Genomic DNA, 57,671 nt, shown 5'->3' on the forward strand with positions numbered 1-57,671 from the left:
ACTTTAACTGATCGGCATTAACCCCTGAGGTCGTTTTTTATTGGTTTTTTGAACCAGACTACTCGTTACAGTAACTGCTTTAATCGATACAGAGCTTCCAGTGCTTGCCTTGGTGTAAGCTCATCGGGATCGATACTAGCCAAGGCCTCTTCAACTTCACTCGGTTCGGGGATCAGGCTGAGTTGATTCGCAATATCAACCTGCGAGGATGAAGGTGCAGGCTTCTGGGCCAGCTGCTCAAGTTGATTCAGTTTTTGACGGGCATTTTTAATCACGGTTTTAGGGACACCAGCCAGCCCAGCAACGGCGAGACCGTACGATTTACTTGCGGCACCTTCTTGAACGGCGTGCATGAAAGCGATGGAATCGCCATGCTCGACGGCGTCCAAATGAACGTTGGCTAAGTGTGGCATTTGATTCGGCAGCTCGGTTAACTCAAAATAATGCGTAGCAAACAATGTCATGGCACCGATTTTAGATGCTAACCATTCTGCACTTGCCCATGCGAGAGATAAGCCATCGTAGGTACTGGTTCCGCGTCCTATTTCATCCATCAACACCAAACTATTTGGTGTGGCGTTGTGAAGAATATTGGCGGTTTCGGTCATCTCAACCATGAATGTTGAGCGTCCAGATGCCAAATCGTCAGATGCCCCTATTCGAGTGAAAATACGATCAATAGAACCAATGTCAGCGCTTTCAGCTGGGACATAAGAACCAATATGGGCAAGTAGGGCAATCAGTGCGGTTTGGCGCATATAAGTGGATTTACCACCCATATTCGGACCCGTGATGATCAGCATTTGCCGTTCAGCGCTGAGTGAGATCGGATTAGCAATAAACGGGTCGCTCATGACTTGTTCAACAACCGGATGGCGACCGCCCTGGATATGAAGCCCGACCTGATCGCTAATGGTTGGTCGGCAATAATCTAGGCTTTCAGCTCGTTCTGCTAAATTTTGCAGTACATCGAGTTGGGAAAGTGCAGAGGCAAGGTTTTGAAATTGCTCTAACTGAGGAAGCAGTAAATCGAACAGGGATTCCCAAAGCCTTTTTTCTATCGCAAGTGCTTTTGATTTAGAGCTCAATACCTTATCTTCGTGCTCTTTTAGTTCAGGAATGATGTAGCGTTCGGCATTTTTTAAGGTTTGGCGACGTACGTAGTGGGGCGGCACTAAATGGCTTTGACCACGACTGACCTGGATGAAAAATCCATGTACATTGTTGTAGCCTACTTTTAACGTATCGATACCGTGACGTTCACGCTCGTCCAGTTCTAGCTTATCCAAATACGCAGTGGCACCGTTGGCCAGATCGCGCCATTCATCTAATTCAGCATGATAACCATCAGCAATGACGCCACCATCTCGAATAACGACCGGTGGGTTATCTTTTATTGCCCGCTCCAATAATTCACAGGCCTCATTCATCGGGGCAGAAAATTGCGCGAGTTGCTGCAAGTACGGGTGTGATACCGATTCTAAGCAAGTGGCAAGCTCAGGCAGTTGTTGTAACGCACTGCGAAGGCGTGCCATATCTCTAGGTCTTGCGGAGCGTAATGCTAGGCGAGCAAGGATTCGTTCGATATCACCAATATGTTTAAGGACAGGTGCCAGCTCGCCAAATAGCGTCTCTTCTTTAATTTCAGCAATCGCATCAAGACGATAATTGAGCGTTTTCTGACAGCGCATTGGCTGATGGATCCAACGCTTAAGCATACGGCTGCCCATTGCAGTCGCAGTGTGATCAAGCACCTCAGAAAGGGTATTGTCGTAACCACCAGACAGGTTTTGCGTTAGCTCTAGATTTCGTCGCGTGGCGGCATCTAAAATCACGGATTGTTCTTGGCTGATAAGCGTCAGAGCGCGGATATGAGGCAATGCAGTTCGCTGAGTGTCTTTGACGTACTGAATCAAGCAGCCTGCAGCTGAAAGCCCTAAAAGACAGTGTTCTACACCAAAACCAACGAGATCTTTGGTTCCAAATTGCTGATTGAGTTGCTGGCGAGCGGTGTCAATTTCAAACTCCCAAACTGGGCGGCGGCGATTGCCATTCCGGTTGGCCATGATGTCGACGGGCGAAAAGTCTTCTGGAAAGAGCAGTTCTTTTGGGGCCGTTCGTTGTAACTCCGCAAGCATGGCTTCTTCGGTTTCTGGTTCACAAAGTTGGAATCGACCTGAGGTGATATCCAGCGTCGCGTAACCAAATTTACCGTTATGGTGATAGATCGCTGCAATTAGGTTATCAAGACGCTCGGATAGCAACGCCTCGTCAGTCACGGTTCCCGGTGTCACGATACGAACAACCCGACGCTCGACTGGGCCCTTGCTGGTGGCAGGATCTCCCACCTGTTCGCAAATAGCAACCGACTCACCTAATTGGACTAATTTGGCTAGGTAACCTTCTACGGCGTGAAAAGGGACACCAGCCATTGGGATCGGCTCACCAGCCGAAGCACCACGTTTGGTGAGAGAAATTCCGAGCAACTGCGAGGCATTTTTAGCATCGTCATAAAATAGCTCGTAGAAATCTCCCATGCGGTAAAAAAGCAATATCTCTGGGTTCTCAGCTTTGAGTTTCAGGTATTGCTGCATCATTGGCGTGTGTTTTTGTTCCGATTTCACTGTGACATCTTTGCTGCTGGTTTCGAGTGTTGCTAGGATACGTGAAACCATCGTGAGCGGAAAGAGACGATTGCGAGTTAGAGGTGCATTGAAAGTAAGTATACTATCGTAAAAGATGGATTGGCTTTAAGCGCGTAGAAGGATTAAGTTTATGCACAACATTCAAGAACTCAGCTTAACGCTCGGTATGTTGTTACAAGACAAACAACAAGTATTGGTCACGGCAGAATCTTGTACTGGCGGTGGGATTGCTACGGCTATTACCGATATTGCTGGCAGCTCAACGTGGTTTGATCGAGCGTTTGTAACCTACAGTAATGAAGCCAAATTTGAAATGTTAAAGGTGCAGCCTGAAACGTTGTATCGAGAGGGGGCTGTCAGTGAATCTGTCGTTATTGAAATGGCCGATGGTGCATTGCAATACTCTAATGGTACGTTGAGCGTCGCTGTCAGCGGTATCGCTGGCCCAGGTGGTGGAAGTGATGATAAGCCCGTTGGGACGGTATGCTTTGCCTGGGCATCGTCACATGGGTGGCGTTTGACTCAGACATGTTGTTTTAATGGAGACCGAGCACAAGTCAGGCAGCAAGCGGTATTACACGCGCTGCTCATCTTGTATCATTCCGTGCTCGAAGGCTCAGCATTGAAATAAACCGAATAAAAATATCATACAGGTATAGACACTGTATGAATCAACAGTATAATAAAACCATATCGCGGTCACTTTTAATACGAGCCGCTCACTTATTTTAAGAATTGCGCATAGCGTGTTATCCCAGCCGGATAATTGTGGAGAAAGTAATGGACGAGAATAAAAAAAAGGCATTAGCAGCAGCACTAGGTCAGATTGAGAAGCAATTTGGTAAAGGCTCTATCATGCGTCTTGGTGATAACCGTACGATGGATGTTGAAACTATCTCAACGGGCTCGCTTTCTCTGGATATCGCTCTTGGAGCTGGCGGTTTGCCGATGGGACGTATCGTTGAGGTTTACGGCCCTGAATCTTCTGGTAAGACAACGCTAACGCTTGAACTCATTGCGGCTGCGCAACGTGTTGGAAAAACGTGTGCATTTATCGATGCCGAGCACGCTCTTGACCCTATCTATGCTAAAAAGCTGGGTGTTGATATTGATGCACTATTGGTTTCTCAACCAGATACGGGTGAGCAAGCGCTTGAAATTTGTGATGCTTTAGCACGCTCCGGTGCGATTGACGTTATGGTTATTGACTCCGTGGCAGCGTTGACGCCAAAAGCTGAGATCGAAGGTGAAATGGGCGACAGCCACATGGGCCTTCAAGCGCGTATGCTTTCTCAAGCAATGCGTAAGCTAACCGGTAACCTTAAACAGTCAAATTGTATGTGTATCTTCATTAACCAAATTCGTATGAAAATTGGTGTGATGTTTGGTAACCCAGAGACGACGACAGGTGGTAATGCACTGAAATTCTACGCGTCGGTACGTTTAGATATTCGTCGTACAGGTTCTATCAAAGAAGGCGATGAAATCGTAGGTAATGAAACACGTATCAAGGTTGTTAAGAACAAGATTGCTGCACCATTTAAACAAGCTGAGACTCAAATCTTATACGGCAAAGGATTTAACCGTGAAGGTGAGCTGATTGATTTGGGCGTGAAGAACAAACTCGTAGAAAAAGCGGGTGCATGGTATAGCTATAATGGTGACAAGATTGGTCAAGGTAAAGCAAACGCGGGTAAATACCTACGTGAGCATCCAGAAGCGGCATTGGCTATTGACACGAAGCTACGTGAAATGCTGTTAACACCAGCAGTACCAGAAGAACCAACAGCGGGCGAAGAGCCAGTTGAAGAAGAGTTTTAACCTCAACTTTTATTAACAAAGCCTCGCATTGCGGGGCTTTGTTGTTTTGTCGCCTTTGGTTTTTATCGATTACCCTACCGATTCCCTCATTCATTTTAGCGCGCTTTCAAGTCTGCCTTTCGAATTGACCACAATCGTTCTTGTTTAAACACTGTTAAAGCGTGTGTCAGCATACATCACGTTTGTGAGCAAGTTTGTCCGAAGAAATCGCTTTGTTTCTGGGCTTTTTTATGAGAAGACTAGGCGAATCCTTATTCATGGGGTTACAATATGTCCCCAAAATCTAACTCGAATTATTTCAGGAAAAGCTGCATGTACATGAGCACAGATGAGGTTCGCAACGCGTTCCTTAAGTTCTTTGAGAGCAAAGGGCACCAAATCGTAGAAAGTTCATCATTGGTTCCTCACAATGATCCAACGTTGCTTTTCACTAACGCCGGAATGAACCAGTTTAAAGACTGCTTCTTAGGCTCAGAGAAACGCAGCTACACACGCGCAACCACATCACAACGCTGTGTACGTGCTGGTGGTAAACACAACGATCTTGAGAACGTTGGCTTTACTGCTCGTCACCATACTTTCTTCGAAATGCTGGGTAACTTCAGTTTTGGTGATTACTTCAAAGACGATGCGATTGGTTTTGCCTGGGAATTCCTGACTGAAACACTAAAATTGCCAAAAGAGCGCTTACTCGTCACGATTTACGAGACTGATGACGAAGCGTTTGAAATTTGGAATAAGAAAATTGGTATACCTGCCGATCGTATTGTTCGTATTGGTGACAAAAAAGGTGGTAAAGCGTTCGAGTCAGATAACTTCTGGCAGATGGGCGATACAGGACCATGTGGCCCTTGTACTGAAATTTTCTATGATCACGGTGAGCACATTTGGGGCGGACGCCCGGGGACACCTGAAGAAGACGGTGACCGTTTTATTGAGATCTGGAATAACGTATTTATGCAGTTTAACCGTCATGCTGACGGGACGATGGAGCCGCTACCGAAGCCATCCGTCGATACTGGCATGGGTATTGAGCGTATCTCTGCGATTATGCAAGGCGTTCATTCAAACTATGAAATTGATGTTTTCCAAACATTGATTAAAGATGCGGCTGAGACGATTGGCTACGAAGACCTATCTAACCAGTCTTTGCGTGTTATTGCTGACCACATTCGTTCATGTTCATTCCTAATTGTTGATGGTGTTATGCCATCAAATGAAGGCCGTGGCTATGTATTGCGTCGCATTATCCGTCGTGCGGTTCGTCATGGTAACAAGCTAGGCGCGCAGGGTGCATTTTTCTACAAGTTAGTCGGTACATTGGCAACGGTCATGGGTACTGCTGGCGAAGAGCTTAAAAAGCAACAAGCACTTGTTGAAAAAGTATTGCGCATTGAAGAAGAGAACTTTAGCCGCACGCTCGAGCGTGGCATGGTTATTCTAAACGACGCATTAGATGCATTAGGCGAAGAAAAAACCCTCGATGGCGAAACGGTATTCAAGCTATATGATACCTACGGCTTCCCAGCTGATTTAACCAATGATGTTGCTCGTGAGAGAGAATTTGCGATTGATGAGGAAGGTTTTGAGAAGGCAATGGAAGCACAGCGCCAGCGTGCCCGTGAAGCGGGACAGTTTGGTACTGACTACAACGCAACAATCAAAGTTGATACTCATACTGATTTCTGTGGTTACACGGCAACTCAAGGTTCAAGCTCGATTGCTTCAATGTTTGTTGAAGGCAACGAGGTAGAAACATTGTCGGCTGGTGATAGCGCGATTGTTGTTCTTGAAGAGACCCCATTTTATGCCGAATCAGGTGGTCAATGTGGTGACGCTGGTATTTTAAAAACATCGGCTGGGGTGTTTAAAGTTAACGATACCCAGAAGCTTGGTAATGCGATTGCACACCACGGTGAGTTGGTTGAAGGTGTACTCGCTAAAGGCGATGACGTAGAAGCTATCGTTGATGCGTCGCGTCGCGAAGCGATTACGTTGAACCACTCGGCAACTCACTTACTACATGCAGCACTGCGCCAAGTACTAGGTGAGCATGTTGCTCAGAAAGGGTCTTTAGTTAAAGCAGATAGCTTACGCTTTGACTTTTCTCATCTTGAAGCAATGACAAAAGATGAAATTAAGACGGTCGAACGTCTGGTTAATGCACAAGTTCGTACGAACCACAGCATTGACACTGAAGTCATGGATATTGAATCAGCGAAAAAGAAAGGTGCCATGGCACTGTTCGGTGAGAAATATGATGATGAGGTTCGCGTATTAACTATGGGTGAGTTCTCGACAGAGCTGTGTGGTGGTATCCACGCTCGCAATACTGGCGATATCGGTTTATTCAAGATCACCTCAGAAGGCGGGATTGCCGCTGGCATCCGTCGTATTGAAGCGGTTACCGGTGAGACGGCTCTCGATGCGCTGGAAGCTCAACAGCATGCGTTTGAAGATAAGTTGGCTGAGTCTGTACAGAAATCTAAGACTCTAGAAAAAGAGATTCAACAGCTGAAAGACAAGATGGCTGCCGCAGAAAGCGCAAACATCATGGGTAAAGTTGAAGATATCGCTGGGACCAAGGTACTTGTTGCTGCAATTGAAGGCGCAGACAATAAGAACCTACGCGTAATGGTAGATAATGCAAAAAACCAAGTAGGTAGCGGTATTATCTTAATTGCCAACGTAGCGGATGGAAAAGTTGGCCTCATTGCTGGCGTAACCAAAGATCTTATCGGTAAAGTTAAAGCGGGTGACCTTGTTAAAATGGTTGCCGAGCAGATTGGTGGTAAGGGTGGTGGTCGTCCTGATATGGCACAAGCTGGCGGTACGGATGTTGAGGCGCTGCCTGACGCACTCCAGTCTATTCGTGGTTGGTTAGAAGAACGTTTGTAGCGATCTAATAACATGACAACAATGCCCAATTAACGGTGGTTAATTGGGCATTGTTACGTCTAGGTATGAATAAAAAAGACATGTGGGTATGGCGGATTAATGCCGTCATATTACACGTGTGATTGATTTTTGGTGTTGCCTTGAGATTGATAAGGCATCTCGGATTAAGTCACGATCTCTCTACGGTCGTATTTTGATAAAGGGCACTTGATTGTTGTCTTGGGAAGGTGGAAACCGGTGAAAAAACCGTTAATCGTACAAAAATTTGGTGGAACGTCTGTTGGGTCGATTGAACGAATCCAACATGTCGCTGAACAAATTATTCGAGAAAAGAAAGCGGGCAGTCAATTAGTTGTCGTTGTGTCAGCAATGTCAGGCGAAACCAATCGATTGCTTAACCTAGCAAAGCAGATAGACAGTGTCCCTAACGCTCGTGAACTGGATGCTTTATTGTCTACGGGGGAGCAAGTATCAATGGCGCTTCTTTCAATGACATTAAGTAAGCTGGGCTATCGTGCGATTTCTTTGACGGGTTCTCAGGCTCAGATTCAGACCAATAACCAGCATAACAATGCAACGATTAGCGATATTAATCCCCAAGTAATAAAGCAATATTTAAATGACGACCAGATTGTCATTATTGCTGGCTTTCAGGGTGTCAATGAGAGAAACGATGTCACCACGTTAGGTCGAGGCGGCTCGGACACGACGGCAGTGACATTAGCTGGCGTCCTTGGGGCTAATGAGTGCCAAATCTATACCGATGTTGATGGCATTTATACGGGCGACCCAAGAGTGGTTAACAATGCTCAACGTCTAGAGAATATTAACTTCCCTGCAATGGCTGAAATGTCGAGAAAGGGAGCTAAAGTATTGCATTTGCCTTGTGTCGAGTATGCGTGGCAGCATCAAGTTCCTTTGAGAGTACTTTCAAGCTTTCAGTCTGGAGAAGGCACACTTGTCCAAGGTGATGAGCCGACTGCGGGCATTTTAGGTATTGCTGTACAAAAGCAATTACTCTCTTTAACGGTTCCGTACAAGAATAAACATCATATCGTTCAACAATCGATGTTATGTGGCGTTGGGATTGAATACTGGGTCGAGAAAGCGGAGCATTGCGCACTGATTATCAAGGAAGAGGCTTTTGATAAGATAACGTCGCTATTAGATGGTTTGGTTATCAAAAAACAAGAAGTTGGCTTAGTGACCGTTGTTGGTCAGGTAAGGTCATCATTTTCCTCACAATCTCAACAACTTCTCAACTTAGCTGAAATATCTGTCCTACACTTTTGTGAAGATAAACACTCATTTACCCTAGTTATAGAGTCTGGGACTATCGACAAAGCGACTAACGTACTGCATGATAACTACATTATCCCCAATGAAACGGTTTCAAGAGAAGAGAAACTGGTCTGTTTGGGGTAATTATTTGTCATAAGATAGTTTACGAAAATATAACTTTTGTTGGATAATGAGTTTCGTAGCAAGATAATTAGAGATTACTCAAGGAGCAAAGAATGCTGATTTTGACTCGCCGCGTTGGCGAAACATTAATGATTGGTGACGAAGTCACTGTTACTGTATTGGGTGTAAAGGGTAACCAGGTTCGCATTGGTGTTAATGCTCCTAAAGAAGTGTCAGTGCACCGTGAAGAAATTTACATGCGCATTCAGGCAGAGAAAGGAAATGGTAATGTTGCACCAGGCAACTACTAATTTCTTTTAAAGAAGGCTAGCATTTTGCTGGCCTTTTTATTAACGATAGTTTGTGATCATGTTCTTGTCTTCGTTCGAAATTTAAACAGCAAAAATGTGCTTATGTGGCAGTTTGATTAAATTGCCAACGGTTAACCTGTTTTTTCAAGTTTTTGCCAAGAAAGTGTTTGACTTATTTTTGGTAAATCGTAATATGTGCCTCCGCAAGACGGTGAGGTGGCCGAGAGGCTGAAGGCGCTCCCCTGCTAAGGGAGTATACGGTTTATAGCCGTATCGAGGGTTCGAATCCCTCCCTCACCGCCATTCTTGCGCTACTTAATTGATTGGATTTATTCATGATTTAAGTAAATGTTGCGCCCTTAGCTCAGCTGGATAGAGTACCTGGCTACGAACCAGGCGGTCGGAGGTTCGAATCCTCCAGGGCGCACCACTTCCTTTTGCACAGGAAGATTAGCAATACAAGACGGTGAGGTGGCCGAGAGGCTGAAGGCGCTCCCCTGCTAAGGGAGTATACGGTTTATAGCCGTATCGAGGGTTCGAATCCCTCCCTCACCGCCATTATTGTCCTTAGGGCATTTTTTTTGTTTCTAAGACAATACAATGTGATGATCTTCACATTTTGTGCGCCCTTAGCTCAGCTGGATAGAGTACCTGGCTACGAACCAGGCGGTCGGAGGTTCGAATCCTCCAGGGCGCACCACTATTTAGAATGATGGGTTATAAGCTGAATTAGTTTTATAGCGGATCGTTCAATAAAAAAAGGGCATTGTCCTGTAGAGTAGTAATACATACGAAAGCAACACATACAAAAAGCAACATTGTGCGCCCTTAGCTCAGCTGGATAGAGTACCTGGCTACGAACCAGGCGGTCGGAGGTTCGAATCCTCCAGGGCGCACCACTATTTAGAATGATGGGTTATAAGCTGAATTAGTTTTATAGCGGGTTGTTCGATAAAAGGGCATTGTCCTGATGTGTAGTGATACGCACGAAAGTAACACATAGAAAAGCAACATTGTGCGCCCTTAGCTCAGCTGGATAGAGTACCTGGCTACGAACCAGGCGGTCGGAGGTTCGAATCCTCCAGGGCGCACCACTAATTAGAACGATGGGTTATAAACTGATTTGAGTTTTTAGCGGGTTGTTCAATAAAAGGGCATTGTCCTGATGTGTAGTGATACGCACGAAAGTAAGAGATAGAAAAGCAACATTGTGCGCCCTTAGCTCAGCTGGATAGAGTACCTGGCTACGAACCAGGCGGTCGGAGGTTCGAATCCTCCAGGGCGCACCACTAATTAGAACGATGGGTTATAAACTGATTTGAGTTTTTAGCGGGTTGTTCGATAAAAGGGCATTGTCCTGATGTGTAGCGATACGCACGAAAGTAAGAGATAGAAAAGTAACATTGTGCGCCCTTAGCTCAGCTGGATAGAGTACCTGGCTACGAACCAGGCGGTCGGAGGTTCGAATCCTCCAGGGCGCACCACTAATTAGAACGATGGGTTATAAACTGATTAGAGTTTTTAGCGGGTTGTTCGATAAAAGGGCATTGTCCTGATGTGTAGCGATACACACGAAAGTAAGACATACAAAAGCAACATTGTGCGCCCTTAGCTCAGCTGGATAGAGTACCTGGCTACGAACCAGGCGGTCGGAGGTTCGAATCCTCCAGGGCGCACCACTTTTCTTAAGCCCTGCTTTATAGCAGGGTTTTTTATTAACAAAAATTTAGCATTTAAGTAACCTTTTAATTACAAATCTTTGTTTTTTAAAGATAATTTTTGGTAATTTTAAGCGTATCTCAGTTTTTAATCCTCACTTTGTTATGTTGTTAACTCAGTATGAAGTTCTGTGTAACTTGCATTACACGATAATTTGTCGGCTTCATCATGGTTTTTCGTTTGAATGACGTTTTAATGACAACTCTACATTAAACAAAATTGACAAACTTTCACCAATCGAGATAATCCTAGTCCTCTTGCAATGGAACCAATGCAAGAACGTATGCATATCTAACCTTAGGCGATGATGCCTATACTCGGTTGAATGACTTGTCAGGATGACAAAGAAAGGACGCAAAATGACTAATATTGGAAGCCTGCTAGGAGATGCGGCTACCCTGATGCTAACGGGCATGTCCGTTGTATTCGTATTTCTCACAATTCTTGTTTATCTCGTTCGGTTAATGTCGAAATTGGTACCAGAAGAAGTACCAGAGCCGATCGCTGCCCCAAAACAATTGAAACCACAACCATCCCCATCGAATGCTGTTAGCCCAAGTGTTGTTGCTGCTATTTCTGCAGCTGTACATCAGTACCGCACTTCGGCCGCGAAATAGATTGAGTTAAGATTAAAAGGAGTTAATGAGCATGTCTAAACCACTAGCTATCACGGATGTGGTACTTCGTGACGCCCATCAATCGCTATTTGCTACTCGTATGCGAATTGAAGATATGTTACCAATTGCAGCAGAGCTGGATAAAATCGGTTACTGGTCATTGGAAACGTGGGGAGGTGCGACGTTTGATTCTTGTATTCGATTCTTAGGAGAAGACCCTTGGGAGCGGTTACGTGAGTTAAAGAGAGCGATGCCTAATACGCCAATGCAGATGCTTCTGCGCGGACAAAACCTACTAGGTTATCGTCATTACGCTGATGATGTGGTTGAGAAGTTTGTTGAACGTGCTCACGCCAATGGCATGGATGTCTTCCGTATCTTCGATGCGATGAATGATGTACGTAACTTTGAAAAGGCTGTGAAAGCCACCGTTGATGTTGGCGCACATGCACAAGGCACACTGTCATATACGACGAGCCCAGTGCACAACACCGACACATGGGTTGATCTCGCGAAACGTCTTGAAGATTTAGGTTGTCACTCTCTTTGCATCAAAGATATGGCAGGCTTATTAAAGCCTTATGAAGCCGAAGACCTTATTACTAGGATCAAAGCATCGTGTGATGTTCCTTTGGCCTTGCATTGTCATGCAACCACTGGTCTCTCTGCTGCAACAGCAGTGAAGGCTGTCGAAGCTGGCATTGATATCCTAGACACTGCTATCTCCTCTATGAGTCAGACATACGGCCATACACCAACAGAAACGGTTGTTGCGATGCTGCAAGGCACAGAGCGTGATACCAATCTTAAATTGGAACAGATTGAACCTGTTGCGGCGTACTTTAGAGAGGTTCGTAAGAAGTACGCGAAATGGGAGGGGCAAATGAAAGGGGTTGATTCCCGAATTTTGATTGCCCAAGTTCCAGGTGGCATGCTAACGAATATGGAAGGGCAACTTAAAGAGCAAGGTGCAGCGGATCGCCTTGATGAAGTGCTTGAAGAGATCCCACGTGTACGTGAAGATCTTGGTCATATACCATTGGTCACACCAACATCGCAAATAGTGGGTACTCAAGCGGTCATTAACGTCCTGACAGGTGAGCGTTACAAGAGCATTACGAAAGAGACGGCTGGCGTTCTAAAAGGTGAATACGGTACGGCACCAGCTCCCGTAAATGCAGAACTTCAAGCGAAGGTGCTTGCTGGTGCTAAGCCTATTACTTGTCGTCCGGCAGATTTACTTGATGCAGAGATGCATACACTGACCGATGATCTACTGGCTAAAGCGAAATCAGAAGGTATTTCTTTGGCTGAAGATACGGTTGATGATGTACTGACTTATGCCTTGTTCCCTCAGGTAGGTCTTAAGTTTCTGAAGAATCGCCGCAACCCTGATGCGTTTGAACCTGCACCAACTCTTGAGTCAGCTCAGCCTGCATCTCCAGTGGTCGCATCGACGCCAAGTGCCACAGGCATTGAAGCTTATAGTGTGAAAGTCGATGGTCAAGTCTATGACGTTGAAGTGGGTCCAAAAGGAGAATTAACGTCCGTTACGCCTTCAAATGCCCAAGTCGCGACTCAAGCCGCACCCGTTGCCCCCACCAATATTGAAGCGGTAGGTGCCCCCTTAGCTGGAAATATTTTTAAAGTAAACGTGGCATCCGGTACTCAAGTTCAAGAAGGCGACGTACTGCTTATTTTAGAAGCCATGAAAATGGAAACAGAAGTGCGCGCGGCGCAAAGTGGTGTTGTGCACGATATACATGTCAAAGAGGGCGATGCGGTTACCGTTGGCGCTCCTCTCGTCAGTTTGGCATAAGGGAGTACCATGGACGGATTGATGACCTTATGGTCAGAAACAGGGATCGCTAACTTTGAGTTTGGTCAGATCTGTATGATGTTAGTGGGTGGTTTGTTACTTTTCTTAGCGATAAAGAAAGGTTTTGAACCACTGCTGTTGCTACCGATTGGTTTTGGTGCCGTACTGGCGAATATTCCCAATGCAGGGTTCACCGACCCCGGTGGCCTGCTGTATTACGTGTACTACATCGGGATTGAAACAGGGGTCTTCCCTCTTTTAATCTTTATGGGGGTAGGGGCCATGACCGATTTTGGTGCGCTGATCGCCAACCCTAAAACGTTGTGGTTAGGCGCAGCAGCGCAGTTTGGTATCTTTGCTACGTTGTTCGGTGCAATTTTGCTTAACTACATACCAGGTATGGAGTTCTCGATGCCAGATGCGGCATCGATTGCCATTATCGGTGGTGCTGATGGACCAACCGCTATCTTCTTAGCCAGCCGTTTGTCGCCAGACTTATTGGGTGCGATTGCGGTTGCTGCCTATAGCTATATGGCGCTGGTTCCAATCATTCAACCACCGATTATGAAAGCACTGACTAGCCCAGAAGAACGTAAGATCAAAATGGCTCAATTGCGTCATGTCAGCAAAGGAGAGAAAATTCTATTTCCACTTGCCGTATTGTTGATGACTATTTTGTTTTTGCCTTCAGCAACACCGCTTGTTGGTATGTTCTGTCTTGGTAACTTGATGCGTGAAGCTGGTGTTGTCGACCGTTTATCAAAAACGGCCCAAAATGAACTTATTAATATCGTGACTATTTTCTTGGGTCTCGGTGTGGGGTCAAAGCTGCAAGCTGATCAATTCCTGAACTTTGAAACATTGGGTATCTTGGCGTTAGGTGCGGTCGCATTCAGTATTGGTACTGCAGGGGGCGTGCTTATGGCTAAGCTTCTTAATAAGTACTCAAAAGAAGATATTAACCCGTTGATTGGCGCGGCAGGCGTTTCTGCTGTTCCGATGGCAGCACGAGTTGTGAATAAAGTTGGCCTTGAAGCCAACCCACAAAACTTCTTACTGATGCATGCTATGGGACCAAACGTTGCCGGTGTCCTTGGCTCTGCAGTTGCCGCGGGCATACTGTTAGCACTGGTCGGCTAACGTAAAAAGGGGGGGATACCAATGTATCCCCCCTTTTTATTTGGTTTGTTACCTAGTCAACATCAATTAAATTTGTAACTGAGCCCGACGCTTACCCCAACACCGCTATTGCTGACATTCACCAGGGTTTGTTTTCCATCGCTAAATTGCTTTTCTGCATAGTCTTCTTTAAAGCCTGCTACATCGAAAGTGAGGTTTTGTGTAAATCGATAGGCAAGCCCTATGCGGTAACGTATATCATTTCCGCCGTAGCTATCGATGGCTTCATCGGCACTGACACCACCTCGTAAGGTCAATTTATTCCAATCGTAGCTCATAGAAGTGCCGACTCGTTTACTATGGCGATGGCCTTGTAATAACCCGACAGGATCACTGTAATTATTATAGTGGATACCCTGACCATTCCATCGACTTAAGCTAAAGGTATTGTGCCATTGTAGCTGCTCGGTGATTTGAATCGTGCCATAAATACTGGTGATGGAAGGCAGTTGAAACTGAACCTCATCATCTCCAAATTGACTGTCGAATCGATGTGCAATGGCTAGAGTGAACTCTTGGTTTACCGCCCATGTTGCGCTTAACGCACCGCTCCAACCACTGGTGTTGCCAGAGGTTTCAGTTGTGCCGTTACATTGAAATAGGCCGCAACTTTTTTGCTCAAGTAAATAGTCACCGTACAAGTATTCGGCGGTGAGGGCGATACTCACATCGTTATATTGATACGCCAAACTTGGTGCTAAAGAAACAACGATGGGCCTGACCCGAGTCTCCTTTAAATCCGAAATAGGAAGAGGCGCTAAATCAGGCAGTGATATGTCGGCGGCGGTGCGGCTGTATGCGGCTAAGCCGAAATACCAGTTATCATTGATAGGGGTGACCATAAATCCTGCGGGTATAGGGGATGCCTGAGATTTTTGGCTTTCTGTGCCAAAGATGTTGTAGTCAGTCGTGACTTGATAGTAGGTCACGTTAGCGGTCACGGTAGTTTTTTTTAATTGCGTCATGCTGGAGGGCGCAGTCGCTAAGATACTTGCATCAACGGCTTTTGCACCATTTGCACTTGCAAGCGCACTATTGGAGGTAGAAGACTCCCAGAAGTTTAAACCCGTTGCAAAGGATAAGGGGCTGACAAGAGCTAAAGTCAGAGGTGAAAATCGAGAGTAAAGTGGCATGCGCATGATAATGAGTAATCGAGACGATGACAGTAACATGCCTATCTGATGAAATATCAACATTTCGTCAGAATCGTAAATATTTAAGGTTGATTTTTACTCTAGTAGTCTTGGTTTTAAATGGCTAAGATGATGAATACTGCACTAAAAAGGATACTGTCATGTCATGCAAACAAATTGTTATCCCAGAGTTTGGTCAACCTGAGGTTTTGGATATTCGTGAAGTAGCGATCCCTGAACCTGCTGCTGGAGAGGTACTTGTGAAAGTTGCTTATTCAGGTATTAATCCTATCGATGTAAAAACTCGTGCGGGCCTTGGTTGGGCGGCAAACGAAAACAAAGATAATTTGCCATGGGTACCAGGGTATGACATATCGGGTCGTATTGTCGCGTGCGGCGATAACACCTCTCGCTTCTCTATTGATGATGAAGTCGTTGGTTTTATTGGTTTTCCTATTCTTGGTGGGGGCTATAGTCAATATGTGTGTGTACAGGAATCAGAGCTTAGTACCGTCCCTAACTCCGTAACACTGGAAGCCGCTGCAGCGCTGCCTCTGGCAGGACAAACGGCCGCTCAAGCGATTAACAAAGCGAACATTCAGGCAGGAGAACGTGTTCTGATTTTAGCTGGCGCGGGGGGCGTCGGGCACATTGCGGTCCAAATAGCGGTGGCCGCTAAAGCTGACGTGTATACCACCTGTAGTGAGCGAAACTTAGATTACTTGGCTACATTAGGGGCACATGCTATCAACTATGAATTTGCTCCCGCGTCTGAGCGTATTTCTGATGTTGATGTCCTGATTGATCTTGTTGGGGGCGACGTCGCACTTGATGCTTTGAAGTGTCTCAAAGACCACGCACGCGTCATTACGATTCCTACCTTGTCTGCACAGAGGGTGTGTGAAAAAGCAACCTTATTGGGCTTTTCCGCAAGTGGTATGCTTGTATCGCCGGATACAAAACAAATGGAAACGCTGTTGTACATGGTGAGTGTGGGTTTGTTGAAAACTGAAATACAACATATATACCCATTGCATGATGTAGTGGACGCTCACAAGCAAGTTGAAACAAGTCGAACTCGCGGTAAAGTGTTGCTGGATATGCAATGCTAGAGTCGTTTTCTCAATATCTTGCGCAATCTTGGTTTGCCGACTCTGCGCTGGCCGTTTTATTTATCTCTGGATTTTTAAGTGCCACGTTACTTCCCGGTGGCTCTGAAGCTGGGTTAGTCGCGACACTGAGTCTGGGGCAATACAGTACATTGATGATCATTTTGGTCGCAACGGTTGGGAACACGTTGGGTGGCCTGACAAACTATTGGATAGGACTTTGGCTGCCAAATCGAACTCAAAATGAAAAGCATGGTCATAAAGCCATAGCTTGGTTACAAAAATATGGCTACTGGACACTTTTGTTGAGCTGGCTCCCAGTCATAGGCGATCCGTTGTGTTTGGCCGCTGGGTGGCTAAGAATGAAGTTTCTTCCTTGTGTTGTGCTTATCGCAATTGGTAAAGCGCTTCGTTATGCTGCATTAGCAGCGATTTTCTTCGGTGTATTTTAAGGAATGACTATGAGAAAAATCTGGCTCGGCATGGTGTCGTTAGTCTTTATTTATGGTTGCAGTAGCGACATGACAACATCAACCGATTTGCCTAACGGCGTGCGTCTTGTTGAAGAAGCGAAAGCTGATCCAAGTAAAACCATGATCCCGTATTCTAAGTATCAATTAGACAATGGTTTAACCGTGATCCTTGCACCAGACAATTCAGATCCGCTGGTTCATGTCGATGTGACTTATCACGTAGGATCCGCTCGTGAAGAGGTCGGGAAATCAGGATTTGCGCATTTCTTTGAGCATATGATGTTCCAGGGCTCAGAGCATGTTGGTGATCAGCAGCATTTTAAGATTATTACTGAAGCTGGCGGATCATTAAATGGCACGACGACACGAGATCGTACTAACTACTTTGAAACAGTACCGGCGAATCAATTAGAAAAAATATTGTGGCTTGAAGCCGATCGAATGGGCTTTTTGTTGGGGGCGGTATCGCAGCATAAATTTGAAATCCAAAGAGACACCGTTAAAAATGAGCGCGCTCAGAACTATGACAATAGACCATACGGCTTAGTTTGGGAAAAAATGGGTGAAGCGATGTACCCTGAAGGGCACCCATACTCGTGGCAGCCAATTGGATATGTTGAAGACTTAGACCGTGTTGATGTGAATGATTTGAAAGCATTCTTTCTACGTTGGTATGGCCCTAACAATGCGGTATTGACCATTGGTGGTGATATCGACAAACAACAGACACTGGAATGGGTGAATAAATACTATGGCTCGATCCCTCGAGGTCCAGAGGTCGATAACGCGCCAAAACAACCCGCTATTGTCCCTAAAGATCGCTACGTCACACTTGAGGATCGGATTCGTCAGCCAATGGTGGTGATAGGATGGCCGACAAACAGTTATCGTGGTGCGGATAATCAAGCAACGCTTGAAGCAATGGCCGACGCCATTGGCGGTGGAGCAAATGGTTTGCTCTATCAAAAACTGATCAAAACCCAGAAAGCACTCGATGCCGGAGCATTTACTGAATGTAATGAGTTGTCGTGTAATTTTTATATTTATGCCATGGGAACCTCTACCGATAAAGATGGCCTCAAAGCCTTGTATCAAGAGCTCTTAAATACTTTAGACGAGTTTGATAAAGAAGGGATTAGTCAGGCTCGCTTGGATCAGATTACGGGGTTATCAGAATCAGGTTCCGTATTTGCATTACAGAGTGTCAAAGGAAAGGTCACTCAACTTGCGTCTAATGAGACCTTTTTTAATACACCAGACAGGCTTGAACAACAGCTTGCGCAAATTCGAGCCGTCACACCGCAAGGCGTTCAAGCCGCTTACAATGAGTTTGTTAAAGACAAAGCGAAAGTGACGTTAAGCGTAGTGCCGAAAGGTCAATCTGATATGGCGGTACAAAAGGCGAACTTTGAAACTCCGAAGCGAACCCTGCCTGCATATACTAAGGTCACGGAGGATCAGTTGACCTTCCGACGACCTGTCGATAATTTTGATCGTAGTGAGATGCCTAAGGTCGCACAAGCGGTTAAAGCGACCATGCCTGAGCTCTATGAAGTGCATTTCGATAACGGTAGTGAGTTATTAGGGACGACCAGCTCCGAAACTCCGACGGTGGAGATACATTTCCAGCTTCCTGCCGGCGACCGTTATGTCGCGAAAGGCAAAGAAGGTCTCGCAGAAATGACCGCTTCCATGATGGAAGAGGGGACAACCTCATTGAGTGTCGAAGCACTGCAAGCGAAGCTTGATCAGTTGGGCAGCCAGATTAGTATCAGTGCGGGCTCTTATTCGACACGAGTGACGGTCTCTTCTCTTGAAAAAAATCTGCCTCAAACGCTAGCGTTAGTGGAAGACGTGCTCTTTAACCCAGCAATGAAGCAAAGTGACTTTGATAGGCTCAAAGCTCAGATGTTAGAGGGGTTGGTTTATCAACACCAAAAGCCAAGCTGGATGGCATCACAGGCCACTCGTGATGTCTTGTTTGGTAAGACAGTCTTTGGCCGCTCATCAGATGGCTCGGAAGCCTCAATTTCTTCGATCAGCTTAGATGATGTGAAAGCATTCTACCGGGAGCACTACACACCGCAAAGTGCTCAGATCGTTGTGGTTGGTGATATCAGCCGTAAGCAAATAGAACGTGAGCTCGATTTTTGGAAAACATGGCAAGGCAATGCCGCGCCACTGTTTACACCAGAAGCGGTCACACCTTTGAAAGGACAACATATTTATCTAGTTGATAAGCCCGCCGCGCCGCAAAGTATTGTTCGTCTTGTGCGTCAAGGGATGCCATTTGATGCCACGGGTGAGCTATATCGAAGTCGTTTAGCGAATTTCAATTTAGCGGGCAACTTTAATAGCCGAATCAATCAAAACCTTCGTGAGGACAAAGGTTATACCTATGGTGCGAGTGGTTATTTTGCCAGTAACCGAGAAGTGGGTGCGATTGTATTTAACGCGCAGGTTCGCGCGGACTCAACGATTCCATCGATTGAAGAGTTGTTGAAGGAATTGAAAAACTACAGCGAGAATGGCATGACCCAAGAGGAGTTGAGCTTTATGCGCTTGGCCGTGGGCCAACAAGATGCATTGACCTACGAAACACCAAGTCAAAAAGCTAGCTTACTTTCAAGTATATTGACCTATAGTTTAGACAGAGATTATCTGAAGCAGCGCAACGACATTGTTGAGACTGTCCAGAAGTCTGAGCTAGATGCCTTAGCGGCGAAATGGTTCGATCCAACTCAATATCAGATAATTGTCGTCGGAGATGCGAAGATGTTAAAACCACAATTAGAGAAACTGAATATTCCAATTGAAATGCTTGAAATCTCTCAATAGAGTGACCATATAGGGGGGATAGGAGTGGCACTGATGACGTTTCACCTAGCCCTCAATGAGAATAACAAACATATAAGCGAATCGCATTTTGACTAATTTTGCTACGCGGCTGGAGCAGGTTGCTAAAGACCGGACTGTCTTTAAACAGTTTGGTCGTGGTGTAGAGAGAGAGACGTTACGATATACAGAAGATGGCCGTTTGGCTATGACGCCTCACCCAATGCAACTTGGCTCTGCTCTGACAAATGAATATATCACTACTGATTTTTCTGAGTCTTTGCTCGAGTTTATTACACCGGTATCTCACGATGTAGATACATTGGTAAATCAACTGTCGGATATTCATCATTTTACCCAAGCGAAACTAGACAACGAAAAGCTATGGCCGCTTTCGATGCCTTGTTATGTTGGCAATGAAGATGACATCGCGCTCGCGCAGTATGGTAGCTCGAATTCAGGAAAGATGAAGACGCTGTATCGTCAAGGTCTTAAGCATCGCTATGGCAGCTTAATGCAGGTTATTTCCGGTGTGCATTTTAATTTCTCTTTCCCTGAGACATTTTGGGATGCGCTCCACGGTGAACAAGAAGAAGCGGATCGTCAGGCCTCTAAGTCGGAAGGGTATTTTGGATTGATCCGAAATTACTATCGCTTTGGTTGGTTGATTCCATATTTCTTTGGTGCCTCACCAGCGCTATGCAGTTCGTTTGTTCAAGGAAAAGAGTCAGCATTACCCTTTGAAAAGGTAGGTGGGACGCTTTATTTACCAGAGGCTACGTCGTTACGGTTAAGTGATCTCGGTTATACAAATAATGCACAAAGCTCGCTTAAAATTGGCTTTAACAGCCTAGGGCAATATCTTGAGGGATTGAATCAAGCGATTCATACCCCATCGGATGACTTTGCTAAAATCGGCGTGAAAGTGGATGGTGAATATCGTCAATTAAACGACTACGTTCTTCAGATTGAAAATGAGCTATATGCGCCAATTCGTCCTAAACGTGTCGCTAAAAATGGTGAAAAACCGTCAGAAGCACTTTCTAGAGCGGGTGTTGAGTACATAGAAGTTCGCTCACTAGATGTGAACCCGTTCAGCCCAATAGGAATTACCAAAGAACAAATACGCTTCCTCGACTTGTTCATTACCTGGTGTGCATTGAAAGACTCTGAGCCAATGGATGATTGCGAGCTCGAATGTTGGCGTCAAAACTGGAATAAAGTCATTCTTGAAGGTCGTAAAGAAGGGCTAGAGCTCAAAATTGGCTGTGATGGTGAGAAGCTGAGCAGCCAGCTTTGGGTGAAACGTGTCTTTAAGGACCTGCGTAGCATTGCAGTATTAATGGACGAAGCTCATGGCAGTGATGACTATGTAGCAGTCTGCGATTTACTTGAGCAATGGAACGAGGACCCAGAGAAAACCATCTCAGGACAGTTATTGTCTATGACGAAAGAGTTGGGTGGCCTAGGCAAGGTTGGCTGTGAGTTAGGGAAAAAATATCGTGATGCTAATACCGCAGAGCAGTACCGGGTTTATAGCGAAGCCATGATGGAAGATGAGGTGACACGCTCGTTTGCAGCGCAGAAAGCCATCGAAGCAGCGGATAAACAAGGATTTGATGAATTTCTAGCGGATTACTTTTCCCATTTACAGTCAAGTAGTGAGTCTAAGTAGCAACGCACATTTAATAAGCGATTAAGACACAATAAAGACAAGGTCTGTATTCTTACGATACAGGCCTTGCGTCGTCTGTAGTGTCCTTTTACAATCACATTATATTGTCTGGCTTCATTTTGTTTGAGGCCTTAACGGAGAAATTACGATGCCTTTATTGGATAGCTTTACCGTCGATCACACAAAAATGCATGCGCCAGCAGTACGCGTTGCGAAAACGATGCAAACCCCAAAGGGTGACACGATTACCGTATTTGATCTGCGTTTCACTATTCCGAACAAAGATATCTTGTCAGAAACAGGAATTCACACACTTGAGCATTTGTATGCTGGATTCATGCGTGCTCACCTAAACGGTGCACAAGTTGAGATTATTGATATCTCTCCAATGGGGTGTCGTACGGGTTTTTATATGAGCTTGATTGGTACACCATCGGAGTCTGACGTGGCGAAAGCATGGCTAGATTCAATGCAAGATGTATTGAAAGTTGAAAGCCAAAATAAGATCCCTGAATTGAATGAATACCAATGTGGAACCGCTGCGATGCATTCTCTCGAAGAAGCTAAGTCGATTGCTGCGACGATCATTGAAGCAGGGATTCAGGTCAATAAAAATGACGAATTGGCGTTACCTGATTCAATGTTGCAAGAACTCAAAGTTGACTAGTCTCAGTGCTGATTTGGAGTTAATGTTGATTCTGAGTTAGTGTGAAACTGCAAGCTATTGATTAAGTTTGAGTTTTAAAAAGGATGGCTTTGCCATCCTTTTTAGTTTCTTGGTTTGTTAAACAAAGAGGGGGCACAAACAACACTGGTTAACGTGTTTACGACACGAGCCGGTTATCCCCACTGTGCCTCAAACCAACTTTCTAAGATAACGACGGCAGACTGGCAGTCGACATTCCCTTTTGATAGCGCTTTATACCCTCCCATACTGAAGAGATCGGCTCGAGCTTCGGTTGTGGAAAGTCGCTCATCTTGAAGCTCTACCGGTAGACCAAATCGACCGTGAAGTCGATTCGCAAACTTCTTTGCTTTTGGGGTGATGGTGTCGAGATCCTTGCCGTGCAGATCCGTCGGTAAACCGACAACAATCAGGTTGGGTTGCCATTCTTTGATTGTTTTTTCAATATCGTCCCAGTTTGGAATGCCTTCTTTGGCTTTAAACGCCTTCAGTGGGTTTGCTGTCCCAGTGACTTCTTGCCCAATGGCACTGCCAATGCTTTTTGTTCCAAAATCAAAGGCGAGTATGGTTCTTGCTGTCATGATTATGCGTGTCCAACTTGAGTGGAGAGTTGAGCTATATCAATACCAAGCATCTGAACAGCACTGTGCCAACGATCCTTGACGGGTGTGTCGAAGATAACACTCGTGTCAGCCTCGATCGTCAACCAAGAATTGTCTGCTAATTCCGTCTCTAATTGACCGGCATCCCACCCCGCGTAACCGAGCGCAACTAAGTAGTCCTCTGGCTGAGCATCGGTGCCTAACACGGCGAGGATATCCTTGGACGTCGTGACGGAAAGTTTCTCGGTGATCTGAATGCTGGATTGATATTTGTCTTTTGGTTTATGCAGAATAAAGCCACGGTCTTCAGAGACAGGGCCGCCGTTGATAACCGGCTCTTCTAAGCTTTTACTGTGCTGAATTTGAGAGGCGATCGGTAGATCGTTTTGCACCTGTAAAAGCATGTTTGCTACCGTGACATCAATAGGGGTATTGATGATGATACCCATAGCACCGTCATTATTGTGTTCGCACACGTAAACAACCGTACGTTGAAAGTAGGGATCTTTCATACCTGGCATTGCCACGAGGAAGTGGTTTGCTAAGTTCATTTTCGCCTCCTAACACTGATGGTTTGATCTGAGAGGGTTAGCTCTCGATTATTTACCTAATCGGCGTTCAATTGCATCCATGAGTTTACCCGTGATAGAAACATCAAATGCGGCTTCGATCTCACGGATACAAGTAGGGCTCGTCACATTGATTTCTGTGAGTTTGTCACCAATGACATCAAGGCCTACAAAGATTAACCCTTTTTCCTTTAAAGTAGGAGCGACAGCAAGCGCAATCTGCTTATCTGTCTCACTTAATGGACGAGCTTCACCTGTGCCACCTGCAGCAAGGTTACCACGCGTTTCTCCCTTGGCTGGGATGCGTGCCAAGCAGTAGGGCATTGGCTCTCCATCAACCACAAGGATGCGTTTGTCTCCATTACTGATATCAGGAACAAACGTCTGCGCCATTGCGTAGTTTTGTCCGTGGTTGGTCAGGGTTTCAATGATGACAGAAACATTCGGGTCATCTTGTTTTACGCGGAAAATAGAGGCTCCGCCCATTCCATCGAGTGGTTTTAAGATCACATCACCATGCGTATCGCGAAACGCTTTAATTTTTTCGGCTTTACGGGTCACGATCGTCGTTGGCGTCAGCTCAGGGAACCAGGCGGTAAACAGCTTTTCATTACAATCACGTAAGCTTTGAGGCTTGTTGACAATAAGTGTGCCTTTTTCTTCCGCTCTTTCTAGGATGTAAGTCGCGTAGATAAACTCGGTATCAAAAGGGGGATCTTTACGCATTAACACCGCATCAAGCTCAGATAATTCGATCGTTTGTTCTGAGTCGAATTCATACCAACCATTAGGGTCTTCTATTAACGTCACCACTTTAGTGTCGGCAACGGCAACGCCTTGGTCAAGGTGCAGATCTTGCATTTCCATATAGTGGATTTCATATCCGCGACGCTGTGCTTCGAGCATCATGGCAAAGCTAGAGTCTTTTTTGATGTTAATAGACGAGATTGGGTCCATTACAATGCCGAGTTTAATCATGTTCGTTCTCCAGTTAGCCTAAATCGCCGAAGCGTACTTGAAGAGCGGTGATTGCTGTTAATGCAGCGGTTTCCGTTCTGAGTACGCGAGGACCAAGCAGGGTTTCTTCAAATTGGTATTGTTCAGTCATTTCGATCTCTTGTGGTGAGAGTCCGCCTTCTGGGCCAATTAATAGTCTTACTTTTTTGATTGGCTCTGGAAGGGTATTAATCGAATACTTAGCACGAGGATGTAGATTGAGCTTCAGTGCATCTGAGGGCTCTGCACACCATTGTTCTAAGGGCATAATAGGTCGTATGGTGGGGATGGTATTCCGACCACACTGCTCACAGGCACTGATCGCGATCTTTTGCCATTGCTGCATTTTCTTTTCAAAACGTTTGGGGTCAAGTTTGACACCACAACGTTCAGAAATAAGAGGGGTGATAGTATTTACACCTAATTCAACCGATTTTTGAATGGTAAATTCCATCTTGTCACCACGAGAGATCACTTGACCAAGATGTAAATCGAGAGGGGATTCGATACTGTTCGCTATTTTTTTTGTGAGCATGACAGTGACGGATTTTTTTGTTACCTCATGAATTGTCGCAGGAAACTCATGGTCACTGCCGTCAAAGAGCAATACATCTTGGCCTTCTTTCATGCGTAATACGCGTCCGATATGATTTGAGGCTTCCTCGCTAAGAGCAAGTGTGCCCAAGCTTTCAATGGACTCTGGGTGATAAATACGAGGTATGCGCATAATGACTTCCGACGGACAAAAAGGTGTAGAGATATAACATGGATGCAAGCCCTAGAAATTACAAGGGCTTGCTAACGAAAATTATGCCTGAGCGAGTGTTATGATCCGTTCTGACAAGCCTCTGCGACGTAAGGGTTACGGTTGCCCTGGCGGGCTGCAATTCTCTTGTCGCGTTCACACTCCCAAGCATCCGCCGGATACGTTCGATTCCAAGCATTCATTAACTGGGTTTGCTGCTTTGATAGTGTAAAACCATACTCTTGGCTCATATACAAATACGTGCGAGCGATCGACCCTCTTGCTCTGTCAGGAGGCATGACTTTGCGTTGCTTAAAGTTTACCTGCATTTCACACCGCCCATAGCTGACACCATCAATGCCATTCCACTGACTGAAATTGTAGTTTGAACGGTCGCCATTGACCTCTCCAATCGTCGGGGTCAAGTTATGAAGGTCGGCCTCCATTAGGCGAAATGTTTTGTCATTTTTAGTGCAGTTCTTTCGTCCCCCCTCTTGCCAGCATTGACGCTGGTGGCCAAATTGCCAAGCGGGTACAACGTGTTCCCATTCAATGCGACTCGCCCGCTTTTGCTGCTTTCGGACTTGGTAACCACAAGAGGCGAGATCGGGTGTCCCTTTTTTACCTTGCCATTGAATGTCACAGCCACAATAGAAGCTGACAGGATGATCGGCATAGATTTTTACCGCCTGCCTTTTTGCCGAACTAAAACTGCTCGGTGGTGCTGAAAAAGCCTGCTGAGGAATAAAAATTAACCCGATTAAGGAGAGTAAAATGAGATGAATTTTCATTAAATAGTCTGAGATAAGTACGAGATAACCTAGTGTAGATCGCGTTATTAATGATGACTACTAACTTAATGATTATTAACCTAGGAAGCGGGTAGATTCGCTTGAGTTGAATTTTTATGATGCACAGGATTAGCCTTGCTGGCCAGAATAGCGCAGTGCTTCGTGACATTTAGTACATCGATAGCTCGCTTGCTGCCGTTGTACTTTATTGTGTCTTCGAATCGTTAAAGGGTAGGTACTGCACTGGCAGTGATACTCAAAAACTTTGCCCTGAACAGAAGAGATATCCATTTGGTGGGTTGTCTTTGGAATGACTTTAAACACGTTATGCATGATAGCTTGCCAGTGTTTACCGTGAGGGGGAACACGACCATATAGCTTAAATGCCAGCAGGTGCGCGACTTCATGAGGAATGACTTCCTCAATGAATGCATCTTGATTCTCACTAAAGAGGATGGGATTCAATCGAATCTCCCAGGGTTGCAAATAGGCTTTTCCTGCCGTTTTTCCTTTGAGTTTAAAACTGAGTGATGGGATAGGGAATGTCTGTTGAAAATACTGCTCAGCAACCGATATGCAATGAGCCAGCCGTTTTGATGCTAAGTATTGTAAATCTGTAGATAACGACGGATGCACACCGAAAACCCAATAACGCCCAAAGAGGGCGTTATTGTATTGTAGTCCATGAGTAAATCAAGCAAGGCTAAGGATGGTGGCGTTTCTTTATCACCTCGTGGTACGCATGCCAGGTTCCATAACCAAGGATAGGCATGGTTATCATCATCCCTAAGCCAAAGGTAGCAAACCCGATAAGGATTCCACCACAGATTATAAATGCCCATACCACCATGGCTGGGATATTGGATTTGACGGCATTGAAACTGGTAAACACCGCTGTCATTACATCGACTCTACGTTCCATCATTAAAGGAATCGAGAAGGCTGACAAGCTGAATATAACACTGGCTATCACCAAACCAATCACAGAGCCGGTGATAAGAAATGGTGCAAATTCAGTTAACGGAGCACCTTGTACGGAAGGGTATAGGGCGTGCAGTAGCGCGGCTATTCGCATCCAAAATATCATGGCGACGGCAAGCAATACGGCAAAAGCCCATTGTGAGGTTGAGTTACGGCCAATGGCTTTCATTGAATGAAACAGGCTGGCTTTGTGACCTTTTTCTCTTTCCCAAGCCGCGTCATAAAGCCCAAGCGCAAGGAAAGGGCCAATGAGCATATAGACGACTAGGCTTGGCATGATAACAAGATGGGTACCTTGCCATTGTACAAGCTGAACTATCGCCACGGCGGAGGCGGTAAAACATAGCCCGTAAAATGCGCTAATAACGGGCATTTTTACTAAATCATGAAGCCCAAGTGCCAGCCAATGAAAAGGCGCAGAAATACTCACTTGGTTACAAGGTATGGTTTTAGCGTAATCTTGATCTTTGACTTCGTGTTTCTTTTGGAAGTCTTCAGTCTGAGCGGTTCGAGGCATATGTCCTCCCTGATTTGACAATCTGGCCTTCGTCTCTGATGTCGGGAAATGAACGATTGTTGTGAGCTTTATCGCTCACGATTTGGCGCAACGTGTTCCCATAATGGAGTCGGGATGCGTGATGATGAGTTCGCGTTATTCTCATTCTGCATCGGTCCTCTTATGGTTAACTATTGACCGAGACGGAAGAAAACACAATTTTTTGCTGGATAGAAAAGACGTGTTACAAGTGTTAAGTTAACAAATTTGCAACAAAGCGGTTGAAATAGTTGAAGTTAATATATTTTACGCTGAAGTAAAAAAGCCCTTATCAAATGATAAGGGCTTTTTAGTCTTTGAGCTTAGTTATAGCGTGGAATTAATCGCTATTTGATGCCAGCGAAATCACGCAGCATTGCTGCTTTGTCTGTCGCTTCCCAAGGGAATTCTTCACGACCGAAGTGACCATAAGCTGCGGTTTGCTTGTAGATAGGCTGAAGCAGGTTCAGCATCTCTTGAAGACCATATGGACGTAGATCGAAGTTCTGACGAACCGCTTCAATGATGATGTCGTGAGCGACTTTCTCAGTACCAAACGTTTCCACCATGATTGACGTAGGATCTGCAACACCAATGGCGTAAGACAGTTGAATCTCACAACGATCTGCCATGCCAGCAGCAACAATGTTTTTCGCTACGTAACGTGCTGCGTATGCGGCACTGCGGTCAACTTTCGATGGATCTTTACCAGAGAATGCACCACCACCGTGACGAGCTGCGCCGCCGTACGTATCAACGATGATCTTACGACCCGTAAGACCACAGTCACCCATAGGGCCGCCGATAACAAAACGACCGGTTGGGTTGATGAAGAAGTTGGTGTCTTTGTTAATCCACTCTGCTGGAAGAACTGGCTTGATGATCTCTTCCATTACCGCTTCACGAAGATCAGGTGTTGTGACTGAATCGCAGTGTTGTGTTGAAAGCACAACCGCATCGATACCAACAATCTTACCTTGGTCGTATTGGAAGGTAACTTGAGATTTCGCATCTGGGCGAAGGAAGTCAAGTTTACCGCTCTTACGAACTTCAGCTTGCTTTTTAACAAGTAGGTGAGAGTAAGTAATAGGAGCTGGCATTAGGATTGGCGTTTCGTTAGTTGCGTAACCAAACATGATGCCTTGGTCGCCAGCACCTTGATCTTTAGGATCGGCTTTATCAACACCTTGGTTGATATCTGGAGATTGTTTACCAATCGTGTTCAGTACGGCACAAGAATCAGCGTCAAAGCCCATATCTGAGTGAACGTAGCCGATTTCGCGAACGGTTTCACGAGTGATCTCTTCGATGTCTACCCACGCTGAGGTCGTGACTTCACCACCAACCATTACCATGCCAGTCTTTACGTAAGTTTCACAAGCAACACGCGCTTTCGGGTCTTGCTCTAGAATTGCGTCAAGTACAGCATCAGAAATTTGGTCAGCAATTTTATCAGGATGTCCTTCTGATACGGATTCAGAAGTGAACAGGTGCTTAGCCATGAGAGCTCCAATTACAGTTAATAAAGCCAGCAATATTGTGCTGGCCTATAAAAAATTCAATGATATTTTGTAGGTGTATCTACATCTAGACGTCTATTTTAATCATCGATGTGTGAGAATCAAGCGATTTTTAATTTTAAGTTATAGCCAAACGTTTGCGTATTTTAAGGCAGATAGGGGTGTAACGTGCAAAAAAACACAGCAAAAGTACTCAAAATATCGGTAAAAAGTTTGCAGAGGTTAGGGGGCTTTGCGACAATGCTTGCCGCTGATTATTGTTCAGCAAGGAATCAACTTGAAATTCGCTTAATGCACTCAGGAGCAGACATGTCGTCTCGTAAAGAATTAGCTAATGCAATCCGCGCGCTTAGCATGGATGGTGTTCAACAAGCCAACTCTGGTCACCCAGGTGCCCCTATGGGTATGGCTGATATCGCCGAAGTACTTTGGCGCTCTCACCTAAATCACAATCCTCAAAACCCGGAATGGGCTGATCGCGACCGTTTTATTTTGTCAAACGGCCACGGCTCAATGCTGATTTATTCTCTGCTTCACCTAAGTGGTTATGAATTATCTATTGACGATCTTAAAAACTTCCGTCAATTGCACTCTAAAACACCAGGTCACCCAGAATACGGCTACGCACCAGGCATTGAAACGACAACAGGCCCTTTAGGTCAAGGCATCACGAATGCAGTCGGCATGGCAATGGCAGAGAAATCACTGGCTGCGCAATTTAATAAAGAAGGTCACGACATCGTTGATCACTTTACTTACGCGTTCATGGGCGATGGCTGTCTGATGGAAGGCATCTCTCACGAAGCCTGCTCTTTGGCTGGTACTCTTGGTCTTGGTAAGCTGGTTGCTTTCTGGGATGACAACGGTATTTCTATCGATGGTGAGGTGGAAGGTTGGTTCTCTGACGATACGCCTAAGCGTTTTGAAGCCTACGGCTGGCATGTTATTCCTGCCGTTGATGGTCATGACTCTGATGCAATTAACGCGGCAATCATCGCGGCAAAAGCGGATCCTCGTCCAACACTTATTTGTACTAAAACCGTTATTGGTTTTGGTTCACCAAACAAAGCTGGTACGCACGATTGCCACGGTGCACCACTAGGCGCTGATGAAATCGCAGCAACTAAAGCAGCGCTGGGTTGGGAGCACGGTCCTTTTGAAATTCCAGCTGATATCTCGGCACAATGGAATGCAAAAGAAGCGGGCGCAGCAAAAGAAGCGGCGTGGAATGCTAAGTTTGACGCTTACGCAGCGGCTTACCCAGAACTTGCGGCTGAGTTTACTCGTCGTACAAATGGCGAACTGCCAGCTGAGTGGGAAGAAAAAGCATCGGCAATCATTGCTGATCTTCAAGCTAACCCTGCAAACATCGCATCACGTAAAGCGTCACAAAATGCGCTAGAAGCATTTGGTCAAATGCTACCAGAATTTATGGGTGGCTCTGCTGACCTTGCACCTTCTAATCTGACAATGTGGTCGGGTTCTAAGTCGCTAACAGCTGAAGACTTCTCTGGTAACTACATCCATTACGGTGTTCGTGAGTTTGGTATGACTGCGATCATGAACGGTATCGCTTTGCACGGTGGTTTCGTACCATACGGTGCAACATTCCTAATGTTCATGGAATACGCTCGTAACGCGATGCGTATGGCAGCTCTGATGAAAGTTCAGAACATCCAGGTTTACACGCACGACTCTATCGGTCTAGGCGAAGACGGCCCAACTCACCAACCGGTTGAGCAAATTGCTTCGCTACGCCTAACACCAAACATGAGCACATGGCGTCCATGTGACCAAGTGGAATCGGCAGTGGCTTGGAAACTGGCTATTGAACGTAAAGATGGTCCAACATCGCTTATCTTCTCTCGTCAGAACCTAGCACAGCAGGAGCGTAACGCAGAGCAAGTAGCAAACATCGCCAAGGGTGGTTACATCCTGAAAGATTGTGCAGGTAAGCCTGAATTAATTATCATCGCTACTGGCTCTGAAGTTGAACTAGCCGTTGAAGCTGCTGCGCAACTGACTGCTGAAGGCAAAGCGGTACGTGTGGTTTCTATGCCAGCAACGGATGCGTTTGATAAGCAAGATGCGCAGTACCGTGAATCAGTATTGCCATCTGACGTGACCGCTCGTATTGCTGTTGAAGCCGGTATTGCTGACTTCTGGTACAAATATGTTGGCTTTGGTGGCAAGATCATCGGTATGACGACATTTGGTGAGTCTGCACCAGCAGGTGAGCTATTCAAGATGTTTGGCTTTACAACAGAAAACGTTGTGAACACAGCAAAAGAATTACTCGCTTAAGCGATAGGCTGAGTTATTTCATTTTGTTGTAGTAACCGAGCCCTAGTGGCTCGGTTTTTTTATGCTTGGATATTATTCTTGTGTATGTGTGATTAAGTCGGGATGCGAAACTGATGTTGATCAGTTAATATGCTTGCCTTAATTATGTGAACAAAAAGGTGTTGTACGATGCTAAAGGTAGCGATTAATGGCTTTGGGCGTATAGGACGAAATGTACTTCGAGCGATTTATGAAAGCGGCAAAAACGATAAAATTAAAGTCGTCGCAGTCAATGAATTGGCGCAACCTGAAGCAATGGCGCACCTGCTTCAATATGATACGAGTCATGGTCGTTTTGGTAAAAAGATCACTCATGACCAAGAACACCTTTATGTGAACCACCAAGATGGTCAGTTTGATAGCATTCGTATCTTGCACTTAGCGGAAATCAACCTACTCCCTTGGCGAAATCTAGAGGTTGATATTGTACTTGATTGTACGGGTGTGTTCGGGAGTCGTGCAGACGGCCTAGAGCATATCGCGGCAGGTGCGAACAAGGTTTTATTTTCACATCCTGGCGCGAATGACATAGATAATACGATCATCTATGGTGTCAATCATGATTCTCTTAAAAAAGAGCACACGATTGTTTCCAGTGGTTCGTGCACTACGAACTGTATTGTTCCCATTATACAAGTATTGGATGATGCGTTTGGCATTGATTCAGGCACGATTACCACGATCCACTCTTCGATGAATGATCAACCTGTCATCGATGCCTATCATACTGATTTACGCCGAACTCGTGCGGCCAGCCAGTCGATCATTCCTGTTGATACAAAACTTCATAAGGGTATTGAGAGAATATTTCCGAAATTTTCTAACAAATTTGAAGCGATTTCTGTCCGAGTACCAACAGTTAATGTTACCGCTATGGATCTAAGTGTAACTATAAATACGAATGTGAAAGTTAATGACGTAAATCAAGTCATTATTAACGCTTCTCGGTGTACATTAGACGGCATTGTTGACTATACTGAAGCTCCGCTAGTCTCAATCGACTTTAATCATGACCCACACAGTGCCATTGTTGATGGAACGCAAACGCGAGTCAGTGATGGGCGTCTGGTCAAAATGTTGGTCTGGTGTGATAACGAATGGGGCTTCGCCAATCGGATGCTTGATACGGCATTAGCCATGAAAGCGTCGCAATAGTTTAAGATGCTACTTGAGCTTGGGTAAAATATTAATTTTGAGGGTTGAAATTAATATTGATTAGCTCAATATAAGTAAGCAGTTGATGAATTCATAAACTTGGCAAGATGCCGAGTTTTCAAAAACATTATTTATTTTTAGTTGAGAGGACTAAACATGTCTGTAATCAAGATGACTGACCTGGATCTAGCAGGTAAACGCGTATTTATCCGTGCTGATCTGAACGTTCCTGTAAAAGACGGTAAAGTAACTTCAGATGCTCGTATTCTTGCATCGCTACCTACCATCAAGCTTTGCCTAGAAGCAGGTGCTAAAGTTATGGTGACTTCTCACCTAGGTCGTCCTACTGAAGGCGAGTACGCAGAAGAGTTCTCTCTACTACCTGTTGTAAACTACCTAAACGACGCACTTGACTGTGACGTTAAGCTAGCAAAAGACTACGTGAATGGCCTAGAGCTAAACGCAGGTGAGTTGGTGGTTCTTGAAAACGTTCGCTTTAATAAGGGCGAGAAGAAAAACGAAGAAGCACTTTCTAAGCAGTATGCAGCACTTTGTGACATCTTCGTTATGGATGCATTTGGTACGGCTCACCGTGCTCAAGCGTCAACTCACGGTGTAGGTACTTACGCGCCAATCGCTTGTGCTGGTCCTCTTCTTGCTGCTGAGCTTGAAGCACTAGGCAAAGCAATGGACAACCCTGCTCGTCCACTTGTTGCGATCGTTGGTGGTTCTAAAGTATCGACTAAGCTAACCGTTCTTGAGTCGCTTTCTAAGATTGCTGACCAATTGGTTGTGGGTGGCGGTATCGCTAACACATTCATCGCGGCTGAAGGTCACAACGTAGGTAAGTCTCTATATGAAGCTGACCTTGTTGAGACAGCGAAGAAACTTATGAAAGAATGTGCGATTCCAGTGGCGACTGACGTTGCATGTGCAAAAGCATTTGATGAAAATGCAGAAGCAGAAATCAAGCACGTTTCTGAAGTTCAAGACGACGATATGATCTTCGACCTTGGCCCAGATTCTACTGCGGCACTAGCTGAAATCATTGGCAACGCAAAAACGATTCTTTGGAATGGTCCTGTTGGCGTATTTGAGTTCAAAAACTTTGAAGCAGGTACGGCTGGTATCTCTAAAGCGATTGCTGAATCAGAAGGTTTCTCAGTTGCAGGTGGCGGTGACACGCTAGCGGCAATCGACAAGTTTGGCATTAAAGCTGACGTGTCTTATATTTCAACTGGCGGTGGTGCTTTCCTTGAGTTTGTTGAAGGCAAAGTGTTACCAGCAGTAGCGATGCTTGAAGAGCGCGCAAAAGCATAATTATTTTTAATAAAGCGGGCTTATGGCTCGCTTTTATCTATGCTGCATCGGGTATTTATTTTTGTTACAATGCGCCCGTTGTGAGCAAACGATTGCCATTTTTTATTTAAAACGACACAAAATAGGACTTACTCCATGTCTAAGATCTTCGACTTCGTAAAACCAGGTGTTATCTCTGGCGATGACGTACAGAAAGTTTTTGAAGTAGCAAAAGAAAACAAATTTGCTCTTCCTGCGGTAAACGTAGTAAACACTGATTCTATCAATGGTGTTCTAGAAGCGGCAGCTAAAGTTAAAGCGCCAGTTGTTGTTCAGTTCTCTAACGGCGGTGCGGGTTTCTTTGCTGGTAAAGGCGTGAAACTTGAAGGTCAAGGTGCACAAATCCTTGGTGCTGTAGCGGGTGCAAAATACGTACACGCGGTTGCGGCTACTTACGGCGTTCCTGTGATTCTTCACACTGACCACGCAGCGAAGAAATTGCTACCTTGGATCGACGGACTACTAGACGCTGGTGAAGAGTTCTTCGCAGAAACTGGTAAGCCTCTTTTCTCTTCTCACATGATTGACCTTTCTGAAGAGTCTCTAGAAGAGAACATCGAAATTTCTGGTAAGTACCTAGCTCGCATGGCGAAAATGGGTATGACTCTTGAAATCGAACTAGGTTGTACTGGTGGTGAAGAAGACGGCGTAGATAACTCTGATATGGATGCATCTGAGCTTTACACTTCTCCAGAAGACGTAGCATATGCATACGAGAAACTAACGGCTATCAGCCCACGTTTCACTATCGCTGCTTCTTTCGGTAACGTACATGGTGTTTACCAAGCGGGTAACGTTGTACTAACTCCAACAATCCTACGTGATTCTCAAGCATACTGTGCAGAGAAGTTTGGCATTGCTCCTAATGCACTTAACTTCGTATTCCACGGTGGTTCAGGTTCTTCTGAAGCTGAAATCCAAGAGTCTATCGGCTACGGTGTTATCAAAATGAACATCGATACTGATACTCAGTGGGCAACATGGGACGGTATCCGTACTTACGAAGCTGCACACCACGATTTCCTACAAGGCCAAATCGGTAACCCAACTGGCGAAGCAGCGCCAAACAAGAAGTACTACGACCCACGCGTATGGCTACGTGCTGGTCAAGCTTCTATGGTTACTCGTCTTGAGAAAGCATTCTCAGACCTTAACGCTATCGACGTACTATAAGTCTAAAATCCTATAAGATTTGACTGATAGACAGCTGAAAAAGCCACTCATTTGAGTGGCTTTTTTTTGTATATGATGAAAATAAAGTTAAAGCGTTGAAAAAAACTGGCACAAAGTCACGTGATTGCGTAACCTTTTGTTAAGTAATGTATCTTGAATATAAATATATTCAATGTTGTATGACCAAGGAATGGTTTGGCTAACAAAGCAGTGGTCGCTTGTCAGTCGAGCATAAGATTGAACAATTATTTGATGAGGTGAATAATATGGCTGATGAGTCAATGGATTTGCAGACCCCGCTAGTGGATGGTCTTTCTAAAGCAGAGCAGTGGTTAACGAACAACTCAGATCTACTCGTACAATATGGTGTTAACATCATTTCTGCGCTTTTGATTTTGTTTATTGGTAACCTATTTGTAAAAGCGATTGCAAACAGCGTATCTAAGGTCCTGCAGAAGAAAAAGATGGACCGGGCTGTCGTTGAGTTCATGCATGGCATTGTTCGCTACACATTATTTGTTATTGTTCTGATTGCGGCGCTAAGTCGAGTTGGAGTGCAAACTGCATCCGTTGTTGCGGTGATTGGTGCGGCAGGTTTAGCGATTGGTTTAGCGCTGCAAGGCTCGCTGTCTAACTTCGCTGCTGGTGTGTTGATTGTTGCGTTCCGTCCATTCAAATCTGGTGATTATGTTGAGATTGGTGGTGTTGCGGGTTCTGTCGATGCAATCCAGATCTTTCAAACGATTCTGACAACGCCAGACAACAAAATGGTTGTCGTTCCTAATGCCTCAGTGATTGGTTCACCCATCACCAACTATTCTCGTCACGCGACACGTCGTATTGACCACGTGATTGGTGTTTCGTATGGCGCAGACCTTAAAAAAACACAAGAGGTCATTCGCAAAACGCTTGAGTCTGATGAGCGCATACTTAAAGAGCCAGGCATTACGGTCGGTGTGGTTGCATTGGCTGATTCGTCAGTAAACTTTGTTGTTCGCCCTTGGGTTCGTACTGAACAATACTGGGATGTGTACTTTGATTCGCTACAAGCTATTAAAGAAGCATTGGACGCTGAGGGTATTGAGATTCCATTCCCTCAGATGGATGTACACCTGAATAAAGCTGACTAACACGCTTTGTGGGCGTGATTAGAATAAGGTGAAGCATTACGCTTCACCTTTTTTTATGAGTAGAATTTCGTTTGGCAATTGGCTTAGCAGTAACCTCAGGTTCTCGCCGGATAATCCGAATGTCCATTCTGGTAGCCCAGGGGTGTACAAGATTTCTATTGCACTGAACAGTGCACTATCAACGATAATGGTAATATCTTCAGGGAGACCGATGGGGCAAACAGCGCCGGGCACACACCCTATTTGTTGTGTCATTTCATCGTTACTGCAAATCGACGTTCTTTTACCAAGCACTTCTTTTAATGCTACTTTGTCTAACCGGCTGTCTTTATCGGTGAGGTACAGCGCATAACCCCCACCTTTCTTTTTTAAGAAGAGGCTTTTACTGTGGGTGCCTGTCCACCCTAATTGTTTCGCGATCCGTTCATCGGTAGCAAAATCTAAGATAGGTTCATGTTGCCACTGTTGGTAAGGGATCGCTAACGTGCTCAGCATCGTGGTGTTGGTAAGGTAAATCTCTTGAGTCTTATTCATCTTGCTACTTCATGAGCCCATTGGTGAGTAGAATTGCGATGAAAAACATCATCGTCGCTACCGCTAAGTCGATGCCTTTTTTAACCGCAGGCTTAGACAGCGTCGGACCTAGTTTTGCCGCGCCGATCGATAACGAGTAAAACCATACAAATGAAGCCATCACCGTACCTAAGGCAAACCCGATTCGATCTTGACCTTCAAATTGTCCCCCAATGGAGCCAAGAATAACAACAGTATCAAGGTATAAATGTGGGTTGAGCACGGTAACAGCGAGTGCTCCGAGTACGACGGTACGTTTACCTTTTGATATTACTTCATTCTTCGATTCGTTATCTGGACGAGCTTTTAGAGCGCTTTTTAAAGAAAGTAGGCCATAGCCAGTAAGAAACAAGATGCCGCCTATCGTTACAGAGGTAAGTAACCACTCACTTTGTGAAAGGATCGCCCCTCCACCAAATATGCCAAGAGAAATAAATATGGCGTCTAAAAAGCTACAGACCGTTGCTGTCGTGAGATGATGATTACGCTTAATCCCTTGATTCAATACAAAGGCGTTTTGAGCGCCGATTGGGATAATCATTGTCGCACCTAAACCAAAACCTTGAAGAAGCACCCAAAAATTCACTTTATTTCCTACTTAACTCAATTAAAGAGAGCGAGAGAATAGTGTTTTTACTATCATTAGTTAAATTAATAATATTAATGCAATATTAGAGTTGCTAATTAGGTGTGTAATGCGTGGTCTTGATTACAAATGGATAGAAGCGTTGGATGCGATTGTCGAACAACGAAGCTTTGAGAGGGCGGCTGAGCACCTGTACATATCCCAGTCCGCCGTCTCTCAACGAGTAAAACAACTCGAAAAGTGGTTAGCACAGCCAGTACTAGTGAGAGAGCAACCACCACGACCGACAGCGGTAGGAAAGAAACTACTTGGTCTGTATCGGCGAGTTCGTTTACTAGAACAAGAGTTGGTACCGGAGCTCACCGACGATGTGGGAGGTAAGCCTTTGTCTGTCTCTCTTGCAACCAACGCCGATAGTTTGGCGACGTGGTTATTGCCGAGTTTATTTCCATTGATCGAGTCGAAACGTATTGAGCTGGATCTTATTGTTGATGATGAAGGGCGGACGATTGAAAAGCTAAAAAACGGCGAGGTTGTTGGAGCGATCAGCTTAGAGTCTCAATCTATTCCGGGGTGCGTGGCGGATTACTTAGGTAGAGTGGATTATCTTTGCGTTGCAAGCCCGAGCTTTATTAAACGTTACTTTAGCCACGGTGTGAATCGAGAAGCCTTAATCAAGGCACCAGCAGTGGCATTCGATCAGCACGATAAGATGCATCAGCATTTTGTTAATCAACATTTTAGCATTATGCCGGGCAGTATATTAAAGCACACGGTACGCAGCTCTGAAGCCTTTGTGAAGCTAGCCGTGGCTGGGGTGGCATATTGTCTGATTCCTAAGTTGCAGATCCAAGATGAATTGGAGAGCGGAGCCTTGATAGAGCTCACACCAAATGTCGAGTTATCGCATCGTATTTATTGGCACCATTGGCAGCTAGAAAGTGGTGTGCTTGGCGAGCTGTCTCAAGCTATAACGAGCTATGCCCATGAGTACTTACCTCAATAATGCCGTCCGGCGGTGCTCTTTATAAGTACGGTTCTGCTTAGAAGTACAGCGCTATACAAAAAGGCGGGATGATAGAGGTTAATTGATGAAGGCAAGGTCATAAGGCGAGCGCAAGCAGTGAGAAAGGTCATGATACTGTCAGGTTCCTTTTTCCACGGAACCTATAGGCATTCCATGTGCCTAATATTGAATAATGAACCCTTGGTTAAATGAGGAACATATAATGAAATCAACGTTGACGGTTTGCGCCTTGGCAGCCAGCTTAGTGACATTACCGAGTTTTGCGAGTCAAATGGCATTCCCCCACATTACGACAACAGGGTATGGCCAAGTGGAGGCAACGCCTGATATGGCGGAGTTTTCGGTAAAAGTTGTCCAGTCGCAATTAAATGCTGATCAGGCCAAGGAAGATGTGGATTCGGTAGTGGATACTTTTTTGGCGAAGTTGGCAGATGCTGGTGTGAGTAAAGATGATATTAAGAGTTCAAATTTGTATCTGACACCTCAATATCAATACCCGGATAAAAGCCAGCCAGAGCTCGTTGGTTATCGAGCGTCTAGGACAGTGACCGTTCAGGTTATGGAGATTGAAAAACTGAACGATTATCTGGATACGGCATTAGCGTCGGGAATTAACCAAGTTGATAATATTCGCTTAAAAGTGAAAGATGAAAGCCAATATCAGGAAAAAGCTCGGATCGCTGCGATTCAAGATGCACAGCAAAAAGCACAGTCATTGGCAAAAGGCTTTGCTCAGCAGTTAGGGCAAGTATGGCAGATTACTTATAAGCAACCGCAGAATCAGCCTGTCGTGATGCGAAGCATGATGATGGACAGTAAATCAGAATCAAATAGTTATCAGGATTCAGTGATCACGATTCGTGACCGGGTTGATGTGGTTTATAAAATGTCTAAATAAAAAAATGCCCTTGCTTAACAAGGGCATTTTTATTCAGCATCAAGGTGTTGTTGGCGTTAGTGAAGAATTCGAGCGCGCAATGTGCCTTCAATCTGCTTCAACTGGGCTAGCGCTTCTTCTGAGCGAGCCGTTTCTACATCAATCACCACATAACCGATATCCGCAGCCGTTTGCAGGTACTGACCAGCAATATTAATACCTTCTTGAGCGAAGATGGTATTAATTTGCGTCAGGATGCCAGGTCGGTTTTGGTGGATGTGCAATAAGCGTGAACACTCGCGATGTTCCGGAAGTGACACTTCTGGGAAGTTTACACTAGATAGTGTTGAACCATTGTCTGAGTACTTAGCCAGTTTGCCAGCCACTTCAACGCCGATGTTCTCTTGCGCTTCTTGTGTTGAACCTCCGACGTGAGGAGTCAGAATCACATTATCGAACTTCATCAACGGTGATTCAAACGGGTCTGCATTCGTTTTTGGTTCTTCTGGGAAGACATCGATAGCGGCACCAGAAAGATGGCCAGCTTCGAGTGTTGCACAGAGCGCTGGAATATCCACAACCGTGCCGCGGGCAGCATTAATGAAAATAGCCCCCGGCTTCATGCGAGCAAACTCAGCTTCACCCATGATGTTTTTAGTTTCTGGTGTTTCTGGTACGTGTAATGAAATGACATCACACTTATTCAGAAGGTCCGTCATGTTGTGAACTTGAGTGGCATTTCCAAGGGAGAGCTTATTCTCGATATCGTAAAAATAAACACGCATACCAAGGTTTTCAGCAATAATACCTAGCTGAGTACCGATATGACCATAACCAATAATACCCAAGCGTTTACCACGGGCTTCATTTGAGCTATCAGCACTTTTTTTCCAAATGCCACGATGAGCAAGCGCATTTTTCTCTGGAATACCACGAAGTAGCAGAAGGGTTTGACCCAGCACCAATTCCGCAACGCTTCGAGTATTCGAAAATGGCGCGTTAAATACCGGCACACCGCGTTCAGCGGCAGCTTTTAGATCAACTTGGTTCGTACCAATACAAAAACAACCGATAGCAACCAGCTTCTCGGCGGCGTTAATGACTTCAGCTGACAGGTTGGTGCGAGAGCGAATACCAATAAAGTGTGCATCTTTTACGGCTTCTAATAGCTCATCTTCTGGAAGTGAACCTTTGTGATAGGTGATATTGGTATATCCAGCGGCTTGTAAAACTTCAACAGAAGAAGGGTGCAGGCCTTCAAGCAGGAGGATTTTTATTTTGTCTTTATTCAGTGAAACTCTGGCCATTTAACTCGTCCTTAAAATGGAAATGGGGCAATCGCGCGCACAGTTGACAGCGAGAACTTCAAGGAGGGAGCTTCTTACTGCTTAGGCAAACGTTTTCCTTGTGCGTCTTCTAACCAATAAAGTAACAAATAATTTTCTATTTGGGTAAGAAAATTACGGAATAAGGAATAATTTTCTTATAGATAAGGAGAAAAAACGGCACTGGATGTGCCGTTTGTAATCAAATGACGTAAAATCGAATTAGTCTTCGATTTTTGCACCTTCCGGTGTACCGGTAATGACGACATCCGCGCCGCGGTGGGCGAAGAGCCCAACGGTAACCACACCAGCAAGGGCGTTTATCTTGTCTTCCATGTCTTTAGGATCGGTGATTTTCATTCCGTAGACATCAAGAATCATATTTCCGTTATCAGTAATTACACCCTCACGGTACGCTGGGTCACCGCCTAGTTTTACTAATTCACGAGCGACGTACGAACGAGCCATCGGAATCACTTCCACTGGAAGTGGGAATTCACCGAGTACATCTACCGCTTTGGTACCGTCGACAATACAAATGAATTTTTTAGAGATGGCAGCCACAATTTTTTCGCGAGTTAAGGCTGCGCCACCACCTTTGATCATGTCTCTTGCTGGATTGATTTCATCCGCACCATCTACATATACATCAAGCATCGAGACGTCATTGCACTCAAAAATTTCAATACCTAGTGCTTCTAGCTTCTCAGTTGAAGCAATAGAGCTAGACACAGCGCCTTTGATATCATCTTTGATCGAGCCCAAAGCATCAATAAAGTGATTCACGGTAGAACCTGTACCCACGCCGACAATACTGCCTTCTTCTACGTATTTAAGAGCGGCCCAGCCAGCTGCTTTTTTCATCTCGTCTTGAGTCATGCTTGAAATTCCAGTTAGAAAGTTAGGGTGAAAATGCGGGCAAATTATATATCAAAATGAGAGTGATTTGCGCTTAAAATCGAGCAAACTCAAAAAAAAGCAACGTTTAGCAATCGGTTGCTCTGTTGGTCTGAGATGTGATGTTTTCCGATACTTACAAGCAATGCCGTCGATGGGAAGGTGAAACCTTGATGACGAGAAGCCAATAGGCTATCAATATTAGGATTAACCGGTTGCGCTTACCAACGCCAGATCCGCTCTGGTGTCATGATGGTCCGTAACGGAATATCCCAAGATTCACTAGGAACCGCCGCAACTTTTTGGCAATTATGTGCCAAACCAATGGCTTGAGGCCCACGTCGATTATCTTGCCATGGCGCTAGTGTGCGATCGTAATAACCGCCGCCCATCCCTAATCGGTTTCCCTGCTCATCAAACGCAACCAAAGGGGTAAAAATGATATCGAGTTGTCGTACAGGGCAAATGCTACGTTGGTCGAGCTGAGGCTCTAGGATATTGTATTGGTTATGGATAAGCGGTGTCGTTGGGGTGTAACGAAGAAAAAGTAGTTGGCCTTTCGAAAATGGGTGAATGACAGGTAGGTAGACTTCGATGCCTTGTTGCCAAAGCCATTCAATAAGGGGTTGAGTACTTAGCTCACCATCAGCCGATAGGTATAGGGCGATACGTTTAGCATCAGTTAACTCGTTGAGGGATTGGTATTGCTGCAAAAGTTGCTGAGCAAACCTGACTTGTTTGCTGTGCGGAATAGCCCGACGAAGGCGTCGGATGTCCGTGCGTATATGTTGTCGAGTACTGACAGACATAAGGAATACCCCAAAGTGCCGTTGAAGATTGTGGCCCTTGAACCTGCTGGTTCAAGGCGGATCAGCAAAGTTAACCGTAGGCTTCTCGGTACGAGCCGAGCTTGCTCAATAGTCATCAAATACTAACCCTTAAGGATTGCTTATCGGCTCAGGGACTTAAATCCTCTGACAAACACCCCAGGGTAAATGAGTTTACTGTCCTTGTTTTACATTACTAATGGCATCATCAAGTGATGCCGCGAGCTGTTCCATTCGCTCGGTAAGATGAGAGGTATTTTGTTGCACCTCGTCACTTTTTGTATTCAGCTCGTAGGACATGTTAAGTGCTGCGATGGTGAGCAACTTTAGCTCATTCGTCACTTTAGTCCGTTGAGTCATTTCTTGCAATCGGATATCAAGGTCTTTTGCCGCTTGGATCAAGGTTTCTTCTTGACCTGCTGGGCAATTTACCCGCGTCAATTTACCTAGTATTTCCACTTCGACTGCTTGATTTTCCATAATGACAAGAACTCTTTTTGTTATCACCAACAAAGGTAATCTGAGGAGGAAACTATAGGTAAACGCTCATTAAGATTCAAGCTTTTCTGATGACTCAATGCTAAATGCGTGTTTAATCACACAGGAAATCGACAATTCGAACAAAAGCTACCCAGAAACGAGGTGAATGCCATTTTCGCTTGCGGTGGGAAGTGATAGCATTACCCATCAAATTAAGATAGCTCCTACGTCAATCACGACGTCGATACGTTGTAAAGGAGCATCACCAAAGAATAGATGAGAGCCACTATGACCGATACCACATTGCCAAATTACATTACTGTCGCGACTGAATTGCAGCAGGCTGGACTCTCGGTTAGCCCTGCAGAGTTGCATGGATTATTGGTCGGGATGTTGAGCGGTGGGTTAGGCCTTAATGATGATAGTTGGCAGCCATTGATATTTGATTACACCAATGATGGGATGGGTTGGCCGGTTTCTGCTATTGCTCGTGCTAAAACCATATTAACGCACGCAATAGATGAGCTGACGGAAGAGAATAGCTTTGAATTGTCGCTTTTTATTCCAGATGAGGACGTTGATGCCACTTTGATTGAAAAGGCGGATGGACTGAGTGAGTGGGTGAATCATTTCATTTCTGGCCTTGGTTTAGTGAGTACTCAACTCAATAAAGCATCAGAACAAAGTAAAGAAGCACTAGGTGACCTAGAAGAGATTGCCAAGTTGGGTGTTGATGAAGACGATGATCTTGAAGAGCAGGCACAATTGTTCGAACAGGTGATCGAACATGTGAAAGCCTGTGTATTAATTCTACATGCTGAATTTGGTGTAAAGCCGACGAAACAAGCGGATGCTCCAACGATCCATTAATCTTTCGCTATTATTTGAAGAGATCACCTCGTGTCGAGACTGTATGATATTGTGATTGCTGGCGGCGCAATGGCAGGGGCAACCCTAGCGATGGCGTTAGACCATTGTAGCCACCATTCGTTGAACATCGCTATTGTAGAGCCATATCAAGCGGAACATAAAGCCCACCCTGGTTTTGATGCCCGTTCCATTGCGCTCTCTTATGGCACCGTTGCCATTCTTAAGCATTACCACCTTTGGCCTCTGATAGAGGATCATGCCACTCCGATTACCCATATTCATGTCTCTGACCAAGGTCATGCTGGTATGACCGATTTCTATGCCGAAAAAGAAGGCCTAGAAGCGATGGGCTATGTGGTTGAACTGGCGGAAATTGGTCGTCGCTTCAATCAACATTTGACACAACGTCATCAGATTGATGTTTTTTGTCCGTATTCAGTCGAAGCTATCCAGCGAGAGCAAGACATGGCCAAGGTGATACTATCTTCAGCCGATGGAAAGCAAACGGTGCTGCAATCCAAGCTTGTGATCGCTGCAGATGGGGCGGAGTCAGTAAGTTGCCGCTCGGTTAGGCTGGAACAACAGAGCGTTGATTTTAATCAGACTGCCATCATTGCTAATGTTGTGACGAGCGAGTTGCATCAAGGGCGTGCCTTTGAGCGTTTTACCGCTAAGGGACCACTTGCCTTGTTGCCAATGACCCAAAGCCGCAGCTCATTGGTGTGGTGCATGCCGCCTGAAGACGCTCAGCAGGTGTTGACGCTGTCTCAGTCTGAGTTCTTGGAAAAACTACAACATGCCTTTGGGTGGCGTTTAGGGCAATTTACAAAAGTGGGCAGCATTGCGCACTATCCGTTGTCTTTGCGCTACCGAGAATCGATTGCCTCTCATCGATTCGCTGCTGTAGGTAATGCCGCGCAGACGCTTCATCCTATTGCGGGACAAGGGTTTAATTTAGGTATTCGCGACATTGCGACTTTGGTTGATTCATTGCTCGAGAACACTAAAGATGTGGGAGATTACGCTAATCTTATTAGATACCAAAGACAACGAGAGCAAGATAGAAAGATGACGATAGGGATGACATCAAATCTTGTCCACGTTTTTTCAAATGATTTATTAGCGTTTCGGCTGGGACGTAATATTGGGTTAGGTATCTTAGATACGTTTCCTCTTATCAAGTCACCGCTTTTCAATCGAGCGCTTGGCGTCGTGAATAGGTAGCACAAAATTATGCAAAGTTATGATTTAGCCATTGTGGGTGGTGGCATGGTCGGATTGGCGCTGGCGCGCTCCCTCAAGGATACTGACCTTCGAGTTGCGATCATTGAAGGAACTGCGCCCTCAACGTCGTTGCCAGATGAGCCGGATATTCGTGTTTCAGCGCTCAGTCGTGCCAGTGAAACCATATTAAAGAATTTAGGGGCATGGGATGCGATTACAAAGCATCGCTGTGCCGCTTATCATGCGATGGAAGTGTGGGAACAAGATAGTTTTGCTCGAATCGAGTTCTCTGCGCGTCAATTCTCACAACCTAACCTGGGGCATATTGTTGAAAATACATTAATTCAACAAGCGCTGCTTGCTCAAGTTGAAAAACAAAGCAATGTGACGTTCTTCATGCCTAACCGCTGCCAATCAATGGCAGTAGGGGAGAGTGAGGTTTGGATGACCCTAGACAATGGTATGGCATTAACCAGTAAACTTGTGGTTGGCGCCGATGGAGCAAACTCTTGGGTAAGAGATCAACAAGGCATTCCATTGACTCACTGGGATTATGGACACAGCGCTTTGGTTGCGAACATAAAGGTCGATGTCAGTCATGACGGGGTTGCAAGACAAGTATTCACTCCTCAAGGACCGTTGGCCTTTCTCCCTCTCGATAATAAAAACCTTTGTTCGATCGTTTGGTCAACCGACCCAACTCGAGCGGAGAAGCTGGCTAAAATGTCTGCGCTTGAATTTAACAAAGCAGTGACTGCTGAGTTTGATGGACGATTAGGGTTGTGTGAACTTACGTCTGAGCGCCGCGTTTTTCCTTTGAAAATGCGCTATGCCAGAGATTTTGTCACTGACAGGATCGCCTTGATTGGCGATGCGGCTCATACCATCCACCCGTTAGCTGGGCAGGGGGTTAATCTTGGCCTTTTGGATGCAGCAAGCTTGTCACAAGAGTTAATTAAATTGTGGAAAGCCGGCAAGGATATTGGACGTAAGCGTCATTTAAGAGAGTTTGAACGTTGGCGAAAAACGGAAGCGGCCAAAATGATAGCGGCTATGCAAGGGTTTAAAGACCTATTTGATGGCGACAACCCAGCGAAAAAAATGGTGCGCAGTTTGGGGATGCGCTTAGTTGGCCAGTTACCCGGTGCGAAACAAGAAATTATGAGTCGTGCTTTGGGGATGAAAGGTCGATTGCCTGAATTGGCGAAGTCACGAGCCAAACAAAGCGGATAATTACCGAAAGGACAGGGTGATGAGGTTCCATTTCAGGCGCACAATCCTAGAATCAAGGTAGCAAACGATTGAAACTAAAAAAGGGCATGAGTGCCCTTTTTCTTTATGTCTATGCTGTGCGATATTGTGATGATGCACTTTAGATTGATAATGTGTTTTTGCCGAAATATTTCGCGATATAAATGGATAACTTGAGCTTGTTGGTTAAGCGTAGGCACACCTTAATTTCTTAATTTCTTGATTCACTTCTTTTACTGCTGTGAAATGACGTTTTTCAGCTTGGGCAGGTATGATGAGCTTGCCATTATCAAACTCGAATCCGCCCAATCCATGGATATAAATTCGTCCTTTAAATAGTCGACTTATATGTTTAGCAATCATACTTGGTGTATAGCGCTTAAACAGTCTCATTTACTTTTCCTTATCGTTTACCGAGCACGAAGGATTATAGATAAAACCCTTCTTATATTGTGTGATTGACCAGTGTTTACGAGGATTTGACCTCATTAATTCACGGTTTTGTGCTGCGTTTATCAATTTCATTGCTCGAGATAAACGATCCCGTGATATGCCGCTCAAAAACGGTTTTAGATCGCAGGTGGCTTCAAAAACGAGCCTGATTTAAACGTCTCTCCATGGCAAAGTTATGAATCTAAATGCACTCAATTTGGAATTTTATATCCTTTATTTGTACAGTAAATGCGACCCTTCCTATCTATAGACCAGAAGTCCGATGAAAAGTTTTCACTCGGACACACAGTTTTACATTCTTATGTGATTAATGATGAGAACAGTAAAGATATTCACGCTAGGTATTAGGATAAAGAGAGAGTTGAAGAGTAAAAAAAAAGCCCGCGCAGCGGGCCAAATGTCACAGATGCATTACACAAAAGGGAGTTACTGCCTAAGCAGAGCGTCACTCTAGTGTGACATCAACGTAGCGGAGTTGCTCATTGATGCCTGAGCCTACTCTAAACGAAAAAGTGACAAATGACTATTTATGCTTTTATTTTGACTAAAGTTTCACTTGCTAAAAGCTGTAAATTTGAGCTAACTCGCACTACTAGATTTCGATGCGACAGGGATTTGCATATAAAAGTTATGAAGATCGCTTTTATCGGATGATGTTTCCCCAGGCTGGACGGCAGCATTGCTCTAGATCTTGCAATAACAACATAAGCCCAGCCCTTTTGTCGCCACTACTGATGGTGACCATTGAGTTTGTTTGTAAACTTGTATCGAAGATAATAGGCATCGTTTCACGCAGTAAGAGTGGAGTAACGGTACCAATCACTGAACCGGTGACCATTTCAGTTTCATCACGAGAAGCACAGGTCATGCGACGAGTCGAGAGTATGCTTCGTACTTTTTTAGGGTCGATGGATTCATTGCCAGGGCAGCATGCTAAAGCATACTGCCCCCCCATATCGCGTAACACAATGCTTTTGACCATGATCTCAGGATTGATACCTCGCAACACCGCCGCTTCTTGTACTGAAGCGGTGGCTTGGTTTTGCATGAGTATCCGATAAGAGATCTTACGCTGCTGAAGGTAGCGAGTGACAGGAGTGGAGAGCATGGTTACTCAGCATCAAGTGAATAAGGGAGTGTCACTGGTACCAAGCGATCGTTCGGTGATGACACTAAACGAAATTGCGTCTCGGCATCTAGGTTATTGGGTAGAATTGCAGAGACGATCAGCGTACCGTTAGCAAATTGATAGTGGGCTAAAACGTCGCCCGCTTTTCTCCAATTCTCTCCCACAGAGCGCTCAAGTTCTATCGTATCAGCGTTAGAAACCGTGCTACCCATTGAACCAGATAGCGTGCTCAACATGCGCTTGTTAATACCGCGATACTTGGCTCGAGCTACGGTTTCTTGGCCTGTGTAACACCCCTTAGTAAAGCTGATACCCTCTAAAGCATGTAAATTAAAAGCCTGTGGTATGTGTTGATTTTGCAGTTCAGGGCTTAATGTTGGTAAGCCTTGTTCAATATCACGCCTTGTCCAAAGCGATTCATCTGCCCATGTTAACGTGTCGCCGCTGAGTTTCTGCTGCAGCCAATCTTTTGAGGCGAGTACCATCCAACGGTCATTGCTGACTTTAATCGCCGTTTGGCCTCCCGAGGTGCGAACGTCTCCTTGACTAGGAAAGAGCGAAGTAATGAAAGTATCGCTTTGGTTGCCTAATACGCCAATAAGTTGTTTGTCGCTGGTGGAAATATCCACCTTTGAAAAAACCGCGTATTTACTGAGTTCAGTGCGTTCTTTTTCTAGGACAGAGCGTGGCTGAATCATCGAGTAGCCATCTTGAGTGTGGCACAAGCGGAAGATGCTCCAGACCTTGCCTTTAGCATCGCAGTGCGCACCCAGAGTTGAGCGATCTTGCTCCAGAGTCACGACATCACAGGTCACTTGACCTTGCAGGTAAGCTTTTTTGTCATCACCAGACATGTCGATGGCACCCCAAGATGGGAGTAACGTCAGAACCAAATCAGGAAGTTCTGCAGAAGGAATATCGTCGAACGACTGAGTGTTAGGTTGCCAGTCCATAATTAGGGGTCTCGTTTGATTGCGTTATGAATATGGTAATGCGCGGAGCGAGATTTGTCAGCTGAATGTTGTTGCACGAATTGTTGTGATAGAAGTACAGATTGTGTGATGTAACCAGTGGTGACAGCGAAAGTTGCTTGTTACACTCAGCTCAAACTTAGTGGTAAATGGAGAAGGCGATGTACTCTAAGGAACAAAAAGCACGGATAAAATGGGCATGTCGTAGAGGTATGTTGGAGCTTGATGTAGTGGTGATGCCGTTCTTTGAAGAGTGCTTTGACCAACTTACTGGGCAAGAGCAAAATGATTTTGTGTCCTTACTGGAGTGTCAGGATCCCGATTTATTTACATGGATCATGGGGCATGGACGTAGTGAAAATCTGGGGCATGCATCGATGGTTGATAAAATTGTTGCCCATAATCTGAGTAAGGTCCGATAACCCAGTAGGCGATTCAAGAGATTAAGACCGTAAAATCTTATGATTTAGGTAAGTGCCGTTTTCAACACACTTACCTACATGCTTGTTTCTCTTTCACCGCTTTTGCGATGAATGTCTTTTGCTTTATTTTACTTATTGTCACCGTTGTCTTTACGCCTATCCCCTTAGTGCTGAGTATCTTTTTGCTTAGCTATTTAACCCGTTCTAACGATTTAGTCAGCGCTAATTATTTCAGACCCAATTGTTTATACCCTCCGATTCAGGGGACGCTGATGATGAAAAGCGGTCAGTGGTATTACAATGACTCCCCCTTTATTCAGCCTGTATTTACGTTGTACTTGAGCGAGTGGTGTATTGGGATTAGAGATCAAAACGGTGCCCGTTTTATTTTATGGCGATCGAGTTGTGATGAGTCGGCCTACCGCCATTTTGTCGTGACAATAAAAAAGCAGTCACGTGAATGACTGCTTTTTGAAGTGTGGCCCTTATTCAATCTTCATCTTACCCATATAGCTCTGCGCAGGCAGGCCATTATTTTTCGGGAGTAAGAATCGTCGGCGTGCTTGTTTCTAGCATTTCAGGGTAGTCCAGCGTGTAGTGAAGCCCGCGACTTTCTTTGCGTTGCATGGCACACCGCACCATAAGTTCAGCAACCTGCAGTAGATTACGCAACTCAAGAAGGTTATTTGACACCCTGAAGTTACTGTAATAATCATGGGTTTCTTGTTGCAGCAATTGAATTCGTCGTAGTGCTCTTTCTAAGCGTTTATCCGTTCGAACAATGCCCATGTAATCCCACATAAAGAGTCGTAGCTCGTGCCAGTTATGCTGAATAATAACTTCTTCATCAGAGTTGCTTACCTGGCTTTCGTCCCATGCTGGGAGTTCACCTGGTAGGGTCACGTCATCGAGCTTGGCGAGGATGTCATTTGCCGCTGACCATGCGTAAACCACGCATTCTAACAATGAATTAGAAGCCATTCTATTTGCGCCATGTAAACCGGTGTAACTTACCTCACCGATGGCATAAAGTTGGTCAATATCAGTACGACCCGCTTGATTGACCATCACGCCGCCACAAGTGTAATGAGCCGCAGGTACGATTGGAATCGGCTCCTTGGTCATATCAATGCCTAGATCTTGCAAGCGCATATGAATGGTTGGGAAGTGCTTGGTGATGAATGCTTCAGGCTTGTGGCTGATGTCTAGATACATGCAATCAGCGCCAAGTCGTTTCATTTCAAAGTCTATCGCACGCGCGACCACATCGCGCGGTGCTAACTCGCCACGTTCGTCAAAATCGGGCATGAAACGAGAGCCATCAGGTCGCTTCAAGTATGCCCCTTCACCGCGAAGGGCTTCAGTCAGTAAGAAATTACGAGCCTCTGGGTGGAATAAACACGTTGGGTGAAACTGATTAAACTCTAAATTGGCCACTCGGCAGCCAGCGCGCCACGCCATCGCGATACCGTCGCCAGAGGATACGTCTGGATTAGAGGTGTATTGGTACACTTTTGATGCGCCACCGGTAGCCAGTATGACAAATTTGGCTCGAACCGTTTCAACATGTTCTCTGTTGCGGTTCCAAATATAGGCACCAACGACGTTGTTTGCCTTGTCGTCAGCCGTTTCGTCTACGATTAGGTCAAGGGCATTGTAACGCTCAAGGATCTCAATGTTGGGGTGACTATGTACATTATCTTGCAAGGTGGTTTGCATCGCCATACCAGTCGCATCGGCAGCGTGCAGGATACGACGGTGGCTATGACCGCCTTCACGTGTTAGGTGATAACGAGGCTGTTCGCCTTTATCCGTTTCGACCTGGTCAAAAGGAACGCCTCCGTCTATCAGCCATTGGACGCATTCTTTAGCGTTCTCCGCAATAAACTGAACGGTGTCTTCTTCACATAGACCTGCGCCCGCAATATTGGTGTCATTAACGTGTGATTCAATGCTGTCTGATTCATCAAAAACAGCAGCAATGCCACCTTGAGCGTAATAGGTTGCCCCTTCACTTCGAGGACCTTTGCTTAACACGATGACCTTAGCGCGTTCTGCGACTCTCAATGCGAGTGATAGACCAGCAGCGCCACTTCCTATGACTAAAACATCACAAAGATGCTCTCGGTTTGTGTTCATAATTCAATTAAAATCCTAACCTACAGTAGAGCAACGAGGCCCTACCTAGATAAAAAGTGCGCGATAAAGAGCTGATTAATACAGCTGGCGAAGGGCACTTTCAACAAGGACTACAGAGGCGATAACACGTTGAAAAATCGATTGTGTTAATGGGCTAAGTAATCCATTCTTGTAAATTGACAACATTGTAGTCGACGCCAAAATACATTGTGAATGATTCATCGCAAAAAAACGCAGAAAGTTTTGAACTTTCTGTTTTGCCTAGAGTCACAATAGTGCTCATGTTAGCGGTGGTGTCAAGACTACAATATGCATTATTAATACTCATATCTGAGAAGGTAAGGGTAAGAACGAATAGGAGTGAACGCTCGAATGAACGAGCAGCCAACCGATCAGGTGCTGATTGAGCGCGTTCAAAGTGGAGATAAACAAGCATTTAATCTGTTAGTTTTGCGCTATCAAAACAAGGTTTGCAATCTCATATCACGATACGTGAGCAACTCTGGTGATGTCGCAGATATCGCCCAAGAAGCATTTATTAAGGCGTATAGAGCGATCCCAACGTTTCGAGGTGAAAGTGCCTTTTATACGTGGTTGTATCGCATCGCAGTCAATACGGCTAAAAACCATATCGTCGCCCAGAGCAGAAGGCCGCCTGCGACGGATGTGGATGCAGAAGATGCAGAATTTTATGAATCTGATAACGCATTGAAAGAAATTTCGAACCCTGAGAACTTAACGTTGTCGAATGAATTGAAGCAAACGGTGTTTGCTGCAATTGAAGCGTTACCAGAAGACCTTAAGACGGCGATGACTCTACGAGAACTCGATGGGTTAAGTTATGAGGACATCGCTGAAGTAATGGATTGCCCAGTAGGAACGGTACGTTCGCGTATCTTCCGTGCTCGTGAAGCGGTAGAGAAGAAGATTAAGCCTCTTCTTCAACGCTAAAACCAGTAACAACTTATGGTGAATATAATGGCTGACAAACAAAAGCTTTCAGCATTCATGGATGGAGACTTGGTCGATGAGGCGTTTATTGAAGCGCTAGAAAATGATCAGGAAAACAAAGAGGCATGGCAAAATTACCATTTAATTGGTGATGTCATGCGTGGTGATGAGCCAAAAAGTTTGGATTGGAACATCGCTGAAAGTGTCGCTCTAGCATTGGAGACTGAACCCGTTCATAGTGGCGTTCCGTCATCATTAGAAGATAACATTGGCGTGGCAACACCGATTGAGTCTCAACCGACTCCTCGTCAAGCCAAACGTCAGCTTCCAGCTTGGTTAAGCCAGCTGGGTCAAGTGGCTATCGCAGCGAGTGTGTCGCTGGTCGTCATCTTGGGTGTGCAGCAATACTCTGGACAAGACGGTACGCAGCCGGAAGCCGAACAGCTACCTGTACTGCAAACTATTCCGTTTGCTGGTAGCGCAGAGCCAGTAAGCTTGACGCGTGATTCTGTGGCAAAAACAAGCCATGAACCCGCGAATGTTCAAGAGCAACGACGCCGTGTTAATGCACTATTGCAAGATTATGAGCTGCAGCTGAGATTGAACAGCGATCATCAAAGCACAGTGAATGTTGACCCAGAATCGGTAATTGAATGAAGAAATTTCTGACCAGTTCTTTACTGCTGTTCAGTTTGTTTGGTGCTAAAGCCTTTGCAGAAGAAACTTCTGCGGAGGCTTTGTTGCATCAAATGAGCGATGCAAGCCAGCAGTCGAATTATGAACTGTCTTATATCCTGATTAAAAAGAACAGCATCGAACCCCTCCTTTATCGCCACGCGAGCAGTGACTCACAGCAACTTGCACACTTGGTGTACTTGAGTGGGCCAGTAAGGGAAGTCATTCGGCGAGGCAGTGAGATCAGCTATATTGAACCAGGCGTGGATCCTTTTACGATCGAGTCAGGGAAAATGGTGGCACCGTTAATGCCATTGCTTGATGGAGACATTACTCATCTTAGTGAGTTTTATGACTATGTTAGAGTAGGCCGAGCTCGAGAAGCGGGCGCTGCGACGCAAGTTTTTAGGATCGTACCTAAAGATGGCCTTCGTTACTCGTATGTCTTGTGGATTGATGAAACGAGCAAGCTACCATTACGTGCTGATTTGTTAGATCGCGATGGCGAGATACTCGAGCAATATCGAGTCATCTCATACTCGGTTAACGACAAAGTCGCCGAGATGTTGAGCGCGTTGGATAAAGTACAGCTGCCCGCTGTCCTATCGTTGCCAAAAGGCAATATTGAAGAGACATACTGGCAAGTTGGTTGGGTCCCAAATGGCTTCGAGCCAAAGGATTTGAATCGCTATCGTATGTTTTCTACTGACAATATAGTCGAAAGCCAGATGTTCACGGATGGCTTGTTTAGCTTCTCGGTGTATGTCTCCGAGCGTGACAATAACTCCTTGAAAGGTGAGTTAATTCGCCAAGGCCGACGCACTGTTCACAGCGTAGTCAGTGGCGATAGACAAATTTCTGTGGTGGGTGATATTCCGCCAGCGACGGCACAAAGAATTGCACAATCTGTCACGCTTGATAGCGTTAAAAAAGCCACGATGACTAATCCAGAGACCAATACAACACCATGATGACGGCATTGGCGACAGTGACCTCGGTAGAAAAACAAGGTCAGCAGCTTCATGTTCAGTTGAGTTGTGAGCAAAAAACCAGCTGCGGTTCATGCGCATCCAAAAAGAGTTGCGGTACGGGTATCGTGAGCAACGCGTTGGGCAGTAAAGCGCTTATCTGGAGCCTCAATACTGATGAATCTGTTCACTCTGGTGATGTTGTCGAAATTGGGTTTCCGGAAAAGAGCTTGCTGCAATCAGCAGCGCTGGTTTACTTATTGCCGCTGTTTTTCTTGTTTATTGGTGCAGGGTTAGGACAACTTTGGCTTGCACCTTTACTGGAAGCCGGCGAAGGCGTCGTGATTCTTTCCGCCGCGCTATTCTCATTTTTAGGTTTTCTCATTGCTAGAAAGTCAGTTCGCCCACTAGAGCAAGCATCGAGCCAAGAGGTCGTATTGATTCGAGTACTTGGGCAGTCGATTGTCTAAATAAGGTGCGAACCGTACGGAAATTGGGTAGAATCTGCCAACTAAATTGAAACGCTGTGACCAAACAGGCGTTTTATACTTCCCATTTTAAGAGTTAAGCCACATCAAATCTATGAAGCACATTCGTAACTTTTCGATAATCGCCCACATTGACCACGGTAAGTCCACGCTGTCTGACCGTCTGATTCAAGTTTGTGGCGGCTTAAGCGACCGTGAAATGGCGGCTCAGGTTCTTGATTCAATGGACCTAGAGCGCGAGCGCGGTATTACCATCAAAGCTCAGAGTGTTACTCTTGACTACACGGCTAACGATGGGGAAACCTATCAGCTGAACTTCATCGATACCCCTGGACACGTAGACTTCTCCTATGAAGTATCACGCTCTCTTGCGGCATGTGAAGGTGCATTGCTTGTTGTCGATGCAGGTCAAGGCGTTGAAGCTCAAACATTGGCAAACTGTTATACGGCCATCGAAATGGATCTTGAGGTAGTACCTATTCTCAATAAGATCGATTTGCCTGCGGCAGAACCGGAACGCGTAGCGGAAGAAATCGAAGAGATCGTTGGTATCGATGCGATGGAAGCGGTTCGCTGTTCAGCGAAAACAGGGCTTGGTGTTGATGCCGTTCTAGAAGAAATCGTGGCTTCAATCCCTGCGCCAGAAGGCGATCCTGAAGCGCCACTGCAGGCGTTGATCATTGACTCATGGTTTGATAATTACCTTGGCGTGGTTTCTTTAGTCCGTATTAAAAACGGTAAGCTCAAGAAAAACGACAAGATTAAAGTGATGAGTACCGATCAAATTTGGGGTGTTGACCGCCTGGGTATTTTCACACCAAAACAGATTGATACGACTGAGCTCAATACTGGCGAAGTAGGCTGGGTTGTGTGTGGTATTAAAGACATCCTTGGCGCTCCGGTTGGTGATACGCTGACCTCGGCTAAAGGTGGTAGTGATACCGCGCTTCCAGGCTTTAAAAAAGTGAAACCTCAGGTTTATGCGGGTTTATTCCCTGTATCATCGGATGACTATGAAAACTTCCGTGATGCACTGGGTAAATTGAGCCTTAATGATGCGTCATTGTTCTATGAGCCAGAAAGTTCGGCTGCGCTAGGCTTTGGTTTCCGTTGTGGTTTCTTGGGTATGCTCCACATGGAGATCATCCAAGAGCGTTTAGAACGGGAATATGATCTAGACCTGATCACGACAGCACCAACCGTAGTCTACGAAGTAGAAAAAACGGACCGCAGTGTTCTTTATGTCGATAGCCCAGCTAAATTGCCAGCAACCAATGATATTGAAGAGATTCGTGAGCCAATCGCGCGTTGTAATATCCTCGTGCCTGCCGATTATCTTGGTAACGTTATTACATTATGTGTTGAGAAGCGTGGTATGCAGGTCGACATGGTTTACCATGGTAACCAAGTCGCTGTGACCTATGACATCCCAATGGCAGAAGTGGTACTCGACTTCTTTGACCGCCTGAAATCAACGTCTCGTGGTTACGCATCTTTAGATTACAATTTCCAGCGTTTTCAAGCATCGAGCATGGTTCGTGTTGATGTCTTAATCAATGGTGATACTGTTGACGCATTGGCGATCATCACTCATAAAGAACAATCGCAAAGCCGTGGTCGTTTGTTGGTTGAAAAGATGAAGGAATTCATTCCTCGTCAGATGTTCGATATTGCGATTCAAGCCGCAATTGGTAACCACATTATTGCACGTTCAACAGTGAAACAATTACGTAAAAACGTTATTGCCAAATGTTATGGTGGCGATATCAGCCGTAAGAAAAAACTGTTGAAGAAACAGAAAGAAGGTAAGAAACGTATGAAGCAGATCGGTAACGTTGAACTGCCTCAAGAAGCGTTCCTTGCGATACTTCATGTAGGCAAAGATTAAGTTCATTGCGAGTGTCAAAAAACAAGTGAAAGTGGAAGCTCTGTAGAGGGCTTTCACTTTCGTTATTTTTAAAGAGACGAAATTAAGGGAATTGAATGGCTAATACGTTCTCATTAATCCTGGTCATTATTACGTTAGTGACAGGTGTAGTTTGGGTTTTGGATAAACTTGTACTGAGAAAGAAACGACAGCAAAAATTGGCAGATATCCAATCACAAGCGACTCATATTGATGAAGAGGTTGCAAAAAAAGCAACCGCACCATCATGGTTGGTTGAGAATAGTGTCTCTATTTTTCCAGTTATCGCGTTCGTATTAGTATTACGTTCTTTTATTTATGAACCGTTTCAAATTCCATCTGGTTCGATGATGCCGACGCTATTGGTTGGTGATTTTATCTTGGTGGAAAAGTATGCATACGGGCTAAAAGATCCCGTGTGGCGCACTCAATTAGTTGAGGTAGGCAAACCTGAACGCGGTGATTCAATCGTATTCAAGTACCCACCACAGCCTAATATTGACTATATTAAACGCGTCGTTGGTTTACCTGGCGACATGGTGCGTTATAGCGCCAGTAAAGACATTTGTATTCAAACCAAAGGCACGTCAGAGTGCAAGCCAGTTAAACTATCCCATGTGGTAGATAGCCCGTTTGTGCAAAATGGCGTTCCATTGATTCAAATGGATGAGAAACTGGGTGATGTTGAACACCAAGTATTAGTCAATCCATTACGTCGCGACCGTGTTGATCAATATCAACCCCGTAATGGCATAAATGAATGGGTCGTACCGGAAGGGCACTACTTTGTGATGGGCGATAACCGTGACAATAGTGCAGACAGCCGTTATTGGGGCTTTGTCCCAGAAGCTAACTTAGTTGGTAAAGCGGTTGCTATATGGATTAGTTTTGAATTTGAACGTAGTGCAGACAGCTTTTTGCCTGCATGGATCCCAACGGGTGTGAGATTCAATCGCATCGGTGGAATTAACTGAACGAGAGAGCATGAATTCTCCTATTGAACGATTAGAAAAAAAGCTCGACTATCAATTTAATGATAGCGAGCGTCTGGAATTGGCACTGACACACCGCAGTGCCAATGGAACTCATAATGAACGACTCGAGTTTTTGGGCGATTCAATTTTAAGTTTTGTCGTTGCAGACGATCTTTACCATCGCTTCCCTAAAATTAATGAAGGGGACATGAGCCGCATGCGTGCCACCTTAGTAAGAGGTCATACTCTTGCCGAGCTAGGACGTGAATTCGGTTTAGGAGATTACTTAAAATTAGGTCCAGGCGAGCTAAAGAGTGGCGGTTTTAGACGCGATTCAATCCTTGCTGATGCCGTTGAGGCGATTATCGGCGCTATTTATCTGGACAGTGATGTCGAGAAAGTACGTGAGGTTGTTCTTGGTTGGTATAAAAGTCGC

Annotated in this window: 51 protein-coding genes, 9 tRNA genes and 1 other RNA gene (1 of these 61 running past the window's edge); 40 read left to right on the plus strand and 21 right to left on the minus strand. The window is 45.3% G+C overall.

Features of this window, described 5'->3' with window-relative positions; translation table 11 throughout:
• Positions 1–65: 65 nt before the first annotated feature.
• The gene (gene mutS, locus AB4405_RS00005; protein ID WP_372059143.1) at positions 66–2,624 is read right to left on the minus strand and encodes a DNA mismatch repair protein MutS; all 2,559 of its coding nucleotides are present in this window, start codon (positions 2,622–2,624) and stop codon (positions 66–68) included.
• Positions 2,625–2,775: 151 nt separating this feature from the next.
• Here mutS and pncC point away from each other — a divergent pair, with 151 nt between their 5' ends.
• The 17 genes from pncC (at position 2,776) to AB4405_RS00090 (ending at position 14,374) form a co-directional block, all read left to right on the plus strand.
• Positions 2,776–3,276 (plus strand): nicotinamide-nucleotide amidase, encoded by a 501-nt coding sequence (gene pncC, locus AB4405_RS00010; protein WP_372059144.1) that lies wholly within the window; start codon positions 2,776–2,778, stop codon positions 3,274–3,276.
• Positions 3,277–3,425: 149 nt separating this feature from the next.
• Entirely contained in the window at positions 3,426–4,466 is a 1,041-nt protein-coding gene (gene recA / locus AB4405_RS00015) for a recombinase RecA (RefSeq protein WP_102471350.1), read from the plus strand.
• A 312-nt stretch (positions 4,467–4,778) separates the two neighbouring features.
• Entirely contained in the window at positions 4,779–7,364 is a 2,586-nt protein-coding gene (gene alaS / locus AB4405_RS00020; RefSeq protein ID WP_372059145.1) for an alanine--tRNA ligase, read from the plus strand.
• Positions 7,365–7,601: 237 nt separating this feature from the next.
• Positions 7,602–8,789 carry an aspartate kinase gene (locus AB4405_RS00025; protein ID WP_372059146.1) on the plus strand — a complete coding sequence of 396 codons (1,188 nt, stop codon included), beginning with the start codon at positions 7,602–7,604 and terminating at the stop codon, positions 8,787–8,789.
• A gap of 92 nt (positions 8,790–8,881) precedes the next feature.
• Positions 8,882–9,079, plus strand: a complete 198-nt coding sequence (gene csrA / locus AB4405_RS00030) for a carbon storage regulator CsrA (RefSeq protein WP_009847619.1) — start codon at positions 8,882–8,884, stop codon at positions 9,077–9,079.
• A gap of 210 nt (positions 9,080–9,289) precedes the next feature.
• Positions 9,290–9,382, plus strand: a tRNA-Ser gene (locus AB4405_RS00035).
• 50 nt (positions 9,383–9,432) lie between these two features.
• Positions 9,433–9,509: transfer RNA gene (locus AB4405_RS00040), tRNA-Arg, on the plus strand.
• Positions 9,510–9,544: 35 nt separating this feature from the next.
• A tRNA-Ser gene (locus AB4405_RS00045) sits at positions 9,545–9,637 on the plus strand.
• Positions 9,638–9,702: 65 nt separating this feature from the next.
• Positions 9,703–9,779: transfer RNA gene (locus AB4405_RS00050), tRNA-Arg, on the plus strand.
• Positions 9,780–9,901: 122 nt separating this feature from the next.
• Positions 9,902–9,978 (plus strand) — tRNA-Arg (locus AB4405_RS00055).
• Between the two features lie 118 nt (positions 9,979–10,096).
• Positions 10,097–10,173: transfer RNA gene (locus tag AB4405_RS00060), tRNA-Arg, on the plus strand.
• 118 nt (positions 10,174–10,291) lie between these two features.
• Positions 10,292–10,368, plus strand: a tRNA-Arg gene (locus AB4405_RS00065).
• A gap of 118 nt (positions 10,369–10,486) precedes the next feature.
• A tRNA-Arg gene (locus AB4405_RS00070) sits at positions 10,487–10,563 on the plus strand.
• A gap of 118 nt (positions 10,564–10,681) precedes the next feature.
• Positions 10,682–10,758 (plus strand) — tRNA-Arg (locus tag AB4405_RS00075).
• Positions 10,759–11,157: 399 nt separating this feature from the next.
• Complete coding sequence (locus tag AB4405_RS00080; RefSeq protein WP_102468227.1) at positions 11,158–11,415, plus strand: oxaloacetate decarboxylase subunit gamma; 258 nt, start codon at positions 11,158–11,160, stop codon at positions 11,413–11,415.
• 31 nt (positions 11,416–11,446) lie between these two features.
• Positions 11,447–13,234: a sodium-extruding oxaloacetate decarboxylase subunit alpha gene (gene oadA / locus AB4405_RS00085; RefSeq protein ID WP_372059147.1), complete on the plus strand. Its 1,788-nt coding sequence runs from the start codon at positions 11,447–11,449 to the stop codon at positions 13,232–13,234.
• Positions 13,235–13,243: 9 nt separating this feature from the next.
• Positions 13,244–14,374: a sodium ion-translocating decarboxylase subunit beta gene (locus tag AB4405_RS00090; RefSeq protein ID WP_102468229.1), complete on the plus strand. Its 1,131-nt coding sequence runs from the start codon at positions 13,244–13,246 to the stop codon at positions 14,372–14,374.
• Positions 14,375–14,436: 62 nt separating this feature from the next.
• On the opposite strand, the gene AB4405_RS00095 is transcribed toward AB4405_RS00090, so the two are convergent.
• A complete protein-coding gene (locus AB4405_RS00095; protein ID WP_372059149.1) occupies positions 14,437–15,609 on the minus strand; it encodes an OmpP1/FadL family transporter in 1,173 nt (390 codons plus the stop codon).
• 98 nt (positions 15,610–15,707) lie between these two features.
• On the opposite strand from AB4405_RS00095, the gene AB4405_RS00100 reads away from it, so the two are divergent.
• From AB4405_RS00100 to luxS, 5 genes are all read left to right on the plus strand, one after another.
• A complete protein-coding gene (locus AB4405_RS00100; RefSeq protein ID WP_372059150.1) occupies positions 15,708–16,658 on the plus strand; it encodes an NADP-dependent oxidoreductase in 951 nt (316 codons plus the stop codon).
• On the plus strand, positions 16,652–17,107 hold the full coding sequence (locus AB4405_RS00105) for a YqaA family protein (protein WP_372059151.1): 456 nt from the start codon (positions 16,652–16,654) through the stop codon (positions 17,105–17,107). Before AB4405_RS00100 ends, AB4405_RS00105 begins: the two co-directional genes overlap by 7 nt.
• A gap of 9 nt (positions 17,108–17,116) precedes the next feature.
• Positions 17,117–19,966 (plus strand): M16 family metallopeptidase, encoded by a 2,850-nt coding sequence (locus tag AB4405_RS00110; protein ID WP_372059152.1) that lies wholly within the window; start codon positions 17,117–17,119, stop codon positions 19,964–19,966.
• Positions 19,967–20,054: 88 nt separating this feature from the next.
• Positions 20,055–21,638: a glutamate--cysteine ligase gene (gene gshA, locus AB4405_RS00115; RefSeq protein ID WP_372059153.1), complete on the plus strand. Its 1,584-nt coding sequence runs from the start codon at positions 20,055–20,057 to the stop codon at positions 21,636–21,638.
• A gap of 148 nt (positions 21,639–21,786) precedes the next feature.
• Entirely contained in the window at positions 21,787–22,305 is a 519-nt protein-coding gene (gene luxS, locus AB4405_RS00120) for an S-ribosylhomocysteine lyase (protein ID WP_372059154.1), read from the plus strand.
• A 173-nt stretch (positions 22,306–22,478) separates the two neighbouring features.
• Here the strand turns inward: luxS and ruvX are convergent, their stop codons facing one another.
• From ruvX to metK, 8 genes are all read right to left on the minus strand, one after another.
• Positions 22,479–22,904 (minus strand): Holliday junction resolvase RuvX, encoded by a 426-nt coding sequence (gene ruvX / locus AB4405_RS00125; RefSeq protein WP_102468236.1) that lies wholly within the window; start codon positions 22,902–22,904, stop codon positions 22,479–22,481.
• A 2-nt stretch (positions 22,905–22,906) separates the two neighbouring features.
• Positions 22,907–23,476: a YqgE/AlgH family protein gene (locus AB4405_RS00130; protein WP_372059155.1), complete on the minus strand. Its 570-nt coding sequence runs from the start codon at positions 23,474–23,476 to the stop codon at positions 22,907–22,909.
• Between the two features lie 48 nt (positions 23,477–23,524).
• Positions 23,525–24,472, minus strand: a complete 948-nt coding sequence (gshB, locus tag AB4405_RS00135; RefSeq protein ID WP_102468238.1) for a glutathione synthase — start codon at positions 24,470–24,472, stop codon at positions 23,525–23,527.
• A gap of 13 nt (positions 24,473–24,485) precedes the next feature.
• On the minus strand, positions 24,486–25,217 hold the full coding sequence (rsmE, locus tag AB4405_RS00140) for a 16S rRNA (uracil(1498)-N(3))-methyltransferase (protein WP_372059156.1): 732 nt from the start codon (positions 25,215–25,217) through the stop codon (positions 24,486–24,488).
• A 98-nt stretch (positions 25,218–25,315) separates the two neighbouring features.
• Positions 25,316–26,026, minus strand: a complete 711-nt coding sequence (locus tag AB4405_RS00145) for an endonuclease (protein WP_372059157.1) — start codon at positions 26,024–26,026, stop codon at positions 25,316–25,318.
• A gap of 129 nt (positions 26,027–26,155) precedes the next feature.
• Positions 26,156–26,662, minus strand: coding sequence for a SprT family zinc-dependent metalloprotease (locus AB4405_RS00150; RefSeq protein ID WP_372059158.1), 507 nt, complete (start codon positions 26,660–26,662; stop codon positions 26,156–26,158).
• Positions 26,663–26,729: 67 nt separating this feature from the next.
• Positions 26,730–27,524 (minus strand): DUF2189 domain-containing protein, encoded by a 795-nt coding sequence (locus AB4405_RS00155; RefSeq protein WP_372059160.1) that lies wholly within the window; start codon positions 27,522–27,524, stop codon positions 26,730–26,732.
• 365 nt (positions 27,525–27,889) lie between these two features.
• Positions 27,890–29,044, minus strand: a complete 1,155-nt coding sequence (gene metK, locus AB4405_RS00160) for a methionine adenosyltransferase (RefSeq protein ID WP_102468243.1) — start codon at positions 29,042–29,044, stop codon at positions 27,890–27,892.
• Between the two features lie 327 nt (positions 29,045–29,371).
• Between metK and tkt the strand changes: the two genes are divergently transcribed.
• From tkt to mscS, 5 genes are all read left to right on the plus strand, one after another.
• The gene (gene tkt, locus AB4405_RS00165) at positions 29,372–31,366 is read left to right on the plus strand and encodes a transketolase (RefSeq protein ID WP_198593144.1); all 1,995 of its coding nucleotides are present in this window, start codon (positions 29,372–29,374) and stop codon (positions 31,364–31,366) included.
• 168 nt (positions 31,367–31,534) lie between these two features.
• Complete coding sequence (epd, locus tag AB4405_RS00170) at positions 31,535–32,560, plus strand: erythrose-4-phosphate dehydrogenase (protein ID WP_372059161.1); 1,026 nt, start codon at positions 31,535–31,537, stop codon at positions 32,558–32,560.
• A 156-nt stretch (positions 32,561–32,716) separates the two neighbouring features.
• Positions 32,717–33,880, plus strand: coding sequence for a phosphoglycerate kinase (locus AB4405_RS00175; RefSeq protein ID WP_102468245.1), 1,164 nt, complete (start codon positions 32,717–32,719; stop codon positions 33,878–33,880).
• A 135-nt stretch (positions 33,881–34,015) separates the two neighbouring features.
• The gene (gene fbaA, locus AB4405_RS00180) at positions 34,016–35,092 is read left to right on the plus strand and encodes a class II fructose-bisphosphate aldolase (protein ID WP_372059162.1); all 1,077 of its coding nucleotides are present in this window, start codon (positions 34,016–34,018) and stop codon (positions 35,090–35,092) included.
• 266 nt (positions 35,093–35,358) lie between these two features.
• Positions 35,359–36,222, plus strand: a complete 864-nt coding sequence (mscS, locus tag AB4405_RS00185) for a small-conductance mechanosensitive channel MscS (protein ID WP_102468468.1) — start codon at positions 35,359–35,361, stop codon at positions 36,220–36,222.
• 36 nt (positions 36,223–36,258) lie between these two features.
• On the opposite strand, the gene AB4405_RS00190 is transcribed toward mscS, so the two are convergent.
• Positions 36,259–36,756 carry a YbaK/EbsC family protein gene (locus tag AB4405_RS00190; RefSeq protein ID WP_102468247.1) on the minus strand — a complete coding sequence of 166 codons (498 nt, stop codon included), beginning with the start codon at positions 36,754–36,756 and terminating at the stop codon, positions 36,259–36,261.
• A gap of 4 nt (positions 36,757–36,760) precedes the next feature.
• The gene (locus AB4405_RS00195) at positions 36,761–37,381 is read right to left on the minus strand and encodes a LysE/ArgO family amino acid transporter (protein WP_372059163.1); all 621 of its coding nucleotides are present in this window, start codon (positions 37,379–37,381) and stop codon (positions 36,761–36,763) included.
• Between the two features lie 109 nt (positions 37,382–37,490).
• Here AB4405_RS00195 and AB4405_RS00200 point away from each other — a divergent pair, with 109 nt between their 5' ends.
• Together AB4405_RS00200 and AB4405_RS00205 are read left to right on the plus strand one after the other, a co-directional pair.
• The gene (locus AB4405_RS00200; protein WP_372059164.1) at positions 37,491–38,387 is read left to right on the plus strand and encodes a LysR family transcriptional regulator ArgP; all 897 of its coding nucleotides are present in this window, start codon (positions 37,491–37,493) and stop codon (positions 38,385–38,387) included.
• Positions 38,388–38,610: 223 nt separating this feature from the next.
• On the plus strand, positions 38,611–39,306 hold the full coding sequence (locus AB4405_RS00205) for an oxidative stress defense protein (RefSeq protein WP_372059165.1): 696 nt from the start codon (positions 38,611–38,613) through the stop codon (positions 39,304–39,306).
• A gap of 56 nt (positions 39,307–39,362) precedes the next feature.
• Here the strand turns inward: AB4405_RS00205 and serA are convergent, their stop codons facing one another.
• From serA to AB4405_RS00230, 5 genes are all read right to left on the minus strand, one after another.
• Positions 39,363–40,592 (minus strand): phosphoglycerate dehydrogenase, encoded by a 1,230-nt coding sequence (gene serA, locus AB4405_RS00210; protein WP_372059166.1) that lies wholly within the window; start codon positions 40,590–40,592, stop codon positions 39,363–39,365.
• Between the two features lie 240 nt (positions 40,593–40,832).
• Positions 40,833–41,489: a ribose-5-phosphate isomerase RpiA gene (gene rpiA / locus AB4405_RS00215; RefSeq protein WP_102468252.1), complete on the minus strand. Its 657-nt coding sequence runs from the start codon at positions 41,487–41,489 to the stop codon at positions 40,833–40,835.
• Between the two features lie 239 nt (positions 41,490–41,728).
• Positions 41,729–42,316: a 5-formyltetrahydrofolate cyclo-ligase gene (locus tag AB4405_RS00220; RefSeq protein WP_102468469.1), complete on the minus strand. Its 588-nt coding sequence runs from the start codon at positions 42,314–42,316 to the stop codon at positions 41,729–41,731.
• Positions 42,317–42,319: 3 nt separating this feature from the next.
• Positions 42,320–42,503: non-coding RNA, 6S RNA (gene ssrS / locus AB4405_RS00225), on the minus strand.
• Between the two features lie 5 nt (positions 42,504–42,508).
• Entirely contained in the window at positions 42,509–42,814 is a 306-nt protein-coding gene (locus tag AB4405_RS00230; protein WP_102468253.1) for a cell division protein ZapA, read from the minus strand.
• Between the two features lie 288 nt (positions 42,815–43,102).
• Here AB4405_RS00230 and AB4405_RS00235 point away from each other — a divergent pair, with 288 nt between their 5' ends.
• The 3 genes from AB4405_RS00235 (at position 43,103) to AB4405_RS00245 (ending at position 46,141) form a co-directional block, all read left to right on the plus strand.
• A complete protein-coding gene (locus AB4405_RS00235; protein ID WP_372059167.1) occupies positions 43,103–43,684 on the plus strand; it encodes a YecA family protein in 582 nt (193 codons plus the stop codon).
• A gap of 69 nt (positions 43,685–43,753) precedes the next feature.
• Entirely contained in the window at positions 43,754–44,908 is a 1,155-nt protein-coding gene (ubiH, locus tag AB4405_RS00240; RefSeq protein ID WP_372059346.1) for a 2-octaprenyl-6-methoxyphenyl hydroxylase, read from the plus strand.
• 6 nt (positions 44,909–44,914) lie between these two features.
• Positions 44,915–46,141, plus strand: coding sequence for an FAD-dependent 2-octaprenylphenol hydroxylase (locus AB4405_RS00245; protein ID WP_372059347.1), 1,227 nt, complete (start codon positions 44,915–44,917; stop codon positions 46,139–46,141).
• Positions 46,142–46,345: 204 nt separating this feature from the next.
• Here AB4405_RS00245 and AB4405_RS00250 read toward each other — a convergent pair whose 3' ends face one another.
• The 3 genes from AB4405_RS00250 to ygfZ form a co-directional block, all read right to left on the minus strand.
• Positions 46,346–46,552, minus strand: coding sequence for a DUF1107 domain-containing protein (locus AB4405_RS00250; RefSeq protein WP_102468257.1), 207 nt, complete (start codon positions 46,550–46,552; stop codon positions 46,346–46,348).
• 703 nt (positions 46,553–47,255) lie between these two features.
• Complete coding sequence (locus AB4405_RS00255) at positions 47,256–47,720, minus strand: aminoacyl-tRNA deacylase (protein ID WP_372059168.1); 465 nt, start codon at positions 47,718–47,720, stop codon at positions 47,256–47,258.
• Positions 47,721–47,722: 2 nt separating this feature from the next.
• The gene (ygfZ, locus tag AB4405_RS00260; RefSeq protein ID WP_372059169.1) at positions 47,723–48,694 is read right to left on the minus strand and encodes a tRNA-modifying protein YgfZ; all 972 of its coding nucleotides are present in this window, start codon (positions 48,692–48,694) and stop codon (positions 47,723–47,725) included.
• Between the two features lie 179 nt (positions 48,695–48,873).
• Here ygfZ and AB4405_RS00265 point away from each other — a divergent pair, with 179 nt between their 5' ends.
• Complete coding sequence (locus AB4405_RS00265; RefSeq protein WP_102468260.1) at positions 48,874–49,134, plus strand: succinate dehydrogenase assembly factor 2; 261 nt, start codon at positions 48,874–48,876, stop codon at positions 49,132–49,134.
• Between the two features lie 531 nt (positions 49,135–49,665).
• Here AB4405_RS00265 and nadB read toward each other — a convergent pair.
• Positions 49,666–51,273 carry an L-aspartate oxidase gene (gene nadB, locus AB4405_RS00270; protein WP_372059170.1) on the minus strand — a complete coding sequence of 536 codons (1,608 nt, stop codon included), beginning with the start codon at positions 51,271–51,273 and terminating at the stop codon, positions 49,666–49,668.
• Between the two features lie 372 nt (positions 51,274–51,645).
• On the opposite strand from nadB, the gene rpoE reads away from it, so the two are divergent.
• The 7 genes from rpoE to rnc all read left to right on the plus strand — a co-directional run.
• Positions 51,646–52,224, plus strand: a complete 579-nt coding sequence (rpoE, locus tag AB4405_RS00275) for an RNA polymerase sigma factor RpoE (protein WP_102468262.1) — start codon at positions 51,646–51,648, stop codon at positions 52,222–52,224.
• Positions 52,225–52,251: 27 nt separating this feature from the next.
• Positions 52,252–52,881, plus strand: coding sequence for an RseA family anti-sigma factor (locus tag AB4405_RS00280; RefSeq protein WP_102468263.1), 630 nt, complete (start codon positions 52,252–52,254; stop codon positions 52,879–52,881).
• Entirely contained in the window at positions 52,878–53,870 is a 993-nt protein-coding gene (gene rseB / locus AB4405_RS00285) for a sigma-E factor regulatory protein RseB (RefSeq protein WP_372059171.1), read from the plus strand. Before AB4405_RS00280 ends, rseB begins: the two co-directional genes overlap by 4 nt.
• Positions 53,867–54,337 carry a SoxR reducing system RseC family protein gene (locus tag AB4405_RS00290; RefSeq protein WP_102468265.1) on the plus strand — a complete coding sequence of 157 codons (471 nt, stop codon included), beginning with the start codon at positions 53,867–53,869 and terminating at the stop codon, positions 54,335–54,337. The genes rseB and AB4405_RS00290 overlap by 4 nt, the downstream gene beginning before the upstream one ends.
• A 112-nt stretch (positions 54,338–54,449) precedes the next feature.
• Positions 54,450–56,243, plus strand: coding sequence for a translation elongation factor 4 (gene lepA / locus AB4405_RS00295; protein WP_372059172.1), 1,794 nt, complete (start codon positions 54,450–54,452; stop codon positions 56,241–56,243).
• Between the two features lie 95 nt (positions 56,244–56,338).
• Positions 56,339–57,235, plus strand: a complete 897-nt coding sequence (gene lepB, locus AB4405_RS00300) for a signal peptidase I (RefSeq protein WP_102468267.1) — start codon at positions 56,339–56,341, stop codon at positions 57,233–57,235.
• Between the two features lie 10 nt (positions 57,236–57,245).
• On the plus strand, positions 57,246–57,671 hold the 5' portion of the coding sequence (rnc, locus tag AB4405_RS00305) for a ribonuclease III (protein ID WP_102468268.1). It continues 252 nt past the right edge of the window; the window shows 426 of its 678 coding nt (coding positions 1–426); its start codon is at positions 57,246–57,248; its stop codon lies beyond the right edge, outside the window.

It is taken from the genome of Vibrio sp. 10N.261.51.F12, assembly GCF_041471725.1.
Classification (GTDB): domain Bacteria; phylum Pseudomonadota; class Gammaproteobacteria; order Enterobacterales; family Vibrionaceae; genus Vibrio.

Coding starts and splice junctions, on each gene's coding strand:
- pncC (WP_372059144.1), top strand. CDS start 2,776: ATGCACAACATTCAAGAACTCAGCTTAACGCTCGGTATGTTGTTACAA.
- recA (WP_102471350.1), top strand. CDS start 3,426: ATGGACGAGAATAAAAAAAAGGCATTAGCAGCAGCACTAGGTCAGATT.
- alaS (WP_372059145.1), top strand. CDS start 4,779: ATGTACATGAGCACAGATGAGGTTCGCAACGCGTTCCTTAAGTTCTTT.
- csrA (WP_009847619.1), top strand. CDS start 8,882: ATGCTGATTTTGACTCGCCGCGTTGGCGAAACATTAATGATTGGTGAC.
- AB4405_RS00080 (WP_102468227.1), top strand. CDS start 11,158: ATGACTAATATTGGAAGCCTGCTAGGAGATGCGGCTACCCTGATGCTA.
- oadA (WP_372059147.1), top strand. CDS start 11,447: ATGTCTAAACCACTAGCTATCACGGATGTGGTACTTCGTGACGCCCAT.
- AB4405_RS00090 (WP_102468229.1), top strand. CDS start 13,244: ATGGACGGATTGATGACCTTATGGTCAGAAACAGGGATCGCTAACTTT.
- AB4405_RS00095 (WP_372059149.1), bottom strand. CDS start 15,609: ATGTTGATATTTCATCAGATAGGCATGTTACTGTCATCGTCTCGATTA.
- AB4405_RS00100 (WP_372059150.1), top strand. CDS start 15,708: ATGTCATGCAAACAAATTGTTATCCCAGAGTTTGGTCAACCTGAGGTT.
- AB4405_RS00105 (WP_372059151.1), top strand. CDS start 16,652: ATGCTAGAGTCGTTTTCTCAATATCTTGCGCAATCTTGGTTTGCCGAC.
- AB4405_RS00110 (WP_372059152.1), top strand. CDS start 17,117: ATGAGAAAAATCTGGCTCGGCATGGTGTCGTTAGTCTTTATTTATGGT.
- luxS (WP_372059154.1), top strand. CDS start 21,787: ATGCCTTTATTGGATAGCTTTACCGTCGATCACACAAAAATGCATGCG.
- ruvX (WP_102468236.1), bottom strand. CDS start 22,904: ATGACAGCAAGAACCATACTCGCCTTTGATTTTGGAACAAAAAGCATT.
- AB4405_RS00130 (WP_372059155.1), bottom strand. CDS start 23,476: ATGAACTTAGCAAACCACTTCCTCGTGGCAATGCCAGGTATGAAAGAT.
- gshB (WP_102468238.1), bottom strand. CDS start 24,472: ATGATTAAACTCGGCATTGTAATGGACCCAATCTCGTCTATTAACATC.
- rsmE (WP_372059156.1), bottom strand. CDS start 25,217: ATGCGCATACCTCGTATTTATCACCCAGAGTCCATTGAAAGCTTGGGC.
- AB4405_RS00145 (WP_372059157.1), bottom strand. CDS start 26,026: ATGAAAATTCATCTCATTTTACTCTCCTTAATCGGGTTAATTTTTATT.
- AB4405_RS00155 (WP_372059160.1), bottom strand. CDS start 27,524: ATGCCTCGAACCGCTCAGACTGAAGACTTCCAAAAGAAACACGAAGTC.
- metK (WP_102468243.1), bottom strand. CDS start 29,044: ATGGCTAAGCACCTGTTCACTTCTGAATCCGTATCAGAAGGACATCCT.
- tkt (WP_198593144.1), top strand. CDS start 29,372: ATGTCGTCTCGTAAAGAATTAGCTAATGCAATCCGCGCGCTTAGCATG.
- epd (WP_372059161.1), top strand. CDS start 31,535: ATGCTAAAGGTAGCGATTAATGGCTTTGGGCGTATAGGACGAAATGTA.
- AB4405_RS00175 (WP_102468245.1), top strand. CDS start 32,717: ATGTCTGTAATCAAGATGACTGACCTGGATCTAGCAGGTAAACGCGTA.
- fbaA (WP_372059162.1), top strand. CDS start 34,016: ATGTCTAAGATCTTCGACTTCGTAAAACCAGGTGTTATCTCTGGCGAT.
- mscS (WP_102468468.1), top strand. CDS start 35,359: ATGGCTGATGAGTCAATGGATTTGCAGACCCCGCTAGTGGATGGTCTT.
- AB4405_RS00190 (WP_102468247.1), bottom strand. CDS start 36,756: ATGAATAAGACTCAAGAGATTTACCTTACCAACACCACGATGCTGAGC.
- AB4405_RS00200 (WP_372059164.1), top strand. CDS start 37,491: ATGCGTGGTCTTGATTACAAATGGATAGAAGCGTTGGATGCGATTGTC.
- AB4405_RS00205 (WP_372059165.1), top strand. CDS start 38,611: ATGAAATCAACGTTGACGGTTTGCGCCTTGGCAGCCAGCTTAGTGACA.
- serA (WP_372059166.1), bottom strand. CDS start 40,592: ATGGCCAGAGTTTCACTGAATAAAGACAAAATAAAAATCCTCCTGCTT.
- rpiA (WP_102468252.1), bottom strand. CDS start 41,489: ATGACTCAAGACGAGATGAAAAAAGCAGCTGGCTGGGCCGCTCTTAAA.
- AB4405_RS00220 (WP_102468469.1), bottom strand. CDS start 42,316: ATGTCTGTCAGTACTCGACAACATATACGCACGGACATCCGACGCCTT.
- AB4405_RS00230 (WP_102468253.1), bottom strand. CDS start 42,814: ATGGAAAATCAAGCAGTCGAAGTGGAAATACTAGGTAAATTGACGCGG.
- AB4405_RS00235 (WP_372059167.1), top strand. CDS start 43,103: ATGACCGATACCACATTGCCAAATTACATTACTGTCGCGACTGAATTG.
- ubiH (WP_372059346.1), top strand. CDS start 43,754: ATGGCAGGGGCAACCCTAGCGATGGCGTTAGACCATTGTAGCCACCAT.
- AB4405_RS00250 (WP_102468257.1), bottom strand. CDS start 46,552: ATGAGACTGTTTAAGCGCTATACACCAAGTATGATTGCTAAACATATA.
- AB4405_RS00255 (WP_372059168.1), bottom strand. CDS start 47,720: ATGCTCTCCACTCCTGTCACTCGCTACCTTCAGCAGCGTAAGATCTCT.
- ygfZ (WP_372059169.1), bottom strand. CDS start 48,694: ATGGACTGGCAACCTAACACTCAGTCGTTCGACGATATTCCTTCTGCA.
- AB4405_RS00265 (WP_102468260.1), top strand. CDS start 48,874: ATGTACTCTAAGGAACAAAAAGCACGGATAAAATGGGCATGTCGTAGA.
- nadB (WP_372059170.1), bottom strand. CDS start 51,273: ATGAACACAAACCGAGAGCATCTTTGTGATGTTTTAGTCATAGGAAGT.
- rpoE (WP_102468262.1), top strand. CDS start 51,646: ATGAACGAGCAGCCAACCGATCAGGTGCTGATTGAGCGCGTTCAAAGT.
- AB4405_RS00280 (WP_102468263.1), top strand. CDS start 52,252: ATGGCTGACAAACAAAAGCTTTCAGCATTCATGGATGGAGACTTGGTC.
- rseB (WP_372059171.1), top strand. CDS start 52,878: ATGAAGAAATTTCTGACCAGTTCTTTACTGCTGTTCAGTTTGTTTGGT.
- AB4405_RS00290 (WP_102468265.1), top strand. CDS start 53,867: ATGATGACGGCATTGGCGACAGTGACCTCGGTAGAAAAACAAGGTCAG.
- lepA (WP_372059172.1), top strand. CDS start 54,450: ATGAAGCACATTCGTAACTTTTCGATAATCGCCCACATTGACCACGGT.
- lepB (WP_102468267.1), top strand. CDS start 56,339: ATGGCTAATACGTTCTCATTAATCCTGGTCATTATTACGTTAGTGACA.